Source organism: Pseudohalioglobus lutimaris (assembly GCF_002866825.1).
GTDB classification, from domain to species: domain Bacteria; phylum Pseudomonadota; class Gammaproteobacteria; order Pseudomonadales; family Halieaceae; genus Halioglobus; species Halioglobus lutimaris.
Genome location: NZ_PKUS01000029.1, coordinates 1 through 57,671 on the forward strand (window position 1 = coordinate 1; position 57,671 = coordinate 57,671).

The 57,671-nt window shown below is 56.3% G+C and carries 49 protein-coding genes, 1 tRNA gene and 1 pseudogene (1 of these 51 running past the window's edge); 28 read left to right on the forward strand and 23 right to left on the reverse strand.

Annotated features, from left to right (window positions below):
* Positions 1 to 46 precede the first annotated feature (46 nt).
* Positions 47 to 1,042 carry a tyrosine-type recombinase/integrase gene (locus tag C0039_RS16815; RefSeq protein ID WP_243391646.1) on the reverse strand — a complete coding sequence of 332 codons (996 nt, stop codon included), beginning with the start codon at positions 1,040 to 1,042 and terminating at the stop codon, positions 47 to 49.
* A gap of 371 nt (positions 1,043 to 1,413) precedes the next feature.
* Positions 1,414 to 2,280 (reverse strand): phage integrase N-terminal domain-containing protein, encoded by an 867-nt coding sequence (locus C0039_RS16820; RefSeq protein ID WP_101518738.1) that lies wholly within the window; start codon positions 2,278 to 2,280, stop codon positions 1,414 to 1,416.
* Between the two features lie 1,033 nt (positions 2,281 to 3,313).
* Between C0039_RS16820 and C0039_RS16830 the strand changes: the two genes are divergently transcribed.
* The 7 genes from C0039_RS16830 to C0039_RS16860 are packed head-to-tail and all read left to right on the forward strand — an operon-like array spanning position 3,314 to position 14,428.
* Positions 3,314 to 3,643 (forward strand): HVO_A0114 family putative DNA-binding protein, encoded by a 330-nt coding sequence (locus tag C0039_RS16830; RefSeq protein WP_101518740.1) that lies wholly within the window; start codon positions 3,314 to 3,316, stop codon positions 3,641 to 3,643.
* A 32-nt stretch (positions 3,644 to 3,675) separates the two neighbouring features.
* Positions 3,676 to 5,271 carry a class I SAM-dependent DNA methyltransferase gene (locus tag C0039_RS16835; RefSeq protein WP_101518741.1) on the forward strand — a complete coding sequence of 532 codons (1,596 nt, stop codon included), beginning with the start codon at positions 3,676 to 3,678 and terminating at the stop codon, positions 5,269 to 5,271.
* A complete protein-coding gene (locus C0039_RS16840) occupies positions 5,261 to 6,595 on the forward strand; it encodes a restriction endonuclease subunit S (RefSeq protein WP_207796476.1) in 1,335 nt (444 codons plus the stop codon). Before C0039_RS16835 ends, C0039_RS16840 begins: the two co-directional genes overlap by 11 nt.
* Entirely contained in the window at positions 6,574 to 7,581 is a 1,008-nt protein-coding gene (locus C0039_RS16845) for an AAA family ATPase (RefSeq protein WP_101518743.1), read from the forward strand. Before C0039_RS16840 ends, C0039_RS16845 begins: the two co-directional genes overlap by 22 nt.
* Positions 7,574 to 10,174 carry a S8 family peptidase gene (locus tag C0039_RS16850; protein ID WP_101518744.1) on the forward strand — a complete coding sequence of 867 codons (2,601 nt, stop codon included), beginning with the start codon at positions 7,574 to 7,576 and terminating at the stop codon, positions 10,172 to 10,174. Before C0039_RS16845 ends, C0039_RS16850 begins: the two co-directional genes overlap by 8 nt.
* A gap of 37 nt (positions 10,175 to 10,211) precedes the next feature.
* The gene (locus tag C0039_RS16855) at positions 10,212 to 11,216 is read left to right on the forward strand and encodes a virulence RhuM family protein/type II toxin-antitoxin system death-on-curing family toxin (RefSeq protein ID WP_101518745.1); all 1,005 of its coding nucleotides are present in this window, start codon (positions 10,212 to 10,214) and stop codon (positions 11,214 to 11,216) included.
* Positions 11,216 to 14,428 carry a type I restriction endonuclease subunit R gene (locus tag C0039_RS16860; RefSeq protein ID WP_101518746.1) on the forward strand — a complete coding sequence of 1,071 codons (3,213 nt, stop codon included), beginning with the start codon at positions 11,216 to 11,218 and terminating at the stop codon, positions 14,426 to 14,428. Before C0039_RS16855 ends, C0039_RS16860 begins: the two co-directional genes overlap by 1 nt.
* A 583-nt stretch (positions 14,429 to 15,011) precedes the next feature.
* On the opposite strand, the pseudogene C0039_RS21520 reads toward C0039_RS16860, so the two are convergent.
* Positions 15,012 to 15,352: pseudogene (locus C0039_RS21520) on the reverse strand (transposase).
* Positions 15,353 to 15,507: 155 nt separating this feature from the next.
* Between C0039_RS21520 and C0039_RS16870 the strand changes: the two are divergent.
* Positions 15,508 to 16,719: an EAL and HDOD domain-containing protein gene (locus tag C0039_RS16870; protein ID WP_075998734.1), complete on the forward strand. Its 1,212-nt coding sequence runs from the start codon at positions 15,508 to 15,510 to the stop codon at positions 16,717 to 16,719.
* Positions 16,720 to 17,219: 500 nt separating this feature from the next.
* Positions 17,220 to 17,828, forward strand: coding sequence for a MarC family protein (locus tag C0039_RS16875; protein WP_075998733.1), 609 nt, complete (start codon positions 17,220 to 17,222; stop codon positions 17,826 to 17,828).
* Positions 17,829 to 18,012: 184 nt separating this feature from the next.
* Here the strand turns inward: C0039_RS16875 and C0039_RS16880 are convergent, their stop codons facing one another.
* Entirely contained in the window at positions 18,013 to 18,855 is an 843-nt protein-coding gene (locus C0039_RS16880; RefSeq protein ID WP_075998732.1) for an SDR family NAD(P)-dependent oxidoreductase, read from the reverse strand.
* A gap of 483 nt (positions 18,856 to 19,338) precedes the next feature.
* On the opposite strand from C0039_RS16880, the gene C0039_RS16885 reads away from it, so the two are divergent.
* Both C0039_RS16885 and C0039_RS16890 read left to right on the forward strand, forming a co-directional pair.
* A complete protein-coding gene (locus C0039_RS16885) occupies positions 19,339 to 21,231 on the forward strand; it encodes a DUF3604 domain-containing protein (protein WP_101518747.1) in 1,893 nt (630 codons plus the stop codon).
* A gap of 52 nt (positions 21,232 to 21,283) precedes the next feature.
* On the forward strand, positions 21,284 to 22,333 hold the full coding sequence (locus C0039_RS16890; RefSeq protein WP_101518748.1) for an AraC family transcriptional regulator: 1,050 nt from the start codon (positions 21,284 to 21,286) through the stop codon (positions 22,331 to 22,333).
* Here the strand turns inward: C0039_RS16890 and C0039_RS16895 are convergent.
* The 3 genes from C0039_RS16895 to C0039_RS16905 are packed head-to-tail and all read right to left on the reverse strand — an operon-like array spanning position 22,330 to position 25,201.
* The gene (locus C0039_RS16895) at positions 22,330 to 22,644 is read right to left on the reverse strand and encodes an antibiotic biosynthesis monooxygenase family protein (protein WP_101518749.1); all 315 of its coding nucleotides are present in this window, start codon (positions 22,642 to 22,644) and stop codon (positions 22,330 to 22,332) included. The genes C0039_RS16890 and C0039_RS16895 overlap by 4 nt on opposite strands.
* Before the next feature lie 43 nt (positions 22,645 to 22,687).
* Complete coding sequence (locus tag C0039_RS16900) at positions 22,688 to 24,265, reverse strand: GMC family oxidoreductase (RefSeq protein WP_101518750.1); 1,578 nt, start codon at positions 24,263 to 24,265, stop codon at positions 22,688 to 22,690.
* Positions 24,266 to 24,322: 57 nt separating this feature from the next.
* Positions 24,323 to 25,201 (reverse strand): phytanoyl-CoA dioxygenase family protein, encoded by an 879-nt coding sequence (locus C0039_RS16905; protein ID WP_075998728.1) that lies wholly within the window; start codon positions 25,199 to 25,201, stop codon positions 24,323 to 24,325.
* Between the two features lie 367 nt (positions 25,202 to 25,568).
* Between C0039_RS16905 and C0039_RS16910 the strand changes: the two genes are divergently transcribed.
* Entirely contained in the window at positions 25,569 to 26,066 is a 498-nt protein-coding gene (locus tag C0039_RS16910) for a glutathione S-transferase family protein (protein ID WP_207796477.1), read from the forward strand.
* A gap of 138 nt (positions 26,067 to 26,204) precedes the next feature.
* Here C0039_RS16910 and C0039_RS16915 read toward each other — a convergent pair whose 3' ends face one another.
* Positions 26,205 to 26,858, reverse strand: coding sequence for a TetR/AcrR family transcriptional regulator (locus C0039_RS16915; protein WP_075998726.1), 654 nt, complete (start codon positions 26,856 to 26,858; stop codon positions 26,205 to 26,207).
* A gap of 186 nt (positions 26,859 to 27,044) precedes the next feature.
* Here C0039_RS16915 and C0039_RS16920 point away from each other — a divergent pair, with 186 nt between their 5' ends.
* From C0039_RS16920 to msrB, 6 genes are all read left to right on the forward strand, one after another.
* Positions 27,045 to 29,006 (forward strand): outer membrane protein assembly factor BamB family protein, encoded by a 1,962-nt coding sequence (locus tag C0039_RS16920; protein ID WP_133126041.1) that lies wholly within the window; start codon positions 27,045 to 27,047, stop codon positions 29,004 to 29,006.
* 132 nt (positions 29,007 to 29,138) lie between these two features.
* Positions 29,139 to 31,508 carry a TonB-dependent receptor gene (locus C0039_RS16925; protein WP_075998724.1) on the forward strand — a complete coding sequence of 790 codons (2,370 nt, stop codon included), beginning with the start codon at positions 29,139 to 29,141 and terminating at the stop codon, positions 31,506 to 31,508.
* A 136-nt stretch (positions 31,509 to 31,644) separates the two neighbouring features.
* Entirely contained in the window at positions 31,645 to 33,090 is a 1,446-nt protein-coding gene (locus C0039_RS16930) for an FAD-dependent oxidoreductase (protein ID WP_165787175.1), read from the forward strand.
* Between the two features lie 112 nt (positions 33,091 to 33,202).
* Entirely contained in the window at positions 33,203 to 34,405 is a 1,203-nt protein-coding gene (locus tag C0039_RS16935) for a saccharopine dehydrogenase family protein (protein ID WP_165787171.1), read from the forward strand.
* 156 nt (positions 34,406 to 34,561) lie between these two features.
* Positions 34,562 to 35,416 carry a phytanoyl-CoA dioxygenase family protein gene (locus C0039_RS16940; protein ID WP_101518753.1) on the forward strand — a complete coding sequence of 285 codons (855 nt, stop codon included), beginning with the start codon at positions 34,562 to 34,564 and terminating at the stop codon, positions 35,414 to 35,416.
* Between the two features lie 256 nt (positions 35,417 to 35,672).
* Positions 35,673 to 36,227 (forward strand): peptide-methionine (R)-S-oxide reductase MsrB, encoded by a 555-nt coding sequence (gene msrB, locus C0039_RS16945; protein WP_101518754.1) that lies wholly within the window; start codon positions 35,673 to 35,675, stop codon positions 36,225 to 36,227.
* A gap of 84 nt (positions 36,228 to 36,311) precedes the next feature.
* On the opposite strand, the gene C0039_RS16950 is transcribed toward msrB, so the two are convergent.
* Complete coding sequence (locus tag C0039_RS16950) at positions 36,312 to 36,749, reverse strand: OsmC family protein (RefSeq protein WP_075998720.1); 438 nt, start codon at positions 36,747 to 36,749, stop codon at positions 36,312 to 36,314.
* A gap of 293 nt (positions 36,750 to 37,042) precedes the next feature.
* On the opposite strand from C0039_RS16950, the gene C0039_RS16955 reads away from it, so the two are divergent.
* A complete protein-coding gene (locus tag C0039_RS16955; RefSeq protein ID WP_198171760.1) occupies positions 37,043 to 37,855 on the forward strand; it encodes an SDR family NAD(P)-dependent oxidoreductase in 813 nt (270 codons plus the stop codon).
* A gap of 116 nt (positions 37,856 to 37,971) precedes the next feature.
* Here C0039_RS16955 and C0039_RS16960 read toward each other — a convergent pair whose 3' ends face one another.
* Positions 37,972 to 38,292, reverse strand: a complete 321-nt coding sequence (locus C0039_RS16960) for a DUF551 domain-containing protein (protein ID WP_075998719.1) — start codon at positions 38,290 to 38,292, stop codon at positions 37,972 to 37,974.
* Between the two features lie 336 nt (positions 38,293 to 38,628).
* Between C0039_RS16960 and C0039_RS16965 the strand changes: the two genes are divergently transcribed.
* Together C0039_RS16965 and C0039_RS16970 are read left to right on the forward strand one after the other, a co-directional pair.
* Positions 38,629 to 39,444 carry an ion transporter gene (locus C0039_RS16965; protein ID WP_075998717.1) on the forward strand — a complete coding sequence of 272 codons (816 nt, stop codon included), beginning with the start codon at positions 38,629 to 38,631 and terminating at the stop codon, positions 39,442 to 39,444.
* Positions 39,445 to 39,485: 41 nt separating this feature from the next.
* On the forward strand, positions 39,486 to 40,385 hold the full coding sequence (locus tag C0039_RS16970; RefSeq protein ID WP_076002075.1) for a transporter: 900 nt from the start codon (positions 39,486 to 39,488) through the stop codon (positions 40,383 to 40,385).
* Between the two features lie 31 nt (positions 40,386 to 40,416).
* Here the strand turns inward: C0039_RS16970 and ychF are convergent, their stop codons facing one another.
* The 8 genes from ychF to C0039_RS17010 form a co-directional block, all read right to left on the reverse strand.
* Entirely contained in the window at positions 40,417 to 41,511 is a 1,095-nt protein-coding gene (gene ychF / locus C0039_RS16975; protein WP_101518755.1) for a redox-regulated ATPase YchF, read from the reverse strand.
* A 23-nt stretch (positions 41,512 to 41,534) separates the two neighbouring features.
* Positions 41,535 to 42,122 (reverse strand): aminoacyl-tRNA hydrolase, encoded by a 588-nt coding sequence (gene pth / locus C0039_RS16980; protein WP_075998715.1) that lies wholly within the window; start codon positions 42,120 to 42,122, stop codon positions 41,535 to 41,537.
* 23 nt (positions 42,123 to 42,145) lie between these two features.
* The gene (locus tag C0039_RS16985; RefSeq protein WP_075998714.1) at positions 42,146 to 42,811 is read right to left on the reverse strand and encodes a 50S ribosomal protein L25/general stress protein Ctc; all 666 of its coding nucleotides are present in this window, start codon (positions 42,809 to 42,811) and stop codon (positions 42,146 to 42,148) included.
* A 72-nt stretch (positions 42,812 to 42,883) separates the two neighbouring features.
* Positions 42,884 to 43,816: a ribose-phosphate pyrophosphokinase gene (locus tag C0039_RS16990; RefSeq protein WP_076002074.1), complete on the reverse strand. Its 933-nt coding sequence runs from the start codon at positions 43,814 to 43,816 to the stop codon at positions 42,884 to 42,886.
* 108 nt (positions 43,817 to 43,924) lie between these two features.
* Positions 43,925 to 43,999, reverse strand: a tRNA-Gln gene (locus tag C0039_RS16995).
* Between the two features lies 1 nt (position 44,000).
* A complete protein-coding gene (gene ispE, locus C0039_RS17000) occupies positions 44,001 to 44,849 on the reverse strand; it encodes a 4-(cytidine 5'-diphospho)-2-C-methyl-D-erythritol kinase (RefSeq protein ID WP_101518756.1) in 849 nt (282 codons plus the stop codon).
* On the reverse strand, positions 44,846 to 45,451 hold the full coding sequence (gene lolB / locus C0039_RS17005; protein WP_101518757.1) for a lipoprotein insertase outer membrane protein LolB: 606 nt from the start codon (positions 45,449 to 45,451) through the stop codon (positions 44,846 to 44,848). The genes ispE and lolB overlap by 4 nt, the downstream gene beginning before the upstream one ends.
* Complete coding sequence (locus C0039_RS17010; protein ID WP_101518758.1) at positions 45,448 to 47,205, reverse strand: tetratricopeptide repeat protein; 1,758 nt, start codon at positions 47,203 to 47,205, stop codon at positions 45,448 to 45,450. The genes lolB and C0039_RS17010 overlap by 4 nt, the downstream gene beginning before the upstream one ends.
* A 219-nt stretch (positions 47,206 to 47,424) precedes the next feature.
* On the opposite strand from C0039_RS17010, the gene hemA reads away from it, so the two are divergent.
* Genes hemA through C0039_RS17030 form a run of 4 tightly spaced genes read left to right on the forward strand, consistent with a single transcriptional unit; the run spans position 47,425 to position 51,455 of the window.
* A complete protein-coding gene (gene hemA, locus C0039_RS17015) occupies positions 47,425 to 48,801 on the forward strand; it encodes a glutamyl-tRNA reductase (protein WP_101518759.1) in 1,377 nt (458 codons plus the stop codon).
* On the forward strand, positions 48,798 to 49,883 hold the full coding sequence (gene prfA, locus C0039_RS17020; protein ID WP_075998709.1) for a peptide chain release factor 1: 1,086 nt from the start codon (positions 48,798 to 48,800) through the stop codon (positions 49,881 to 49,883). Before hemA ends, prfA begins: the two co-directional genes overlap by 4 nt.
* The gene (gene prmC, locus C0039_RS17025; RefSeq protein WP_101518760.1) at positions 49,883 to 50,716 is read left to right on the forward strand and encodes a peptide chain release factor N(5)-glutamine methyltransferase; all 834 of its coding nucleotides are present in this window, start codon (positions 49,883 to 49,885) and stop codon (positions 50,714 to 50,716) included. The genes prfA and prmC overlap by 1 nt, the downstream gene beginning before the upstream one ends.
* Positions 50,706 to 51,455, forward strand: coding sequence for a HesA/MoeB/ThiF family protein (locus C0039_RS17030; protein WP_075998707.1), 750 nt, complete (start codon positions 50,706 to 50,708; stop codon positions 51,453 to 51,455). Before prmC ends, C0039_RS17030 begins: the two co-directional genes overlap by 11 nt.
* An 85-nt stretch (positions 51,456 to 51,540) precedes the next feature.
* On the opposite strand, the gene C0039_RS17035 is transcribed toward C0039_RS17030, so the two are convergent.
* Positions 51,541 to 52,905 carry an MATE family efflux transporter gene (locus C0039_RS17035; protein WP_075998706.1) on the reverse strand — a complete coding sequence of 455 codons (1,365 nt, stop codon included), beginning with the start codon at positions 52,903 to 52,905 and terminating at the stop codon, positions 51,541 to 51,543.
* A gap of 100 nt (positions 52,906 to 53,005) precedes the next feature.
* On the opposite strand from C0039_RS17035, the gene C0039_RS17040 reads away from it, so the two are divergent.
* Both C0039_RS17040 and rhlB read left to right on the forward strand, forming a co-directional pair.
* Positions 53,006 to 53,596: an HvfX family Cu-binding RiPP maturation protein gene (locus C0039_RS17040; RefSeq protein WP_075998705.1), complete on the forward strand. Its 591-nt coding sequence runs from the start codon at positions 53,006 to 53,008 to the stop codon at positions 53,594 to 53,596.
* A gap of 79 nt (positions 53,597 to 53,675) precedes the next feature.
* Positions 53,676 to 55,079: an ATP-dependent RNA helicase RhlB gene (gene rhlB / locus C0039_RS17045; protein WP_075998704.1), complete on the forward strand. Its 1,404-nt coding sequence runs from the start codon at positions 53,676 to 53,678 to the stop codon at positions 55,077 to 55,079.
* 35 nt (positions 55,080 to 55,114) lie between these two features.
* Here the strand turns inward: rhlB and cysZ are convergent, their stop codons facing one another.
* Together cysZ and C0039_RS17055 are read right to left on the reverse strand one after the other, a co-directional pair.
* Positions 55,115 to 55,846: a sulfate transporter CysZ gene (gene cysZ / locus C0039_RS17050; protein WP_075998703.1), complete on the reverse strand. Its 732-nt coding sequence runs from the start codon at positions 55,844 to 55,846 to the stop codon at positions 55,115 to 55,117.
* Positions 55,843 to 56,043 (reverse strand): cysteine-rich CWC family protein, encoded by a 201-nt coding sequence (locus C0039_RS17055; RefSeq protein WP_075998702.1) that lies wholly within the window; start codon positions 56,041 to 56,043, stop codon positions 55,843 to 55,845. The genes cysZ and C0039_RS17055 overlap by 4 nt, the downstream gene beginning before the upstream one ends.
* A 62-nt stretch (positions 56,044 to 56,105) precedes the next feature.
* On the opposite strand from C0039_RS17055, the gene smrA reads away from it, so the two are divergent.
* Complete coding sequence (smrA, locus tag C0039_RS17060; protein WP_075998701.1) at positions 56,106 to 56,726, forward strand: DNA endonuclease SmrA; 621 nt, start codon at positions 56,106 to 56,108, stop codon at positions 56,724 to 56,726.
* A gap of 53 nt (positions 56,727 to 56,779) precedes the next feature.
* On the opposite strand, the gene nth is transcribed toward smrA, so the two are convergent.
* Together nth and dapC are read right to left on the reverse strand one after the other, a co-directional pair.
* On the reverse strand, positions 56,780 to 57,433 hold the full coding sequence (nth, locus tag C0039_RS17065) for an endonuclease III (RefSeq protein ID WP_101518761.1): 654 nt from the start codon (positions 57,431 to 57,433) through the stop codon (positions 56,780 to 56,782).
* Between the two features lie 9 nt (positions 57,434 to 57,442).
* Positions 57,443 to 57,671: the end of a succinyldiaminopimelate transaminase gene (gene dapC, locus C0039_RS17070; RefSeq protein WP_101518762.1), read on the reverse strand. It continues 962 nt past the right edge of the window; 229 of the gene's 1,191 nt are visible here — the last part of the coding sequence; its start codon lies beyond the right edge, outside the window; its stop codon occupies positions 57,443 to 57,445.

The following is a 57,671-nucleotide window of genomic DNA, read 5'->3' on the forward strand; positions in this document are numbered from 1 at the left end:
TAAACGAACTTCGCAAATTCAGTTTAATGAATGCCGGTGTCCCCCGTTAATGATGAAGAGCCCAAACCAATTTTACGTTTTCCCGTCTCCCAACTGCGGGGGATTTGCGGGAGTTTTCATTTTTGATCAAGGTCAGCGTCGGCGCTGAACTACCCGACCAGCTCACTTTCTCCACCGCGTCTATCAGTTCCCCAATTTCTGCAGCGGAATAATGCGTCGTGATCTGGCCGTTCTTATGGCCCAGGAGCACCTGTCGGGTTTCATGACTGACACCTTTGGCCCGCAACCGGCGACCGAACGTATGCTTCAAATCATGTACCCGCACTTGCGGTAATTCAGCCTCCTCTCGCGCTCGGCGCCAAGCTTTGGTATTAATGCGATCAATCGGCTTACCCTTTGAGTAGGTGAATACATAGTCTGAGTTCTTACCGCGCTGACGATTGATCACCGCTCGCGCCTCAGCATTCATCACCACCAATCGATCCTCACCATTCTTGACGCCATTACCGGGGACAACAAACACACTGGTTTTCAGCTCGGGAATCGATACTTCCCAACTCCACTGTAAACAAGTCACTTCCTGCTCCCGCGTTCCAGTATTAACCTTGAACAAGGCCATGTCCCTTAAGTGTTCCGGCAAGCGCGCAAACAACCTCGCCTGCTCCTCCCATGATAGGGGATATGGCTTGCGGGCATCGCCACAGTCGAGCAACTGCAGCAAAGGGGCTGTCTCAAGCCAGGTCAAACCGGACTCATCCCGCCATAATCGGGCGGCAAGCGTCAGAATTCGCCGCACCACCGCCAGATCACGGTTGATGGTGTTGGCTCGCATACCCTGCTTACAACGGTGCCGGATAAACAACTCCAGCGTGCCCTGATGGACCCGACGCAAAGGCAGATCGCCTATGTATTGGTCCAGAATTTTCAGGGACTGTGCATAGCGGCCAATACTGCGCTTATGCTGGTAATCCAGCAAAAACCTGGTGGCCGCCTGCCGAAAAGAACGCTCCGCTCGAATGCCGTAAACATTCGCCTTGCGCATCTCTTCCAACCGTCGAATCAGGTACCTTTCCGCCTCCGCGAGCTCACTTGTTCCAGTGCTCTCGTGAAGTCGGCCATACCCCCTGACGCATTTATCGATGTGCCAGATGCCCTGGGTGCCTCTCTTGTAGAGGCCCGGGATTCGCTTTGACATAGGAAATCTCCTCTATGCTTTGGCGAACACCCACAGCGGTTCATATACTGCTCCGCCCAGGCGTCCATTTCAAGCCGGTCAAATGCAATGCCCTGCTTACCGATGGGAATCTCCGTGAGGCTTTTCCGAACCTCCCGGTTGAATCGGTTCTTGTCCATTCCCAAATAGCTGGGGGCATCACGCAAACGAATGAATCGGGGGAGAATCGAAGTCATCTCTCAGCGACCCAGGTACACAGCAGTAATTTGCTCTCTGACATGGCCCAGTTCTTTGCTGATCGTGAGGCGGGCCTCGTGATCCCTTCGTTTTTGAGCGTCGCTGAGTTTTGCTTTGGAAGGCCCACCCGCATGGGGCGATGGCCAGCCCGTGAGTTCCCGGTAGCGTTGTTGGGCATAGGCATGGCGCAGGCCATGCATTTTCGATAACCCGGCGTTGGCAGTGTGGCGCTCGTAGATTCTCAGCTGCTCGATGTACTGCCGGCCACCGGGAATCAGGGAACCCAGACCGGCCAGTTGCTTGGCTTCTTCCAGCAAGGCGCGCTGGTCAGAGGTGCGGATGGGGACTGTGCGTTCCCGCCCGCCCTTGGTCCAACTGGCCTTCAATTGCAGGTGATCTCTGCGATCCGCCCAGCGGGGCTGGATCTTCAGGGCTTCCTCTCGTCTTAGCCCAAAGGCCTGTTGCAGGCGCAGGCTCATGCGTACGTGTTCATCCTTGACTAGGGCGAGCTGTTCCTCCGCCAAGTCTTTTGCCTTGCTCTGCTCGGCCACAAACTGCCTGTCCGGTATTCCATAATAGTCATTGGAACTGGCCACCACGGCCCGCTTGCTCACCTTTTCGGCCCACCAGCGTAAGCAACTCATCCGGTTTTTGATGGTGCCGGGAGATAGGTCTTGTTTCAGCCAGTGGTCCACAAGGGTCTGGACATGCTTCTGTTTGAGGGACGTGGTCTTCAGTTGTCTGAAGCCCAGGTCGTGTAATTGGTTCGCGATGGCGCTGAGTTGCCTTTCCCGACCCACGCGCGTTTCGAAGCTGCCCTCATGGCTGTGTTTGCATAAGAGTTTCAGTTGGTAGTTCAGGTCTCGCATAGTGTTGCTCCTTCGGTAAGTGTTTCTGATCACCTGGCAACAGAAGCTGCGCAGGCCCGCAAGCGGTACGATCACGGGACACCAATCCCGATAGACCTGAATGTGTCTGGCCCTAGACAACACGGTGTGTTTTCGAATGAAAACTGGCCCGTGCAAACCAACGGTTCTCCAGCCATAGGCTGGGGGTGGAATTACCTCCTTATTGGATTGAGCAGGACGCACTGACCGCCAGTGCGTTTGCGGGGTTTAAGGAAACTGTCGAGTAACCAGGGCACGAGTGCCCTGACATCAACAGCGGTTATGGAACTGACCCCCGTGACAAGCGGGAGGAATTTGAAAGAGCGGTACCCAGATGATGCAGCACCGTGATGGTTCGAAGATGGACCCGGTCATGACTGACCGTTGCGTCATAGTGGTCCTGAATGACGCATTCGGCAGATTCCAAAACAACCGGATTCCACCTACCCCTTTCGCTTGCGCAAGGTGGGGTCTTCCTTGCCACTTTAAGCGCAGTGGCAGCGACAAGTGGCTCTACTATACGAACCCGAAATATGGCTGTCACAGAGAATTCAACCCGAATCGGGGGTGGTTTTATCGGACGCCTGGTGATTTGTTTGTCAGGAGCGGGTCGGAAATTACGCTTCAGGGGGACGGAGGGCTGCTTTGAGCTCGTAGATCCGCAAACTTAGGTACTTGGTGAAGTGGTTCCAGTGGAACCACCCATGAAATCGCATGTTGCAGAAGTGTTGCTGAGTTTATTGCCGTAGAGCGCGGGCGCCCACGTCACTACCCGCTGCGCGCGGCAGTGACTTGAGCGCGTGCTTACCGGCGCAGCACCTACTCCAGTGTCGAGAGTGTCTGGGCACGTCCAAACAGTGGCCACCCTATGGTTCACTCACTATCGTAAACGTATACTGTAGGTATACGTTTACGACATTTTACAAACCTCCGCTCCAACTCACTGTCCGATACGATGTTCGCGTGATAGCATCAGGTGCATACACGCTGCCACTCCATAACAAAGAGGGTACTCATGCGCACTGTCGTCGGCATCCGCTCTGAAAAGCGGACCAGCCAAGCTTCCCGCCATAGCGAACCTACGCCCACGGTCTGGTTCGCGTCATGGCGTCAGCTGGCCGGAGTGTTGTCAGACGAGAACCGGGCATTGCTCCGTTTGATGCAGGATAAGCAGCCGCGCACGGTACTGGAACTTGCAGAACTGTCTGGACGCGCGGCCAGTAACCTGTCGCGCACGCTGCGCAATCTGGAGGGTTACGGCCTGGTCAAGCTGCACCGCAGCCCGGACACCCGCGCCGTGCGCCCGGAAGCGCTGGCCACCGAATTTCTTGTGGTGCTGGACTGACCCCCACCGCGACTGAACAACAGGAACTATAAATGGCCAAGGGCAAAGACAAGAACAACGGCGGCAAGTCCCAATCGCAGCTGGGCTTCGAAGCCGAGCTATTCAAAACCGCTGACAAACTGCGCGGCAACATGGAGCCGAGCGACTACAAGCACGTCGCCTTGGGGCTGATCTTCCTCAAGTACATCTCGGACGCCTTCGAGGCCCGCCACGCTGAACTGCTGGCCGAAGATCCGCAAGCAGCGGAGGACAAGGATGAATACCTCGCCGACAATATTTTCTGGGTACCCAAAGAGGGCCGCTGGTCGCACCTGAAAGCCAACGCCAAGCGCCCTGAGATCGGCACCCTCATCGACGATGCCATGCGCGCCATTGAGAAGGACAACGAATCCCTGAAAGGCGTACTCCCCAAAGACTACTCTCGCCCCGCGCTCAACAAGGTCATGCTGGGAGAGCTCATCGACCTGATTTCCGGCATCACCATGAACGAACAGGGCGGTAAGTCCCGTGACTTACTCGGCCGCGTTTATGAGTACTTTCTAGCCCAGTTCGCCGGCAGCGAGGGTAAACGCGGCGGCGAGTTCTACACCCCGCGCTCCGTGGTGCAGGTATTGGTACAGATGCTCGAACCCTACCAAGGCCGCGTCTACGATCCCTGCTGCGGCAGCGGTGGAATGTTCGTGCAGAGTGAAAAGTTCGTACTGCAACACGGCGGGCGCATCGGCGACATCGCCATCTACGGCCAGGAGAGCAACTACACCACCTGGCGCCTGGCCAAGATGAACCTGGCCGTGCGCGGGATCGACTCCGACATACGCTGGAACAACGAGGGCAGCTTCCACAAGGACGAACTGCGCGACCTGCGCTTCGACCACATTCTCGCCAACCCGCCCTTCAACATATCCGACTGGGGCGGTGACCGCTTGCGCGAAGACCCGCGCTGGCAATTCGGCGTGCCGCCTGTGGGCAACGCCAACTACGCCTGGCTGCAACACATCCACTGGCATCTAGCGCCCTTTGGCACCGCTGGCGTGGTGCTGGCAAACGGCTCCATGAGTTCCAACCAGAGCGGCGAAGGCGAGATCCGCAAGGCGATGATCGAAGCCGACGCGGTGGACTGTATGGTGGCCTTACCCGGCCAGTTGTTCTATTCCACGCAGATCCCTGCGTGTCTGTGGTTCCTTGCACGCGATAAATCCAATGGCAAGCGCGGTAAGGAAACCCTGCGCGACCGGCGCGGTGAAGTGCTGTTTATCGATGCCCGCAATATGGGCATGTTGGTGGACCGCACCCGGCGCGAACTCACCGACGAGGACATCCAGAAGATCGCCGACACCTATCATGCCTGGCGCCAATCCGACTGGGGTCAGACCGCCGAAGGCGCTCTGACCCCTTATCAAGACATCCCCGGCTTCTGCAAGAGCGCCACCCTCGACGACGTCCGCAAGCACGGTCATGTGCTGACCCCCGGCCGCTATGTAGGTGCCGAGGCTGTGGAGGATGATGGTGAGCCATTCGCTGAAAAAATGCAGCGCCTCAGTGCGCAGTGGCGAAAGCAGCAGCAGGAAGCGACGCAGCTGGATGCGGCGATTGATGCCAACCTCAAGGAGCTTGGGTATGGCGGGTGAATGGCGCGATTCCACGCTTGGTGAAGTGACTGATTTCTTGTCGGGCGGTACCCCATCAAAGAGCAGAGCCGACTACTGGAACGGTTCAATTCCTTGGGTATCTGCAAAAGATATGAAGCAGTTCCGACTCGGAGATTCACAAGACCACGTTACTGAAGCTGGTGCTTCGAACGGTACAAGACTCGCTCCTGCTGGCTCGGTATTACTTCTAGTTCGCGGCATGACCTTGCTCAATGATCTGCCAATCTGCGTTATTGGCAAGCCCATGACGTTTAATCAAGACGTGAAGGCGCTTCGACCAAACATACATGTTACCGATGACTTCCTTCCGTATCTGTTGCTTGGGAATAAACATCGACTGCTCTCCCGAGTTGATCTTGCGGGCCATGGTACGGGACGGCTGAACAGCGACGAGCTTAAGGCGCTAACAATCGGTCTGCCCACCGAGCCCGAACAACGCGCCATCGCCTACATCCTCGGCACACTGGACGACAAGATCGAACTCAACCGCCGCCGCAACCAGACTCTGGAGGCCATGGCCCGCGCCCTGTTTAAGGACTGGTTCGTCGACTTCGGCCCCGTCCGCGCCAAGATGGAAGGGCGCGAACCCTATCTCCCCGCCGAGCTCTGGCAGTTGTTCCCCGACCGCCTTGATGATGAGGGGAAGCCGGAAGGGTGGGAGATGCAACCGCTCGATGAGATTGCAGCCTTTCTCAATGGCCTCGCCCTTCAGAAATTCCCAGCAACCGATCCTGACGACAACTTTCCGGTGATCAAGATCGCTGAGCTTCGCAATGGCGTCAGCGCCAAGAGCGGTCGTGCATCGCTTGATGTACCAGACAAGTACATTATCAAGGATGGCGATTTCCTGTTCTCCTGGTCTGGCAGTCTGCTGGCAAAGTTCTGGACCGAAGGTAAAGGTGCACTCAATCAGCACCTGTTCAAGGTCACCTCCGAGCGCTACCCCATGTGGTTTGTCAGCCATTGGGTGTATCACCACCTCGAAACATTTCAAGCCATCGCGGCCTCAAAGGCCACGACCATGGGCCACATCCAACGAGGTCATCTCAAGGCGACAGTGACGCTTTGCCCACCAGACATTGTGTTGGAGAGACTCGGGGTCGTTATGGCGCCTCTTGTCGAACAAGCGATTCACAATCAACTCGAATCCCGAAACCTCGCGCAACTCCGTGACACTCTGCTGCCCAAGCTGATCTCCGGCGCGCTGCGCATCGCGGATGCTGAAAAGTTTTTAAGCGTACAATCGCGAAAACATACATTTAATTCAAATATGGAGCGGATATGGCCAGAGCTGACCTATTAATTCGCCTTGTCCAATCCGGTATGAGGAGCGACAAGGCCAGCTTTAGAAAGGTCGTCGAGGCGATCATCGCCGAAGAGCGAACCAAGCAGCACAAGGTGCTGGCCGAGAAGCTCGAGGAGTTACTGAACGCCGCGCCGGTAGAACGCACCGTTACCAATGGCGGTGGTCCTATGCTGGATCAGCGCATGGGCAACCTGTTTCATGAGATTATGCCCCAGCGAAAGCTGTCCGATCTCATCCTGCCGGATGAGGTGCTGCAGATTTGCCAGAGCCTGATTCAGGAACAGCACCGGACCGACCTGCTCAGGTCATACAACCTGGAGCCCCGTCATCGCTTGCTCCTCATCGGACCGCCAGGTAATGGCAAGACTTCGTTGGCCGAAGCCATTGCAGAAGCACTGGTTGTCCCGCTGCTTGTGGTCCGTTATGAGAGTGTCGTCGGTACATATCTGGGCGAGACCGCTGTCCGCCTGAAGAAACTGTTTGAGTATGCCTCCACTCGGAAATGCGTGCTCTTTTTCGATGAGTTTGAAACCCTCGGCAAGGAGCGTGGTGATCTGCACGAGACCGGTGAGATCAAGCGCGTGGTGAGTTCGCTGCTCATGCAGATCGACAACCTGCCGAGCCATGTCATGGTTATCGGTGCAACCAATCATGCCGAACTACTGGACCGTGCTGTCTGGCGGCGCTTCCAGGTCCGCATGACTCTACCCGGCCCGACCCGCGCTCGCCTGACAGAGTGGTTCGAAAAATTCGAGCGCCGGATCAATATTCCCTTGGGATATGCCGCGGGCACGTTGGCAAAACGTCTACATGGGTCGAATTTCGCCGAAGTCGAAGAGTTCGGCACGACCGTGTTCCGCCAGTATGTGCTAGAACAATCGAACGCCAACATGAAGGATATCGTATCCAAAACCCTCCAGAGTTGGTCCGCCAGATCAGTCACCGTAGCGCAACAGCACGAACCGGAGGTGAAGGATGCCTGAACGCCCACTACTCCTTTTCCCGATGCCACAGCCGGCTGATAGGACAAAACAGAAACCCCAGTTCGGACGCGTTCACAAGCCCAATGTAACACGACAAGGTCAACGCCTTTCACCGATGTTCAACCAACTGCAGGCAGCTTTTGAAGCCCGCAGAGCTGAGATTCAGCAAAACATTGCGGGTATAGACCCCGAGCAAGTTTTAGTAATTGAGACCATTGGCAGCGTCGACAATTTTGCCAATGCCGTGAAACGTATCGAGGGACTCGAATGGATGGGTGAACTCGAGAGCGATGAGATTGCACCCGACCAAGATTTTTATGATGAGAATAATCCTGAAAAGGAGCTGAACGGGCGTCTGTATCTGGTAATGTCCAATCAGCGAGCCCTCGACGAAATGCTGTCCCTGTGGCGACGCTACCAGACTGATCCAAACATGCAGTTCGAGCGCGGCCTTACAAAGTTCCGCGATGTGTTCCTACACTTGAAAAGCATCCGTCGGTGGGATGTTCAGGACAGACTTCTTGAAACCGGCGTGATCGATCTCTGGCAGGCGGATCTTGAATACGACGGTGATCGTGTCATTCCGTTTGAGGCTGAGCTTTGGTTTCGTGGAAGCAACGAGCTTCGCGCAGTTAGCGCGAGACAAGTCATGAACCTCGTTCAGCAAGCTGGCGGTCGAATACTGAACCAGTCAGTGATTGAGGGCATCGCCTACCATGGGCTCCTGGCCGAACTGCCGGCTCATGCCATCCGATATATCGTGGAGAACCCAACAACTGAACTGGTTAAATGTGAGAACGTAATGTTCTTCAGGCCTGTTGGGCAAATGGTGGTCGGAGACCAATCTCCAGAGGGTGATGTGGAAATCGCCCAGATTGAAGAGATGCCAATGCCTACTGGCGATCCTGTCGTGGCTCTTTTTGATGGGGTTCCGCTGTCCAATCACCGCTTGTTGACTGGCCGTTTGATTGTTGACGATCCAGATAACTGGGAAGCTGATTACGCGGCCTCTGAGCGGGTCCATGGCAGCTCAATGGCATCGCTAATTGTCCATGGCGACCTGAATCAGTCACAGCCCTCTCTATCCAGACCGGTTTACGTTCGGCCTATCATGAAGCCGCTGAACTGGCTCGACACGCCTCGACCAGAGGGGATTCCTGAAAATTGCCTTGCGGTCGATCTTATTCACAGAGCGGTTAAGCGATTATTCGAGGGTGATCAGGGGGAAGGACCGGCAGCTCCTCACATTAAAGTAATCAACTTGTCAATCGGTGACCGAGCCCGCCAGTTTACACAGTCTATGAGCCCGATTGCCAGATTGCTGGACTGGTTGAGCATGAAGTATAGCGTGCTGTTTGTCGTCAGTGCCGGGAATCACCCAACAACAATTTCTTTGGGCGTATCTCGGGAGGAATTCGACTCGTTTCAAACTGACGAATTTGAAGCGGCAACGATCAAAGCACTGTACAGGGACGCCCGACACAGGAAACTTCTTTCGCCAGCCGAAACGATTAACGGCATCAGCGTTGGGGCAGTACATCTTGACGAGGCACAGGTTACCTACCAGGGAAATAGGATAGACCCATTTGGACGTCCATTACCCAGTCCCGTTTCAGCATTTGGCAGCGGTTATCGACGTGCAATAAAACCCGAACTTATCTTCTACGGCGGGAGACAATGGTACCGGTTGCCTTTACAGCCAACCAACCCCGTAACCATTGAGCCCGCAATTTTTCGCACAACCCCAGGAAACAAAGTCGCCTCACCCGGAAGCCTTGCCGGTGAACTAAACGCCACCTCCTACAGTTGTGGAACGAGCAATGCGACTGCTTTGATCAGCAGAGCCGCTGGCACTTGTTACGACTCTCTGCAGCAGATCTTCAATGAGCAAGCGGCTGAAGTCGATCCATCAAATTATGAAGTTCCCCTATTGAAGGCGATGTTGGTCCATGGTTGCTCGTGGGGCGATATAGGTTCACGAATTTCCGAGGTGCTTCGTACCCCTGAAAACGGCCGTCAGCTCAGTGGGCTGATTAGCCGGTGGATCGGTTATGGCATACCGGTGGTAGACCGTGTTCTGGATTGTACACATCAGCGAGCAACAGTCTTGGGCTTCGGGCAGCTTTCCGATGGTGAAGCTCACGTTTTCAGCCTGCCTCTACCTCCATCGCTGGGATCGCGCCCTGAGTGGCGACGCCTGACAGTTACCTTGGCTTGGTTGTCCCCAATCTCGGCAAGCACTCAAAAATATCGCACTGCAAGCCTTTGGTTTGAAATGAACAACAACGGCTTAGCTCCAACTCGAAGTGATGCCGATTGGCGAGCAGTGCGGCGCGGAACAGTCCAACACGAAGTGTTCGAAGGCCAGAAAGCGGAGCCGTTCATCGACGGGGAAGCTATCGAAATCAAAGTGAACTGCCGTGAAGACGCCGGAAAAATCCAGAACCCTATCGCGTATGGATTGACCGTCTCATTGGAGGTGGCTGAGGGCGCCGATATCGCTGTTTACAACGAGATCCGAACTCGAATTGCACCTGCGATTCAGATTCGCCCTGGTGAGAACCAGACAACATATGAAGGACCAGTCGCGTGATTCGCATCCATCATGATGTATATTCGGGTGGGTACCCATGAATAACATCGTGATTTTTGAAGCCGAAAATCAACCGGTACAAGTGCGACTGGAGGGCGAGACTGTCTGGCTGGTTCAGGCGCAAATGGCGGAATTATTCGGCACATCGGCTGACAATATCAGCCTGCACCTGAAAAATATCTTTAAAGACAATGAGTTGGACGAGGCGGCAACTACCGAGGATTTCTCGGTAGTTCGTCAGGAAGGGGCGCGCCAGGTCAAAAGGCAGCTCAAGCACTACAATCTCGACGTCATCATCTCGGTAGGCTACCGGGTCAGTACCACTCGCGCTACCCGCTTCCGCCAATGGGCCACCGGCGTACTGCGTCAGCATTTGGTGGAGGGTTACAGCCTCAACCAGCAGCGATTGGAGGAACGCGGCATTGAGTTCGAGCAGGCGTTCGACCTGCTTTCCAGCACCCTGGCCAACCAGCAGCTGGTCAGCCCGGAGGGTGAAGCGGTGTTGCGGGTGATCGCCGACTACGCCCGCAGTTGGAGCATGCTGCAGGGTTATGATGAGCAGAGCCTGATCGGGCAGACCAGCACGCAATGCGGTATGCGTTCGTTGCATCTGGATGACGTGCTCCCGGCGATTGCCCAGCTCAAGGCGGAGCTGATCGCCAAAGGCGAGGCCACCGAGCTGTTCGGCCAGTTGCGTGGAGATGCGCTTGCGTCCGCCATCGCAACCATTGAGCAGGGCTTTGGCGATGAGCTGTTCTATCCCAATGTTGCCAGCCGGGCGGCGCATCTGCTGTATCTGGTGATCAAAAACCATCCCTTGGCCGATGGCAACAAGCGCACGGGCTCATTTCTGTTTCTGTGGTACTTGCGCCTGAACGAGCACTTACTGGCGCGGCCAGTGGAAAGGCTGATTAACGACAATACGCTGGTAGCGCTGGCGCTGCTGGTAGCAGAGAGCAAACCTGCGCAAAAAGAGCTGATGGTGAAGCTGGTGGAGCATTTTGTGTTATTGACAACTGACTCGGCGGCCAAGGAAGACTGATGGCCTTTCTATCGGAAGCACAATTGGAAACCGCACTGTTGGAGCAGCTTGCCGTGCTGGGCTATACCTGCGCCTCCGACGATGTAATCGGCCCCGATGGTAAACAACCGGAGCGGGATGCCTACGACGAAGTGGTGCTCACAGCGCGACTCACCGCCACTGTAGCGCGCCTGAACCCGACGTTACCGCCAGAGGCACAAGCGGATGCCGTGCGCCGCCTGACGCAATCAGAATTGCCGAACCTGCTGGAAGAGAACCGTCGCATACACAGGCTTCTCACCGAAGGTGCCGATGTGGAGTATTACGGTGAGGATGGCACGCTAACAGCCGGCAAGGTGCGGCTGATCGACTTCGAACAGCCTGCCAACAATGACTGGCTGGCAGTGCAGCAGCTCACGGTGGTGGCAGGCCAGGCCAAACGCCGCCCGGACGTGGTGGTGTTCGTCAACGGACTGCCGCTGGCGGTAGTAGAGCTGAAAGCACCCGGTGGTGAAAGTGCCACACTGAGCAGCGCCTTCAACCAGTTGCAGACCTATAAGCAGCAGATTCCTGCCCTGTTTCATAGCAATGCCTTGTTGGTAACCTCAGACGGATTGATGGCCCGTGTCGGTTCCTTGTCGGCGGAGCAGGAGCGCTTCATGCCCTGGCGTACCACCGATGGCACACGCATTGAGCCAAAGGGCATGCCCGAGATGGCCACGCTGATCGAGGGCGTATTCGAACAGGGACGCTTCCTAGACGTGTTACGCCACTTCACCGTGTTTGGCGAAGGCCCGTCTGGTCTGATCAAGATCATCGCCGGTTATCACCAGTTCCACGCGGTGAAGAAGGCTGTCACATCAACACTGCGGGCCAGCATGGAAAACGTGCAGGCGGAGGACCCCGCGGAGTACGGTCTACCCAGCGTGGAAAGCCAGCCTGAAGGCGACCGCAAGGCGGGTGTGATCTGGCACACTCAGGGTTCCGGCAAGAGCCTGCTGATGGCTTTTTATGCCGGCCTGCTCGTATTCGACCCACGCATGGCCAATCCCACACTGGTAGTGCTCACCGACCGCAACGATCTGGACGACCAGCTGTTCGCGACCTTCGCCATGTGCAAAGACCTGCTGCGCCAGACGCCGGTGCAGGCGCAGGATCGAGATCACCTGCGCACTTTGCTCAATCGTGCTTCCGGCGGCGTAATCTTTACCACCCTACAAAAGTTCTCGACTGCGGCAGACGAGACCGACTTCCCAGCGCTGACCGACCGCTCCAACGTCGTGGTCATCGCCGACGAGGCGCACCGCAGCCAGTACGGTTTCAAGGCCAAGATGGCCAGCAAGACCGGCGAGATCGCCTATGGCTTTGCCAAGTACCTGCGCGATGCACTTCCCAATGCTTCCTTCATTGGCTTCACCGGCACACCCAGTGAGGCCACCGATGTGAATACGCCGGCCGTTTTCGGCCACTACATCGACATTTACGACATCAGCCGTGCGGTGGAAGACGGCGCCACAGTGCCTATTTACTACGAATCCCGGCTGGCGCGCATCGAACTGGACGAGGATGAGAAGCCCCGCATCGACGCTGAGATTGAGGCGCTGCTGGAGGACGAGGACGAGCCCAGCGCCGAGCGCACCAAACAGAAGTGGAGCACAGTGGAGGCATTGGTCGGCAGTGATAAGCGCTTGGCGCTGGTGGCCGACGATCTGGTGCAGCACTTCGAGGACCGGATAGCGGCGCTCAGCGGCAAGGCGATGATGGTTTGCATGAGTCGCCGCATCTGCGTAGCGCTCTATGACGAGATCATCAAACTACGGCCGCAGTGGCACAGTTCGGACGACAATGCTGGAAGCATCAAGATCGTGATGACCGGCGCGGCCAGTGATCCCGTGGAGTGGCAGCAGCATATCGGTAACAAGGCGCGCCGCGACCTGTTGGCAAAGCGTGCCCGTGATCCACAAGATCCGCTCCAGCTGGTGATCGTACGCGACATGTGGTTGACCGGCTTTGATGCGCCCAGCATGCACACCATGTACATCGACAAGCCGATGCGCGGCCACGGCCTGATGCAGGCTATCGCGCGCGTCAACCGCGTGTTCCGCGACAAGCCCGCTGGCTTGATCGTGGACTACATCGGCATCGCCCAGAACCTGAAGTCGGCGCTGGCGCAGTACTCCAAACCCGATCAGGACAAGACCGGCATCGACGAGTCCGAAGCCGTGGCGGTATTGCTGGAGAAGTACGAGATCGTGCGCGACATGTTCCACGGCTTCGACTACCGCACCGGCCTCCAAGGTACCCCAGGCGAGCGGCTGGCGATGATGGCAGGGGCTATCGAATGGATACTCACCAGGCAGCAGCAGTGGGCGGAGGCAGAGAAAACACCGGAGGCCAAGAAGGTGGCGCATCGGCGCTTTGCCGATGGTGTTCTGGCGTTATCCAAGGCGTTTGCGCTGGCGGCCAGTTCGGATGAGGCGCGCGGTATACGCGAGGAAGTCGGATTTTTCCAGGCGATCCGTGCCGCGCTGGCTAAGACGGCCGGCGTTTCAGGCACCACGCGGCAGGACCGGGAATTAGCCATCCAACAGGTTGTCAGTCGAGCTGTGGTCTCCACCGAGATCGTCGATATCCTCTCTGCAGCCGGTATCCAGACACCGGACATCTCCATCCTCTCCGACGAGTTTCTGCTCGAAGTACAGCAGATGGAGAAGAAGAACCTGGGGCTGGAAGCCCTACGCAAGCTTTTGGGTGACAGTATCAGCTCGCGCACCCGCAGCAACGTGGTAGAGACCCGTGCCTTCACCGAACGGCTGGAAGACGCCATCGCGCGCTACCACGCCAACGCGATCACCACCGCCGAGGTGCTGCAGGAGCTGATCAAGCTGGCCCAGGACATCCGCGCTGCCCGTAACCGGGGAGAGGAACAAGGCCTGTCCGACGAGGAGATCGCCTTCTACGACGCACTGGCAGAAAACGAATCTGCGCTGGAGGTGATGGGTGACGACAAGCTGCGCGTGATTGCCCACGAACTCCTGGTGAGCCTGCGCGAAAACGTCGCCGTCGATTGGGCCCACCGCGAATCGGCAAGGGCGCGGCTGCGTGTGCTGGTCAAACGCATCCTGCGCAAGTACGGCTACCCGCCCGACCTACAGGATGCGGCGGTACAGACAGTGCTGCAGCAGGCCGAGGTGCTTTCTGCCCTGTGGCAGCCCGGTCATTCACGTGCATGAGAAGTCCTTCCGGTATTCGCCAGAGCAATATTTCTCTAGCCTGATGGTCACATAAACCTATGCGCTGCTGAATGAACGTGAAACACAAAAGCCGTTATTTCACTTTATGGATTAAAAGTGAAATTAGAATCCCCTTGTTTCATTTGCAGCGGGTTAAAAGGACAGGCGAGGCGATCAAGGCACCACTGACACCTGCGGGAGATTTGCGGGACTTGTGGTGAAAAGTTGTGCTCTGTTATGCAAAATGGCTGTGGGCGTTCGGATTTAAGTTAATAAAATCAATCAGTTAAAAATATCCAGCACGATTCATAATGCTGGGGTCGGTGGTTCAAGTCCACCCGTAGCTACCACTTATTCCTTTCAAAAACAGCAGCTTACAATCGATCAAGGGGCTCTACCCAATTAACGGGGGACGGGCATTCACTCGTACCCGATTGATAGGCTCTACCCAATTAACGGGGGACGGGCATTCATCCGTACCCGACTGATAATACCGTCCCACCCGCAGTGGGTCAGCACTCTCAACCGATAGTTCTCAAAGTTTCTAAAACCATAGGTCCTTCTGGAGATCATTCTTCAGGTTTCACTGGTGACGACGCATCAGACTGATCAGACCACCGTTCTTGCGGCCTTCCAGGGCGTGCTGCTGCCAGATCTTCAAGAAGTGCTGATTGATGAGCCGGACCACGTGGAATCGATCGGCCACTATCGTGGCATTGGGGAAGTATGCCGGGCGACACTGCGGTGGGTTTCTGACAGGTCCATGACCATCACCTGCATATTGCCTCGGCCCCGGAGACCCTTCAAATAGTGGCGCAAACTGGATTCAGAGCGTCCCAGCTTTACCTCAAACAGGTTGTGGTTCTTGACGTCCACAAAGGTGGTGGTGAAGCCCTTTCGGCGAGTGAAGAAGTTCTCGTCCATGCCCAGCACCCGCGGACATCGTCTGTGGCCTTAGCTTGCCGGAATCAACCCAGGTTGTGAGCCACTTCGCAGTCCTGCCCGGAGCTCTGCGAAGTGCTCTCTAGTGATTTATACTGGTTGCTGCAGCGGTATGAACAGTCTTAGGGAGCGCTTTTTTGGAAAAGGATTTCTTCCTTGCACGACAGCCTATACTCGACAGGAACCTGAAGCTCTACGCCTACGAGTTGCTCTTTCGTGCGTCTGAGGAAAACAGCGCGCCCGCAGACCTCGATGACGAGGCCGCCACCGCGCAGGTGCTCACCAATGCGATGGAGATTGGTATCGACCGCCTGTCGCGCGGGCGGGTTACCTTTATCAACCTGCCACGGAAGTTTGTGCTGGATCCCAACCTGCTGCCCATAGAGCCAACAAGGGTGATGCTGGAGATACTTGAGGACGTGGTGCCTGACGACGACGTTCTGGCCGGTGTGAAGTCGCTGCGTGATTCTGGCTTCAAGATTGCGCTCGACGATGTGGTGGAGTCAGAAGATTACGAGGAGCTTATGCCGCATGTCGATACCGTTAAAATAGATATCCGCGCCATGCAGGAGTCAGACTGGGCGCCGCAGATTGAGCGTATCAAGGCCCATCACTGCAAGGTTCTCGCGGAAAAGGTGGAAACCGAGGAAGAGTTCCAGAAGCTGATGTCGCTGGGTGTGGACTATTTTCAGGGCTACTTTTTTGCCCGGCCGCGCATCGTTCGCGGCAAAAAGTTGCCAACCAACAAAATTGCCCTGTTGCGCCTGCTTTCGCGCATCAGCGACCCCGAGACCGATCTCGAAGAACTGCAGCAACTCATCAGCCAGGATGTGGGCCTGAGCGTGCGCGCACTGGCGTATGTGAATTCCGCTGCCAATGCGCTGAACCGCAAGATTGATTCCATCAAGGAAGCCATTGTTTATCTCGGGCGCGGCACCATCCGCAACTGGGTGGTGCTCTATATTATGAGCGGCGTAGACGGCAAGGCCGACGAGATTGTGACCATGGGCCTGGTACGTGGCCGGCTCTGTGAACTGCTGGCCCAGCGCAGCGGCCTTGAAAATCCCGACAGCTATTTTGCCGTGGGTCTGTTCTCGGTGCTGGACGCTCTGCTTGATGTGCCACTCGAAGAGGCACTCAAGTACCTGCCGTTACCTCAGGACATGCAGGATGCCCTGACCGAACGCGACGGTGATCGTGGCGAGGCCCTCAGCTATGCCGTCAGTCTGGAAGCCGGAGATGGGGAAGCCGTTGCCTACCGCGACCTGGATACGGCGGAACTGGCTGATATCTACATGGCCGCCGTGCAGTGGGGAGACACCGCGGCGCGCCAGGCCGGTTTGGAATAGCACCCGGTGGGCTAATTCGCAGGCCTGCTCTGCTGCGCTTCCCTACGCGGCAGTTTGGGAGTAGCCTGAACCTCATGTCAGGAGCTTTACCTGCAGAGGTGAGTGATGCAACAAGGCACGCTTCTAAACGAAAGCATTCCCTCCCGCGTGGAGGTCATGTTTGCGGATGCCAAAGGGGTAAACACAAGTTTTGCTGCTTAATGCAGTGGTTCCACTGGAACCATGCCTGAAAACTGCATTGAGCAGATGATGTACTAAGACTATTGCCGTAGGGCGGAGGCGCCCACGTCACTACCCGCTGCGCTCGGCAGTGACTTGAGCGCGTGCTTTACGAGGGACTAATGAGGAAGTGCGAGAACGCTGGGGCGGCGTGAGAGTAAGCCTGACCAGAAGCCGGCGTCGACACCTGCCAGCGCAACCCTGGAAGACCTCGAGCAAGGCTCGTTTAAAGCTCAATTAACCTGCTTGAGTTGGCAGCCTCAGGCGATACAAGGAAAAGCATGATCGATTTTGTTGCGACATTTATTTTCTTCTTTGCTGTCATCGACCCTATCGGCTCGGTTCCGGTATTTATCGCGGTTACCGGCCAGTATGATGATCGGACCAGAAGAGGCATTGCCGTCAAAGCGACACTTGTAGCGGCGGCAGTCTTGCTTTTCTTTGTAGTGGCCGGTGAAATCATTCTCACTGCAATGGTTATTCCACTTCCGGCATTCCAGATCGCCGGAGGGATCGTATTGTTTTTGTTCGCGCTCTCGATGATTTTCGGGGAGAGCAAGCCAGAACAAGAACTTAAGTTAGCGGTAAGCGGTAACGAAACCGCTATATTCCCTATTGCCGTCCCCTCTATCGCCGGGCCAGGCGCGATGCTTGCGGCTGTATTGATGACGGAGAACTCTCGCTATAGTCTTATAGAGCAGGCCCAGACGGCCGGGATGATGCTTTTGGTACTGGTGGTTGTCCTGGTGCTCCTGCTCGGTGCGAACTGGATTCATCGGCTTATTGGCAACAGCGGGGCAAGTATTGTCAGCCGGGTGATGGGGTTGATACTGTCTTCCGTCGCCACCACAAATGTGCTGGCGGGAATCACGGAATATTTTTCCCTGTAACATGCAAACGCAAACTCATAGGGCCCGGCTCCGGGTACTCAGCTTTAGCCGCATTAGGTTATATCCAGCTACCGCGTAGATCGACGAAGACACGGCCAGATGTATTTACACCCACCCTGCTTGCCCTTGAAATTTACTGCCCCGTATTCACGAGCATGTCCTGATAATCACGCTGCCAGCTGAGTCACTCCTGGGTCACGTATATCTGATACTCCGGGTTGGTAGACTCGATAACGCTGTCTGCGCGGGCTTTGTAACTGTCTTTGAAGTCATCATGCGTAAATATCCAGAACTGTTCTTTACGAATGCCTTCAAAGATAATTCTGGCGCACTCCGCGGGTGGCATACCTTCTTCAATCCCTGTTTCCAGGAATGACATCAGTTCGGAGTTGGCTTCCCTGGCGACCGTGGATGTGACGGGGCGACTGGTGCCGGAATTCGCAATTCCGGTTGAGATGGGCCCGGGGCACACTACCGATGTTTTCAGTTTGGCATCGATGCTTGCCAGTTCGTAATGCAGGGTTTCGGTCAGGGCGACCACTGCCTGCTTGCTCACGGTGTAAGGGCCCATTAGTGGTGCTGCCAGTAACCCTGCAAGTGAAGCGACGTTGACGATGTGTCCGGGCGTATCCTGCTCAAGCATGCGTGGTACGAAACTATGGAGACCGTGAACCACGCCCATCAGGTTGATATTGAGAATCCATTGCCAGTCTTCGGGGGGACGCTCCCAACTCAGGCCGCTGATCAGAACCCCGGCATTGTTTATCAACAGGTCCACCTGTCCAAAGGCCTTGTACGCCGCGTCCGCCAGCGTATCCAGTGCCCTGGGGTCGGAGACGTCCGTGGTCACGGCAACGACCTTGGCACCATCGGCACGCAGTTCGTCAGTAACGCCCAGTAGCTGTTCGGCGTTGCGGTCAGCCAGTACCAGTTGCATGCCTTCACGGGCACAGTGTCGGGCCAATCCCAAACCTATCCCGCTGGCAGCGCCGGTAACAACCGCGACTTTGTTTGCAAATAGTTGCATTATGATTCCCCCTAAGTCTGTTCAGCACCCATATTAGCTTCCCGTCGATGTGGGTCCATATCGTTTATGTGAACAATATGGTTTTTTGCCTGATGCGCATACTGCCATATCAGTGCCTGAGATATCGGCAGCGGAATAAAGCTGAGTCCGAACGTTTCTTGTTTGAGGAACGGTGGACACCATTAGTAGTATGTAGCAGCGACCATGAGCAGTCGCTGAATACTTCAAACGAGGCCTCTAAGGCGTTGTTTGTGTAGCCAGTCCAATTCGGCGATGCGGCAGCACACAGGATCACGATATCTCAGCTAGAATGGCGTCATTGGGCCAGCATTTAGCTTCCAGCGGAGAGCAGGAGTCTGGTCACGGATAAGCCGGCGCCACGGCGAAGGCATTGCGGTAGATGTAGCCGGTTATAAGCAGATAACAGACTTGGCGGAAAAGTAACTCGTTGAGTTGCTTGTCAATGCAGTTTCAGGAGCTTCTATGACAATTCGATATGTGTGGGCAAGAGTACCCAGCCTGTTATTATTCATTGCTTGTATAGCGGCCAGTTCCCGTGCCACCGCTGCCCCAGGCAGCTATTCACCCTATGTGGACGACACGACCCCCAGGCGCGTGTACTGGGGCGACACCCACCTCCATACCAGTTGGTCCGTAGACGCGGCTGTCCTGGGGCGCACAACGCTGACGCCTGACACCGCCTACCGATTCGCTAGGGGTGAGCAGGTAACCGCCACCAATGGCATGCAGGTGAAGTTGAAAGAACCTCTGGATTTCCTGGTGATTTCCGACCACGCCGAATACCTCGGGCTTATGCAGCAGATCAACCGTCAGGACCCGCTGCTGATGGAGACATCCCAGGGGGCACGCTGGCATGGCATGTTCCAGGAGGGACAGGACAGCATACGCAAAGCGCTGTTCGAAATCCTGATGGGCCTCGCCCAGCCAGACAAAATCGGCAGCACCGAATTGCGCCGCAAGACCTGGGAGCAGGTAACCGCGAACGCCGACCAGTACAACGAGCCAGGCGTGTTCACCGCTTTCATTGGCTACGAGTGGACCAGTTCCATGAATAATGCTGACAACATGCACCGGAACGTGATTTTCAGGGATAGCGCCAGGCTGGCGGACAAGATGCTGCCCTTTACCGCCCAGGATTCGCAGGATCCGGAAGCGCTCTGGGGTTTTCTTGAACGCTATACGCAGGCCACCGGCGGGCAGGTGATGGCCATTCCCCACAATGGCAATTTGTCCAACGGCATGATGTTCAGCGACAAGCGGGTAGACGTCTCTGCGTTTGATCGCAGTTATGCGCAGCGGCGAGCCCGTTGGGAGCCCCTGTACGAGGTGACCCAGATCAAAGGCGATGGTGAAAGTCACCCACTGCTGTCACCCAATGATGAATTTGCAAACTACGAGAACTGGGACCTGGGCAACCTGGCAGGTGAGCGCAAAGAACCCTGGATGTTGCGTTATGAGTACGCACGGTCGGCGCTGAAGCTGGGACTGGCTCACGAAAAGAAACTGGGTGTGAACCCCTTCAGGTTTGGCATGATAGGCTCAACGGATTCGCACACCGGACTGGCAACCGCAGCTGAAGATAATTTCTGGGGTAAGTTCAGTAAGTACGAGCCCGGTAATGATCGCCTCACACCCTCGGTCCTGCCCCCCGCGAAAGACCCGGAGCTGAATGTGCTCGGCTGGCAGTCTGTAGCATCGGGATACGCAGCGGTCTGGGCCACCGATAACACCCGCGAAGCGATCTTTGACGCGATGCAGCGCAAGGAGGTTTTCGCCACCACAGGGCCGCGAATCTCCGTGCGCTTTTTCGGGGGCTTTGAGTACAAGGCGGATGACGCCCTGCGTCCTGACTACGCAAGGGTGGGGTACAGTAGGGGGGTGCCCATGGGTGGCGACCTGGGAAATGCCCCGGCGAATCGTTCGCCGCGTTTTCTGGTCGCCGCAAACAAGGATCCATTCGGTGCCAATCTCGATCGCATCCAGATTGTGAAAGGCTGGCTGGACAGTGACGGCGAGCTACACGAAAACGTCTACAACGTGGCCGTGTCCGATGAGCGTCCTGTTGTCGACAATGTGGTTGAACCGGTGGGAGACACGGTGGATGTTTCAACGGCAAGCTACGCCAACAGCATTGGCGAGCCGCAGTTGCTGACGCGGTGGATTGACCCGGACTTCAATCCCGCGCAGCACGCGTTTTACTACGCTCGAGTGCTGGAAATTCCGACGCCGCGCTGGACGGCGTATGATGCGAAGTATGCTTCCACTGATGTAGTCCAGGGCATTCCAATGAAAACCCAGGAGCGTGCTTATACCTCCCCGATCTGGTACAGCCCGGCGGAGCAATCAACCCGGTGATAGCACGATCAGGTGCAGGTAGAAGGCCTTTGGACAGCGTTGAGCGCTTTCAATGATTGATCATCACGCTGAGATTTCGATACAGTACCTCGCCCCGATTCTCAATGAGCTTGAAATTATCGGATTCAGCCTTCCTGCTGTTTTTGAGTACGCGGGTTTGAATCTACCAGATGGTCAGCGTGACCTTCACCAGCTGGTGCTCCCCGTACTCGACTTTACGACCCTCTATGCGCGCTCGCTCGCGTTGCTTGAAGTGGAAACCAGCGAAAGAGCCGACAAAACCCCCTCTGACAAGGGGCGGCTGGAGGTGATGTGCTGCGTGGCGATAGCCTGTCCAGATCTTGAAAATGCTATCCGTCAGCTGTCAACGCTGAGTCGCTTCAGTCATCCCCGCGACATTTCAATGTGTTTAGTGGAAGAGGGTGATACAGCAAGCCTTGTGCTTGATTTTCATCGCAGTTCTCGCGCTACAGCGTCGCTGCTTGTAACCGTCGCGTCAATGATCTTCCTGCACCAGATATTTTCCTGGGTGATTGGCCGTCGGATTACTTTGCGCGAGTTGCGGTTCAAGTCGTTTGAGCCGGACCAGCCTGTTCCTATGATTGACCTGCTGGATGCGCCCGTTTTGTACGGGCAAGCGGAGGACATGATGGTGTTCGATAGCGCGCTTTTGTCCTGGCCGGTGATCCGCAATTACGCGGATCTGCAGAAAATCATCGACTACATTCCCTTTGATATCTGGTACAGCGGCATCGTTGATCTGCCACTGGCGGGCCGAATTCGTAATATGCTGATTTCGGCCCTGCACAGTGGCCTGCCGCTTCCCTCTACAAAATCATTGTGTCAGATGTTCCACGTCAGTGAGGCCACACTGCGCCGACGCCTGGGCGATGAAGGTAGCAGTTACTCCGCCATTAAAGAAGAAAGCCAGAGCGCATTTGCGCAATACATGCTGCGCTGCACAGAGGAACCGATCAGTGACATTGCGCTCAGAACAGGCTTCGGTGACGACCGCTCCTTCCGTCGCGCTTTTCAACGCTGGGTGGGCTTGAGCCCCTCGCAATATCGCAAAAAGGCATCATCCGCTGCTGCGCAGCCTTAATCCGTCAACACATCTCCCGAGAGGTTGTCCACGGTGACCAGGTTGTCGTAGTAGGCGATGTCCGGCACGCAGCCCATACTCGCGGAGAAACCCTCCACAAAGGCATCGCTAAAGAAGGCCTCGGCGGCTGACCTGTTTTCCCATAAATAGACTGACAGCCCCTCTCTGCTGTTTTCGTCGAAGCAGAACTGCTTGCTGTATAGGTGGGGCATGCCCTTGAACATGCCGTCGGCACCCTGCTTGAACATGGCTGCCACTTCTGCTCGGTCAGAGTCGCCTGGTACCTGGTATTTGACGATTACTGTAATCATAAGGTTGCTGTCTCTTCAGTTTTTGCGGTGTAAATCGCCGCGTTTAAAAATGCCGCGCGTCCTCAAGGATAAGATCCGCAGCCCTCATTGCCACGGCCATCACCGTTGCATTGGTAACACTGGATATCATTTCAGGCAGTATGGAGCAGTCGGCGACGCGCAAGCCCTTTACGCCAAACACGCGGGTTCGCTGGTCCACCACGGACTTTTCACGGTCCATGCCCATGGCGCAGGTGCCCACAGCGTGAAAGCCGGGCTGCCCCAGTTTCTTCACCAGTGCCAGTAAATCATCGTCCGTCTCTGCGCTTGCCAGCGCGCTGTTCGCCGCTACCACGCGAGAGGCTAAAGGCTCCTCCGCCATGATTTTTCTGACCACTTTCAGGCCCGCAATGCTTGCACTGCGGTCGTAGTCTGTCTGTAGGTAACGCATCTGGATATTGGGCATTGCGCCAGGGTCTGTTGACGTCAGGCAGATTTCCCCGGCACTTTCCGGGTACATGGCGTAGCTTGAGAGGCTGACGCCTGGTTCTTTGCTGAAGTTCTCCCCGTCGCGTGAAAACGGCATGAACATCAACATGATGTCGGGGGCCGATAACTGTTCCTGCGATTTGACAAAAGCGGCGGCATGGCAGGGCGACTGTGCCATGGGGCCGCTGCGTCTGGTGAAATAGCGCAGCAGATTGGCCAGCAACTTTGATCCGCCATACTGGTGATTCTCTGAATCCTTGGCAGCAGCGGTTGCAACGCCAATACCAGCAATAAGGTGCTCTCGCAGGTTTTTCCCGACGCGCGGATTGTCATGAACAAGGGGAATACCCAACTGCTCCAGCAGCTCTGGATTTCCGATCCCGGATCGTTGCAGAATCAGGGGTGACTCCAGTGCGCCGCAAGACAGAATAATTTCTTTTCTGGCCGTGAGTAGCACTTGTTCGCCAGCTTTCTCGCAGACCAGGGCACTGGCACGGTCGCCGTCAAAGATGACTTTATCGGCTGCCAGCCCGGCCTTTACATGCAGGTTCTTCACTTCGCCTGAATGTTCAAGGAAGGCGGTGGCCGCGCTCTGTCGACCACCGCGCTGATCAATATTGTAGTGGAGATAACCTGAACCCACTTCACCGAGGCGGGTAAGGGCAGTCTGCTGTGGTAACCCTACACGTTCGCAAGAGCGTAGAAAGTCGCCAGTGATTGCGTACTGGGCTCGGTGTGGGGCAATGTTGAAAAAACCGCCGTCACCGCCCTTGTCGTCAAGGGCATTTAAGTGTGCGCCTAACGCGCCAGCGTCCCAGTCTTGTCCGCCATGCGCCTCAAGGCGATCGATGCCACCGGGCCCGGGGCGAAGCCAGATCATGCCGTTCACCGAGCTCGATCCCCCAAGGGTCTTGCCGCGTAACCAGACTTCGCCGGGGATCTTCTTGCCCAGGCATTCAGCCTGGTAGCGGCTGACGTATTTCTCGCCGGCTAGCAGTGCACCAAAGCCTTTGGGCATGGTGAACAGCGGGCCTCGGTTTTTCTTGCCCTGTTCTATCAGCAGCACCTGATGATTCTGGCGGTAGGCCAGACGATGAGCCAGCGCACACCCTGCGGAGCCGGCACCAACGACAATATAATCGTATTCTTGCATTCTGTTTGTCTGACTCCGTAAGTTGTCTGCGCGAGGCAATGCAGATGCAGGGCTTCCTCAGCGAGCGCTATTGTCTATTTCTCGGCCGGTTTTTTCTGCGACGCCTCGGCGGCCCGCGTGGCCCTGCGGGGACTTCACGATGTTTTTTTCCAGTGTTTTCAGTGCACTTTCGCGATTACCAATCAGGCCGTAACCACCCGTGGACTCGTAGCCCATCAACCTGGCCAATTCCAGGGGTAGGGTACGCGCCGTCTCCAGAGAGCAGGATAGATACTGGTTTTCCACCTGGCGAACCCACCCGGCGCTAAAGGCTATATCTATGGCGCGCCTGATACGCTGGGAGCGGTTGGCGCCGCCGCCGTGGTAGATCTTGCCAGAGAAGATCATGACTGAACCGCGTGGCATCTCGACCGGAAAGCAGTCTGCCTCGCTGAATTGCGCACCAGGACCTGCTGTGTGACTGCGTGGCACAACACGGGTCGCCCCCATTTCCTCGGTGAAGTCCGTAAGCGCCCACAATGAATTGATAAAAACATCATAGTGGGTAGGGAAGGGGAAGCAATCGAACAGCATTTCATCCTGGTGCAGAAATTGCGATTCCGCTCCCGGCGCGATGGAATTGATCTCCGTTAACGACAGCTGAAACTGTTTCGTGTGCGAGAACAGCTCTCGAATGGTGGCGAGGTAGGTTTCCTGCATGATCAATTCCCGCACGGTGGGGGATCGCTCTATCAGAGAGCCCAGTCGCTGGGTGTTAAAACCCAGTTCTGGCAAATGGCCATAGGGGGCGCTGTCGAGGTAGGGTTCCAGCTCTACTTCGATCCCGTCCATCATCAACTCGGGAACCAGTTGGTCTATGACAACATAGCCATCTTCGCGAAAAGCCGACACCAGCTCGTTGACGTCGGTATTGCTGTCCATGTGTTTTATGCCCATGTACGCTTTCCTGTTGAGTGAACACGCGACGCTGATAATGGCTTACCCAGGACGATGTTCTGCATCCTGACCTTTGTCATTGTCATATGATCAAACCCGGCGCGAAAGGGCTTCACTTGCAGTTGACCGGACTATTGCGCTCAACCCGGGTTGAGTTCCGGTGACGTCAAGCTTTCGTGGCTGTGGTGGCAGGGGCATGCACCGAAGGTATAGAGGTCGCTTAATGGGTTGAGCGCGATCGTCCGCTGCGCTGGCGTTTGAAGAGGTGGCTGCTCAGCCCGCTACCGATCCTTCTTATTTTGACAAAAGCCCGCTGGGCAAAATTCCCTGTATCGAGACAGCGCAGGGCTTTCTCTCAGAAACCAGTGTGACTCTTGACTATATCGAAGCCTGCTATCCGCAGCAGCCGCTTGCGCCGGGTAACGCCTGGGAGCAGGCCAAGATGAAAGAGCTCATAAAAATTATTGAGCTGTATGTCGAAAGCCAGGGTCGGCGCCTGATTCCGGCGGCGATGGGGGGCGCGCAGCTTGAGCAGGCGGTGCTCGATGATGTCAGTGCGGTGATGAACAAGGGGTTGGGGGCGATACACCGGCTGGGACAGTTTGCGCCCTTCCTCATGGGAGAGCAGGTGACACTGGCTGATATTGTGTTGCGCTACTCGCTTGTGGTCGTGAACGGCGGCACGTGGCTGCCTGATCTGAATACAGCGGTGGTTGCGGGTATCGACATTCATGCGGGGCTTCCGGAGCGTGCCAGTTGGGAGCAGCGGATGAATGCGTTGCCAGTCAGCCAGCAGATCGATGCGGCTGTGCGTAAGGCGCTACCCGGCGTTATTGCCCAAAGGAACCAGCAAAAAGGCGAGTAGGGTGTTTCACCCCATTGTGCGGCGCAAGTCTCCGGGCAATTCATTGTTGCATTTTCAATACTGCAATGAAGTGCTGCCTGGCAGTTAGTCTGGAGCTGCTGAGGTGCTTCTTGCGCCACTGGTCAGCGGCGTATCGGTTCAGTATTCCACTTCCGGATCACCTACCTCGAGGTCGGCAACGTTCCCTGACTTCAGGAAGTTCAGAAACATCGTCATGCGCCGGTCCAGTGGCTTTCTGGTCCTCAGTTGGGGGTTGTTCAAACAGCTTACACACAAGCCCATAACAGTAAGCAGAAGCATTTCTGAAGTAACACGCACGGGTATTTTGGCCGCTATTTCTCCCTGTTCCTGTGCGTCTTTCAGGTCCTTCAAAATGGCGTTGTAGACTGTATAAAACGATCGATTACTGGTCCCCTCAAGCGATGTGAGTGTGGTTCCCTGGTGCCAGAAGGCGACCCTCACTTTCCAGTCATCGAGTGTTATATCGTCATAGGGGAGCAGGCAGCGCAGCCTTACTTCCAGTGCGCTTAGGCCGGTCTTGGCAGCGACTGCAGCGTTAACCCTGTGCAGGTATTGCTCATCTGCCCACTCAGCAGATGCGAGCAGCAATGAGGCTTTATTACGAAAGTAGTGCTCCACCAGCCCTCTGGAACACCCGGCTTTTTTCGCGACAGTACGTACTGAAAATCCCGACAGGCCGTCCTGGGCAATCACCTGTGTGGCGGCCTGAAGAATGTGTTCGCGCCGTTGGTGTGTAGTGTCTGAGACTTTTGGGAATGAAGCTTCTTTCATGGTTTCGAGTATACCTGAGTGGATTCAACTTGTGATTGATGCGCAGTGCGAGGGTGGCTTAGTGCGATACAAAAAGACGAACGTCTTGACGGCAGGACGACTGTCTTGTATAAATCCCCTCCACTGACTGGAGATATCCCCGGTGCGCATTAGTTGGCATTGGTTTGTATCAAAGAGAATAAGAACTTGAATGGATTAGCTGGCGTTAAACCCGATAGCCCGTTGAGGCTGTTCCGCATCATCCTGGCGGCGTCGCTGTGCCGTTTACTGCTACTTCCTGTCCCAGGCTGGACTCAGGATGCCCAGCTAATGGATGGTATGGGCAATATTAATATCGACGTGCTCCACTCAGAGTCTCCTGCCAGCGCGTTGTATGACCTTCACTGTGCCGAGTGTCACGACAACCCTACGGGGCGGGTTCCGCCCAGGGCATCATTACGTTACCGCCCGGCTGAAGGTGTTTACCAGGCCCTGCTTTCTGGCGGTGCCATGGCTCCCATGGCTGCTGGCTTATCAGACCACGAGCTCAAATCACTGGTGAAATTGTTAACCGGAAGAGAACCGAGAGAGATTAAGGACCCGCGCGAAAACCTGTGCGCTTCCCGAGGTGCGAATAATCGCGTTCTAAGCGGCGACTGGGTCAGTACTCATGGTGATGTTCGGGGGCGACGATTCAGGGACATACCTGAGCTCAGTTCTCAATCACTGGACCGACTCAAATTGAAGTGGTCTTATGCGTATCCTGGCGGCGCTTCGGGCCCCGCCACCACTGCAGGCAAAACCGTGTATTTGGCCGGTACCGGATATGTCATCGCTCTAAACGCGGATGCCGGTTGCGCTGATTGGGCGTATCCAACCGAAGGCAGAATTGTACGAGCAGCTACGGTGGCCGCCATTGCCAGTGAGCCTGTAGGAGAAGACAAGGCACTGCCCTCGGGTATCGTGGTCTTTGGTGACGATTCAGGCACAGTGGTCGCCCTGGATGCTTCGTCAGGCTCCATGTTCTGGCAGGTTAACGTCGCCAGCCACGTGCTTGCCCGTATAACCGCGGCCCCCACGGTTCACGATGATATTGTCTATGTACCTGTCTCCTCGATGGAGGACCCTCTCACACACGATGGCAACTACGTTTGTTGCAGTTCCAGAGGTGGTGTGGCTGCCATTGAATTGAAAAGCGGGAAGCTGCTTTGGAAGCAGGAGCATATCGTTGCTCCGCTTGCAGCGCTGGGAACAGGCGCGGGCGGCGATAGCAATCACCGCGCGGCAGGCCCATTGGCAGCCGAGTACGGCGGAAGTCACTTTCAGCAGGGCCCTGCGGGAGCGTCAACCTACACACCACTCACCATAGATTCAAAGCGGGGCGTGGTGTACGCCACTACGGCGGAAGAGTACGGATTCACAGGGGCGACAGGGCCGTATTCCGTGGTTGCATATGACTTGAAATCTGGTGCGAGAAAGTGGCAAACCTCTCTTATGCCACATCCCAAAGAGCGTGCCCGTATTTGCGCGAAACTGGAAACCGATTGTAGAAACCTGTTCTCCACTGGAACGTCGGCGCTGTTGCATCCCCTGTCTGACAAGGAAGATATTCTGGTAGTCGCCCAGAAGTCGGGTGTGGTGCACGGCCTGGATCCGGCCAATGACGGAACGATTCTGTGGTCTACGCAAGTCGCAGAGGGTGGTGATTTAGGTGGCGTGATGTACGGCATGGCGTCTGATGCCGAGAAGATCTACGTGCCCATTGCAGATGTAGACTCGCCACAGGGCCTGTTTACCGGCTCATTGGCAGCGCTCGATCCAGCCACCGGCAAGATTATCTGGCGCACGCCACCCCCCAGGCCGGCATGCAACTGGAATAAAGAGAACTGTATTTCTGGACAGGTAGCGGCCGTGACGGTCGTGTCCGATATGGTCTTCACAGGCTTCTGGGACGGCTTTGTCCGCGTTTACTCCTCTGAAGAGGGTCGCCTTCTCAAAGAGATTGATACCGCGATTGAGTACAAGGCAGTCAATGGTGTTGCCCACGGTGGTCAAGTCAGCGGCTATCCGGTCACTGTAGGAAAGGACGCTGTGTACATTACATCAGGAGCAAGCTCGATACTAAAACCTGGCAATGCACTTTTAGTGTACTCACTGGATGGGAACTAACGTGCACGCAACGCTGCCCCGCCGAAAACGCAAAGATTTTATGCTTTCGCTGAGCTCAACCCGAAATTGGGTCAGCCGATTTCATAGAGTGCTGATGCACCACTTTAATAACGTAACATGGAGAGATCCTGCATGAAAAACCCTAACCGCAAAAAGGCCCTGATGGCCATGGCCGTCGTTTCCGCCGTGGGCGCTACCGATGTGGCTTTAGCCCAGCAGCAACTTGAGGAAGTCGTTGTCACTGCGCGGAAACGTACTGAAAGCCTGCAGGACGTGCCAATGGCTGTGTCGGCTTTCAATACGGCTCAACTGCAAGATGCGCAGATCAGCGGAATTGAGGACCTTGAGCGGATGACGCCGAACCTGACGCTGACCGAAACGGGCGGGCTTCAGGCTGGTTCAGTTGCTGTGTTTGTGCGAGGCATTGGCAATGACCCAGGTTTTGACCAGGGTGTTGGTATTTACGTTGATGACGTTTACATGAATCGCGTTACAGGCTCGCTTCTGGAAGTCTATGATGTGGAACGGATCGAGGTGCTCAAAGGGCCGCAGGGCAACCTTTACGGCCGCAACACCATCGGTGGCGCAATCAAATACATCTCCAGGGAACCGACTGAAGAATTCAGCGGCGGCGTTGAAGTCCGCGCGGGTGAATTCGACGAAGTCAGGGTCAGTGCCAATATGTCAGGGCCGATTTTTGGTGAGACTCTTCTGGGTTCGTTCGGGGCGCTCTACAACCAGCGCGATGGAATCCAGACCAATATTGTTAACGGTGACGAGTACTGGGATAAAGACATATCGGCCTATCGTGGTAGCCTGATCTGGAATGCAAGCGATAGCATTCGTGTCAAACTGGCGGCTGATTACAGTAACAATGACTCCGCACCGCGACTTCCAAACCGCTCCGGCGTTGATGCGGAGACTCTGGCGGGAATCGACTTTTTCTCTGCAGGCGCAAGTACTTTTCTGGCACCCGGCACGGGCCTTTACGACACCCCCAATGATAACTCCCTGCCGCGCGATGTTGACGACGTGGCAACAACGGAGGGCTCGCTTCTAAATCAGTTCCAGATTGAATCGACAACACTGGCGCTGACGGTTGACTGGGATTTCAACGACAGCTGGTCGTTAAAGTCGGTTACGGCTCAGCGAAACACTGATCACACACAGCCCTTTGATTTTGACGGGAGCCCCCAGCAGTTTATCCACACTATCAACGAGCGAGAGTTTGAAGATTTTAGCCAGGAGTTCCAGCTCAATTACTCCACTGACAACGTTAATGCGGTGATGGGGCTCTATTATCTCGACGGCACCACTAGTTTCGATAAGAACCTGACGACCCAGTACAATCGTTTGTTGGCAGCATCTCAGCAATTCAAGGACACGTATCGTGACGACCGTGAGGTGACCTCGCAGTCTGTCTATGCCAACGTCGACTGGAATATCTCTGAAGCTTTCCAGCTGTCTCTTGGCGGACGCTACACGAAAGACGAGAAGGAAGAGACACAGGAAGCCACCGTTATTCAGACGTTTTACGCCCTGGCACTGGCTGATACGTCCTTTGCTGGCATACAGGCTTTTGCAATAAAGCCGGGTCAGGAAGCGGTAGCGGCGGCCAGCCCCAGCTTTTTCGGTTGGGCTACGCCATTCGAAGAGGCCTTGACGGTTACTCGTCCTGAAGACACCTACGCAAAGGATGACTGGACGGAGTTTTCTCCCAGTGCCCGTTTGACCTGGTTTGCAGCTGACGATTTGATGGTTTACGGCGGCTACTCTTCAGGCTTTAAGTCCGGCGGGTTTCAGCGTCAAAGTGGCCTCAGCACCGCTTTCGAGCCGGAAACGGTTGACTCTTACGTTCTGGGAATGAAATCAACATTGCTGGACGGTAGTCTACGTGTGAACGCAGAGGCGTTCTTTAATGACTACCAGGATAAACAACTGGCGACACTGTCACTTAGTCTGGATTCAGCTGACCTGGTGGAATCTGTGGGTAATGTAGGAGAGTTGGAGTCATCCGGTGTCGAGGTTGAGCTAACCTGGCTGCCTGAGGTTGATGGCCTTGCCCTGGGCCTGAACGTGGGCTACCTGGATGTTGATGTTAAGGAGTATGCGTCTGAAGAAGGCGACAGAGCCGATACAACTGGCATTGGCTTTTCTCCCGATTGGACGGTTCAAGCAAGGGTCGCGTACGACTTTGATTTGGCCGACCTTGGAAGCCTGATGATTGGCACCGACGTGTCTTATCGGTCTGAGTCTTTTACCAACTCGCCTATAGACCTGACGAATACGGCAGCAGCTGAAGCACAGATTCAGGATGAGCACGCCATCTGGAACGCGATTGCCGCATTCCGCAGTGCGGATGGCCACTGGCGTGTCGCGGTTGAAGGCAAAAATCTCGAAGATAAGCGGGTGATTACCAATAGTTACGACCTGACTTTGTTCCAGACCGCCGGTTACAACATGCCGCGCACCTGGGCGGTCTCCGTGGGTTACGAGTTCTAAGTAAAGTGTGTGGAGACCTTCCGGGCCTCCTTTTGCCGCGTCCTTTTGGGCGCGGCCTTTTTATGTAGAAAAATGAAGCTCCCTTCGTGGGTTATGATCACAATTTGTATTCAGGAGGGCGGGTTTTTTGAAAAAGGTGACGAGAAGAGAAGCGCTTAAATCTGGTGGAACACTACTGGTGGGTGGTGCAATAGTGGGCTGCGGCAGTGAAGCAGACACACGCGGGGAGGGATCAGAATCGAGCCCTTCTCAGGGTGTCGCTACAGAGCTAGACAGTCTATACGATAAAGGTGCCATACCCATTGCTGAGAGCGGTTGGACGAAGACGCAGGGACTGGGAACACACTACCCCAGCCTTGCAACAGACCTGGTTACTGACGTATTGGTGATTGGAGCCGGACTCGCTGGCGGCTCTCTGGCGCTGCATTTATCAGAATTGAGTATCAACACGGTGGTTTTGGAGGCGCGTCAGCCCGGTTGGGGTGCATCGGGCAGAAATGCAGGCCATGTGTTACCGCTATTACGCGATATGAGCGTGTTCGAACAATTCCCCGATCAGGGTCATGCCTTCTTCGAACTTTTCCGTGAGCATCACACGCTGCCGTTTGATATTGCCAAACGGTATGACATTGATTGCGATGCGGTAGCAAGTGGCTACCTGAATGCGATGACGTCACAAAGTGCTTTTGATAAGTTTAAACAGTCCTCTCTGGCATCTGCAGAAGCACTAGGGCAAAACCTGATCGATGTTGATGCCGCGACCATGCATGAGATGACAGGCTCTCATTATTATTCTCACGGCTTATTGTATGAGTCAGGCGGGCGCATTAACCCTTACTTGTTTACCCGGGGAATGATTAAAGCGGCCGTAGAAAACGGCGTTCGTGTTTACGGTGACAGTGTTGCGACCGCGGTATCTCCGCAAGGGAAGGGGTGGCGGGTTCAGCTTGAGGGCGGCAACAGTGTCAGCTGTGACAAACTTATATTCTGCACCAACGCCTATGCCACCGATATCATGCCCCAGTTCCAGCGGGCGTTTTATCCGGTCACCGCTTACGCCCTGTCTACGACGCCACTGCCAGCGCAGATTCGCGACATCGTTTTGCCCAGCCGGGCCACGTTGGCGCAGGTCCCGATTGATCTCAATCCGTTAATCGTTGACGGGCACAACCGCATTGTCACAGCCTCTATCCCCAGCAGTTCCCGCCCGGCGAACGCGCAGTGGCACTTTGAGCAACACCTTAAATGGATACATAGAACCTGGCCCGAAACTCGCGATGTCCCGATAGAACTGGAGTCCTACTGGACGGGGCGCGTCGCGATGCGGGAGCGGGAGTTTCCCGGGATGTACCAATTAGACTCGGGTATCTATGGCTTGATGCACTTCAATGCCTGGGGGAACGTGATGGCCCCGCTTATGGGGAGGTCTTTAGCGCAGGCTATCGCCAGTGACAGTGCAGATCAGCTGCCGTTTCCTATTGTAAAGCCAGATCTCATCGCCAACCCGGGAAAACAGGAATTTCTTCTTCGCAGCCTGATGATTCCTGCAGCTCGCTTGGCTCAGAGCTTCGGGTTTATCTAATCCCAAAGACCACGTCAAGTTGGCCTGAATTGAGACCGGGCTCGGTGAGCGAAAACGTTACAGAGAAGGCCAGTAAGCACCGGGCCAGGTTAATCAATGGAGGAATCCTATCGTGAGAATAATATTACTGGGATGCGGTAGCGTCGGTTCTGCGGTGGCCCTGAAGCTGGCGGCTCTGCGCGGGGATCTAGAGGTTATCCTGGCCGACTACGACCTGACAGCAGCCGAGGGCCTGGCTGCAAGAATCGGCGGCGCGAGGGCTTGTCATGTCGATGTAGGCAACCCCGAAAGCCTTAACCAGCTTTTCAGTCAGGGCGATGTTGTACTGAATACGGTAGGGCCATTCTATCGAACAGCGCTGGCAGTAATCGATGCGGCTATCAAGGCAGAAATTCACTACGTTGATATCAATGATGATCATGATGTAGCCGCAGCGCTGGTAGAAGATCCAGCCTATGACAGGCGTGCGAAAGAAGCAGATATTATTCTGCTCATTGGTTGTGGGGCGACCCCCGGTTTCACCAACATGCTTGCAAAGCTGGGCGCTGACCGAATGGATAGTGCGCGCTCTATACGCTTGTGTTGGACAGTGCCTTTTCTTGTGGATCGCTTTTCACCCGCCGTGATGGATCACCTTTTTCACATGCTGACGGGAGAAGTAACCCAATTCATCGATGGAAAGCACCAGAAGGTTCCTGCCTATGAAGGAGTGCGCGAGGTCAAGTTCAGGCCGCCTTTCGGAACGTATCCTGCCTATTTCAGTGGCCATGGTGAGCCCGTCACTTTAGGGCACTTTATTCCCGGGCTGGAGGAGGCAACGATTCGTTCGTTCTTTTACCCTGAATCAGCGGATGACTTAATGCGTTTTCTAGTCCGTAGCGGTTTGGGAGACAGGGAACTCGTACCTGAACTGGGTATTTCGCCCATTCAATTTTTCACGCGATATGCATCTAGTGCCGCGGGCCGACGAGCGCTGGTGAGCGATCTCCAGGGGGAAGTACTTGGCTACGCATCTCAGGTTGAGGTCTGTGGGATAAGAAATGGGTCAGAGATTCGGCTGGTTTTTGAAGATCATCAGATGTTAGACGGCTCGGATCGTAGTAGCAGAGGAGCCCCCGACCCCACGGCCGTCTGCGCTCGATTGGCGCTGGAACGGATACTGGATGGTGAGGTCACCAGGAGAGGTTTTCTTGCCCCGGAAGCCTGTATTGATCCCGCGCCCTACATACAGGCTGTTCTCGACGAAACAGGTAAGACAATCTATGAGCAAGAGGAAGTGATCGTAAAGAGAACGTTCGCACCGAATCGCCAATAGCAGGAATACGTTGTAGCATCGCAAGACAGCTTTAAATAACGAATGACCCGGTTTAACGTTAGGCGCTGTCAGTTGGCATTCGAGTCGTGGTCAACGCATCCATTCAGTTTACTATTTGTTGGCTGAAAACTACTACTTTCTGTGGGTAAGTACTTTATGAAGACTCTCAAGCACCTATCTGTTGCCGCAGCAGTGAGCGACATTATTAGCGAAATCGAGTTGAGTGGCGGTGTCATTATAGATGGACTCCTGTCGACTGAAACAGTCGAACAGTTCAATGCCGAAATTAACCCTTTTTTGGAGAAGAAGGCAATCAATCATGCTCACCCCAACGCAGCGGTTGAGTTTTTTCACGGCCCTCAGACCAAGCACTTAACCGGCGTTGCCGGTGTGTCCGACACGTTTGTAAACCAGGTATTGCTGCACCCGCTATACAAGGCCGTAGGGGATGAGTTTCTTTTGCCAAACTGCGCCGAATACATACTGAATATCGCTCATGTACTTGATCGTGGGCCCGGCGCTGGAGATCAGTTGATTCATCGTGATCAGGATGTTTGGCCGAAAAAGCTAACCAGCGCTATCGGTGGCCATGTACAGTTTGCATCGCTGGTCGCCCTGAGCGAGTACACGGCTGATATGGGCGCAACGCGTCTGGTGCCCGGTAGTCACCTATGGCCAGGCGATCGCGAACCCAAACCAGAAGAAACCGTTATTGCGGAAATGGCGCCCGGGTCGGCGGTGATCTATCTTGGATCAACACTGCACGGTGCCGGGCCGAACAAGACGGATAAGGTCCGGCGAGGCATGCACACCAGTTTTTGTCTTGGCTGGCTGCGTACTGAAGAGAACAGTTATCTGTCGGCTCCGCTGGAGCGCGTTCGCAAAATGCCGCGTCGGGCTCAAGAGCTTCTTGGCTATGGAGTTCATGATGGGATTGCCAATGGCGAAGGCTTTTTAGGAGCGGTCGATAATGGTATTCCAGTGGATATGATTGCTGCCGGTACGATCTGAGCGTCTTTTTCACCTTCTGTTACCAGAGCACTGCGGCGAACCATTATGCAGAACAACCATATGAGGCTGAACATTACAGGAACCGCATAGACGAAGCCTTTCTGTAATCGGGTAGGGCGGTTGCTGGATATCTGGTGCTAATCCCCCCTGATCTCCAGAACTAACTTGTCCATACCCTATTCAGTGCTGGCTCTTGCCAAAAAAAAATAAGCTGAAACCAGGGAATTAATTTCGGAATCGTGAATCGTAGTTAACTATGAAAAGACGACACTTTATTGCTGCACTCGCGGCCTTGCCCGCTGCTATCACCCCGATAATGGCGCTGGCGGCGAAACGCAGCGACGCCGATATCGCTGCGCTGCGCGAGCAGTGGCAAGTCCTTCTACCCGATGGCTTCCAGCCTCCTTCGACCAGTGAACCCCTGGAGCGGACAGAAGCACAGTGGCGCGAATTGCTGAGTCCGGCACAATTTGAGGTATTGCGTGAGGAGTCGACGGAGCGCAGCGGCAGCAGTGCACTGAACGCTGAGAAGCGTGACGGCATCTATGCCTGCGCCGGTTGCGACCTGCCCCTTTTTACCTCGGGCATGAAATATGAAAGCGGCACCGGTTGGCCCAGTTTCTTTACCACGATTCCTGGCGCCCTGAACACCAAGCGGGACTTCAAACTGGTTTGGCCGCGCACCGAATACCACTGTGCGCGCTGCGGCGGTCACCAGGGTCATGTGTTCGAGGATGGACCTGCCCCCACCTATCAGCGGTGGTGCAATAACGGTATCGCCTTAAAATTCCTGCCCACACACCCTGCCTGATTATCAAACGCGTTTGACGCGCTCCTGCCAGCGTAGGCGTGCTCCTGTGGCGGGTGTTTTCGCCAGGGAAAGGCCATTCAGACCTCAGGACTCAACGATAATATTTGTGTCCAGTTCGGTCTCGGCCAGCAGGGACTGGGTGACCAGGCAGCCTGTTTCCGCCCGCCGTAACAAACGTTCGGCTTTTTCAGTATCGGTGCCGGCAGGGACGGTCAGTGTGACACTGATCTTGAAGTGCGTGAACCGGGTTGTCCGATCGACCCGTTCCAATGTGCCGACGGGCGAACATTCCAGGTGTGTCCATTCAAGCTTTGAGTTTCTGGCAATGGCGCGAAACGTCAATATATAACAATTGGCAACCGTGCCGACCAATAGGTGCTCGGGCGACCATTTATCTCCCGGGCCTCCAAATTCTAAGGGCGCGGCGGTCACGATTTCGGGTAAGTCACAGGCATTCATGGCGACGTGGCTATCCGCTGTGGCATGGGCGGAGGCGTGGTAGTGATGTGGTAGATCCTGCATTTTGTTCTGTGCCTAATCGTTGCTCGGGATAACGAGTATATCGCGTTTCCCCTGAATTGCTTTGTCTAATCACCTCTGGAAGGATAGGGCGTTTCCCGCCAGGCTTTAATTATGTTTGCCCGAAGTCTGGCACTGATACCCAGAAAAGCGCCGTTGATGTGGAAGCCGTATGCCGTATGAAAAATTAGACCTTCAGAGGTACTTTCTAGCTGTAGTCTTGATGCCCGTCATAGCGCACCCCTGCTAATAGCGGTGATACTGAAAGTACATTTCAGTAATTACGGGGAAGTAACATGTCGATAAAATCATTTGATAACAAGGTCGCTGTGATCACCGGCGCTGGCAGCGGTATCGGTCGGGCGCTGGCGCTGGCCCTCGGAGAAAAGGGTTGCAACCTGGCCCTCGTAGATGTGAACGAGCAGGGCGTGAAGGAAACCAAGCGCGAGCTGCGGGGCAAGGGCCTGAAGGTCACCACGCATGTTGCCGACGTCAGCAACGAAAAAGCGATGAAGGCACTTGCAGCGGAAGTGGCGGCAGCACAGGGCAAGATCAATCTCCTGTTCAACAATGCCGGCATAACCTACGCCAAGAGTTTCGAGGGTCACAGCCTGGCTGATTGGAAGAAAATCATCGGCATCAACATCTGGGGCGTGATTTACGGCTGTCATTTCTTTCTACCCTATCTGCGAGAGCAGGAGGGTGACGCGCATATTATCAACCTTTCCTCCATGGTGGCCTTCATGGGGCCGCCGGAGCAAACTTCTTATTCAACTACCAAGGCGGCGATAAAGGGCTTCAGCGAATCACTATGGGCAGAGCTGCATCCCCAGGGGGTGGGCGTGACGGTGGTTCACCCGGGAGCTATCCGTACGGCAATAATGGACGAGGCCCTGAAGAGCGCCGAGGATCAGAGTGCATTTGCTAAAACCAAGGCGATGGTCGACAAAATGGCCATGCCTGCTGACAAGGCGGCAAAAAAGATTCTCAAGGCTGTGCGCAAAGACAAAATGCGTGTAGTGGTAGGCTTGGACGCCATGTTCTTCGAAGGCGCCAAGCGTGCTATGCCCGAGGAAATTCACAAGATGTTCCTGCTGATGCCGCAGTAGCGCGGAATTGAGCGCGTGCTCTCTTCAGCCACGAGCTCTGAAAGACGACCACCGCTACGAATCCAGGGACTTACCTATGTCTCCCCGTGAATAGCGGGTCTGGCGGTAGCGGCAGGTCAATACGAGCAAACGGGGACCTGGATAATCCCTTGCTGACCGGGTAGTGCCGGTAGTGGCATCCAGTGTGTCACCATCGGGTTGAGGCCCTTGGGGCTGAACGTCATGTTCTGTACCTCAAACTCCATTAGTCGGTGCCTGTTGCCCCTCAACAGCACGAGATAGTGACCGGAGGAAGAGGGTTTGCGCGCAGAGATTGGGGTCCAGTTGCCCACCTGCTGTAGCGACACCACGCTTTCGCTGATCCGCGCAACGCTGGGCGTGGACAGCGTTTCGTCTGCCTCCGGTGTATGCTCAATGGATTTCTCAACGTAAAGCATGGCTTTTTACCTCCTCCGGGTGAATCAGTAAAAAGGGCAGTTGGAGAATTCTCCCGGCTCTTATATCACTGTCGCAGAGCTTCACCAAACTTACCAAGCCCTGGCCTGTCCAATTTGGGGTAGGTTTGTATGCGGTTTATGAGTGCCAGCGTGTATCACGTTTGATTTCAACCACGACCACGACCACGACCACGACCACGACCACGGCTACGACCACCATCCGGGCAGCCGCAGTGATGTCTGTGAAGTGCCGGTAAAATTGCCTAAAATAGGTGCGCAGTTTGCTTCCCGGACTCGCTATCTCGGGCCGGTTTTTACATCACGGAAGTTCAGAATATGTCCACCCAAACCAAAACTCAGGCCTGGCAAGCGCGCTTTGATAGCTTGCGCAGCAACAAGCTCTTCGAAACGCTGGTTATTTCCATCATTGTTGTTTCGGCGTTAATGATTGGCGTCAAGACCTATCCGCTGGCCCCGTTGGCAACGCAGGTCATAGTGGTCCTTGACTGGGCTATCACCTTCTTTTTTCTCACGGAAATTTCCGTACGTTTTCTTGGTGAGTCGGATAAAAAGCGCTTCTTTCACAGCGGCTGGAATGTATTCGATACGTTGATCGTTGTGGTGAGTTTGATTCCCATTGAAGACTCTGAGCTGGCGTTGATCGGCCGACTGGTCAGGATTTTCCGGGTGCTGCGCATGGTGTCCATTATTCCAGAGCTGCGTACCTTGTTGAATTCTCTGTTGGCGGCGATGCCACAACTGGCTTATGTGATGCTGATGATGTTTATTATTTTTTACATCTACGCCGCGGTGGGCAGTACCTTCTTTGCCAGCATCAACCCAGATCTCTGGGGAGATATTGCTATTTCCATGCTTACACTGTTTCGCGTGATGACGTTTGAGGACTGGACGGACGTCATGTATGAAACCATGACGATATACCCCTTGAGCTGGGCTTTCTACCTCAGTTTTATTTTTCTCTCTGCGTTTGCTTTCTTGAATATGATCATTGGTATTGTGGTCAATGTTCTGGAGGAGGAGCACCAGCGGCAGGCGAAGGAAGAGGCGCGGGCAGCCGGCGAGCCCACGCTGACTGAACTGCGCGACGAAATTCGCGGGCTGAAGGTGTTGCTTGAGTCGCGCCGGCACTAAACCGCGTTGCGCAGTTGGGTTGGCGCTTGCATAATCACCTGATGAAGAAGTTGCTGATATTTTGCGCGATGTTGGGTGTTGTCTCGGGTGCCATGGCGCAGGAGCTGACCCCACGTGCCTATTGGCCGGCACCGCAGGGTACCCAGGTGCTAACGGTCGGTATAGTGCATACAGACGGGGATATTGTGCCAGACCCCTCCCTGCCGCTCACCGGCATCGACTCCAGTATCACCTCCGGGGTGCTCGGCTATCTAAACACGCTGGACCTGTTTGGGCGCACCGCATTTATTATCCTGGAGCAGGCTTATTCCAATGGCGAAACTAACGCCAGGGTGGGTGACATTGGCGAACTCCAGCGTGATTACCAGGGACGTGGTGACTTCGCTGCCACACTGGCGGTTAACCTTATGGGTGCGCCGACGATGAACCGGGAGGAATTTGCGGAACTGCGTCGCAATCCACGGCCTATCCTCGGGGCAAGCGTAAAGGTCGTGGCACCTACAGGCGAGTACGAAAAAGACAGAGTGGTGAATGTAGGCGGCAACCGCTGGGCCGCCAAGTTTGAGCTCGGTTACGTCACTGTATTGAAGCCAAAATGGCTGCTGGAAGTAGAGGCAGGTGTTTGGGTATTTGATGACAATGACGACTTTCTGGGCATGACCCGTAAGCAAGGGTCGATCAAGTCATTGGAACTGCACCTTGTGCGTCGCTTCTCGCCGGGCTTCTGGGCCTCGCTGGATGTTAACGGCTATCGCGGTGGGCAAAGCTCGGTAGGGGGGCAACGGCGAAACGACCTGCAGCGGGATTCCAAGCTGGGCGCCACCCTGGTATTCCCCATTGCCCGCAAGCATGCTGTTAAGGTTGCGTACTCCACGGGGTCGATCAACAACAGCGATGAGGACTTCAACCTCTACCAGGTCAGCTACCAGCGCCTGTTCTGACCGTCTTGTTCGCTTTACTTCGTATATTCACCTAGACGTTGAAACGGAAGTGTATAACGTCTCCATCCTGCACCACGTAGTCCTTGCCTTCGAGGCGCCAGCGCCCCGCGTCCTTGGCGCCCTGTTCACCCTTGTGTTGAATAAAGTCGTCGTAGGAGACGATTTCGGCGCGAATAAAGCCTTTCTGGAAGTCAGTATGAATAACGGCCGCTGCCTCCGGAGCAGTTGCGCCGACTTTTACTGTCCACGCGCGAACCTCTTTCTCTCCTGCGGTGAAGTAGGTCTGCAGGTTGAGTAGTTCATAGCCGGCGCGGATAACCCGGTTGAGTCCCGGTTCTGTCATGCCCAGATCGGCAAGGAACTCATCACGTTCATCATCATCCAGCTCAACAATTTCCGATTCCAGTTTATTGCAGATCACCACTACCACAGCGTTTTCTTCTTCTGCGATGCGGTGCACCACATCAAGATGTGGATTGTCTTCGAAGCCATCCTCATCTACGTTGGCGATATACATGGTGGGTTTGACGGTCAGCAGGAACAGTTGCTTCAGCAACGCCTGCTCATTTTTATCCAGGTCAAGAGCACGAACCGGCTTGGCCTCATTCAGGTGCGGCAGGAGTTTATTCTCCAGCAGAGCCTTCATGGCAACCGCTTCCTTATCTCCGCTCTTGGCGATGCGGACCACCTTTTGTAGCTGCTTCTCGCAGCTGTCCAGGTCGGCCAGTGCCAGCTCTGTGTTGATGATTTCTATGTCCGCTGCGGGATCAATCTGATTAGCCACATGAATGACATTGTCGTCGTCAAAGCAGCGCACCACGTGAGCGATGGCATCGGTCTCGCGGATATTGGCCAGAAACTGGTTGCCCAGACCTTCGCCCTTCGAAGCCCCGGCTACCAGCCCGGCGATATCGACAAACTCCATGGTGGTGGCAACTTCGCGCTCTGGTTTGACGATTGCGGCTATCTTGTCCTGACGGGGATCGGGGATGGGCACGATTCCGGCATTGGGTTCAATGGTACAGAAGGGGAAGTTCTCGGCGTCGATTCCGGCTTTGGTGAGCGCGTTGAACAGGGTGGATTTGCCCACGTTGGGCAGGCCGACGATTCCGCATTTGAAACCCATTAGATAATCCTTTGAGAAGGCAGTCAGGCTGCCTGGAAACTATGTAAACGGGTCATCGCCTTGGTCAGGTCGCCATCAAGTAACAGCGGCAGGGCGGCAATGGCCTCGTCAATACTCGCGTCAATGCGCTCGCGATCAACCTGTGATGGTCGGCTGAGCACATAACCAGACACTTTAGAAGCGTGCCCGGGGTGATCTATGCCAATACGCAAACGAAGAAAGTTCTTGTTGTTTCCCAGCGCGGGGACTATGTCGCGCAGGCCGTTGTGCCCGCCGTGTCCACCGCCTTGCTTGAAACGGGCAGTGCCCGTTGGAATGTCCAACTCGTCATGCGCGATGAGGATTTCATCCGGCGCAATCTTGAAAAAGTTGGCCACCGCTGCGACGGACTTGCCGGAGCGATTCATAAACGTAGTGGGGATTAGCAGGCGCAAATCGTGCCCCGCAAAAGTTATACGTGCAGACAGTCCAAAAAACTTGCTTTCAACTTGCAAGGTGGAGGAACACTGGCGCGCCAGTGCTTCCACGAAATCGGCACCCGCGTTGTGCCGGGTGCCCCGGTATTCACTACCGGGGTTCCCCAGGCCGGCGATCAGCTTGATCGCTGTCAACGCGGGTGCCGCATGGCGAGGAACTAGTCCTCGCTGTCGTCTTCGGCGGCTTCATCTTCGCCGGCGTCATCAGCCACGACTTCCTCATCTTCGTCTGTGGAGCCACCTTTCGGCGCGATCACGGACGCGATGGCGAGGTCGTGGTCTTCACCCAGTGCCAGAGCGGTGGAAGTTACACCCTCAGGCAGGGTGATGTCGGACAGGTGAACAATCTGGCCGATCTCGACATCAAGCATATCCACCTCGATGTACTCGGGGATAGCTGCGGGCAGACATGATACTTCGATATCGGTCGCCTGGTGCTGGATGATGCCGCCTTCGATCTTGACGCCCTTGCAGGTTTCTTCATTGAGGAAGTGAATGGGCACGTTTACCTTCAGCGCCACCTTGGCAGATACGCGCAGAAAATCAGCGTGCATCACGTAGTTCTTGGCGGGGTGACGTTGCAGGTCCTTGAGAATAGCCTGCTGGTCTTCACCGCCAACCTTCACTGAGAGTACGTGAGAGTAGAAGGCCTCATTTTCCAGCGACTTTTCCAGATCCTTGCGGATGATGGTCAGCGGCTGGGGGTCTTTGTCACCACCGTAGATGATGGCGGGGATTTTATCCGCGAAACGACGCAGGCGGCGGCTCGCACCTTTCCCCATGTCCTCGCGCAGTTCGGCGTGTACTTCAAATTGGTCTGACATCGTCGGACTCCTTTGATTTTCGTTACAACACTTGCGACCGGTGCGGTAACGGGTTGGTGTTTGCGTTAGCCCTTACTGGAATAACGCGCTGATAGATTCCTCGTTGGCTACCCTGCGCATGGACTCTGCCAGCAGGTCAGCGGTAGTGAGTTGGCGAATCTTTGGAATTGCTCTCGCCTCATCACTCAGGGGAATCGTATCGGTGACTACCAGCTGGTCGAGCTGGGAGTTCCGAATATTGTCTAATGCCTTGCCCGACAGCACCGCGTGGGTGCAGTAGGCATATACGGCTACAGCGCCTCGCTCCTTGAGCGCGTTCGCTGCCTGGCACAAAGTCCCAGCGGTATCGACCATGTCATCAACCAGGATGCAGCTGCGTCCCTCCACGTCGCCGATCAGGTTCATCACCTGGGCTTCATTGGCCTTGGGGCGACGTTTGTCGATGATTGCCAGGTCGGCCTCATTGAGCTGTTTGGCGATGGCCCTGGCCCGCACCACACCGCCGATATCCGGCGATACTACGATGACGTTGTCGTAATTCTGGGCGACGATATCGTCATTCAATATCGGAGAGCCGTAAACGTTGTCCACCGGGCAGGAGAAAAAGCCCTGTATCTGCTCCGCGTGCAGATCCATGGTCAGCACCCGGTCCACGCCGACCGCGTCCATCATGTCCGCAACCACTTTGGCGGTGATCGGTACACGCGCTGAACGTACACGCCGGTCCTGACGCGCATAGCCGAAGTAGGGTACAACCGCGGTAATTCGGTGAGCCGATGCACGACGCAGCGCGTCGATCATCACCAGCAATTCCATCAGGTTGTCGTTGGTCGGCGCACAGGTAGACTGAACAACAAACACGTCCTTGCCGCGCACGTTTTCATTTAACTCTACCGCGACTTCGCCATCGCTGAATTTACCCACGTCAGCCTTGCCGAGGGACATATACAGGCGGCTGGCGACTTTATGGGCGAGTTCCGGATTGGCGTTACCGGAGAAAACCATCATCTTCGAGGACACTGCGACCTGCCTTGACATTGCCTGGTTGAGTTTGCTTTGTTGCATCAAACACGAAAAGTGCTATACGCCGTAAAGCGTATAGCACTCTGTGTATGGCTGGGGTGGCAGGATTCGAACCTGCGAATGCCGGGATCAAAACCCGGTGCCTTGCCACTTGGCGACACCCCATTCATTCTCTTGCTCTGGCCAGCGCAGCAAGCACTGGTGACTCGTTTATGCCTCGCGCTACAAACCCGGTTAAAGGGTGCGGAATCTCGCTCAGAGCTATCCGGGCTGCCTGTTCGTCCGCAAAGCTGCAAAATACGCAGGCGCCTGTGCCGGTCAATCTTGCATTCCCGAATTTGTCCAGACAATTCAAAGCGTTATTAACCTCGGGGTGGAGGCGTCTAACCAGAGTCTGGAAGTCGTTGCGGGAGTGGCCCTCGAAAAAGGCGGCTATTTTGATGGGAGAGGTGTCCCGTGTCAATTGCTGGTGTGAAAATATTTCCGCTGTACCGACATGGCAATCCGGCGTAACCACCAGGTACCAGCTTTCTGGTATCACCACCGGGGTAAGTACTTCGCCGGTGCCCTCGGCCCAGGCGCTTTGCCCGCCCACGAAAACGGGGACATCAGCCCCCAGTTGGGCGCCAATCTCCTGCAATTGCATGCTGGACAGTCCCAGTTGCCAGAGCTGGTTGAGGGCGAGCAGTGTAGTAGCTGCATTTGAACTGCCTCCGCCCAGGCCTCCCCCTGCCGGGATGCGTTTTTGTACCCGGATGTCGACGCCGTGCTTTTCCTGGTTGCGCGGTAACGCTCGAGCGGCGCGAGTAATCAGGTTTTCTTCGACGGGTATCCCCATGGTGTCGCCGCTCAACGTGATCTCGCCGCCGTTATTGGGCGTGAACCGCATGCTATCTCCCCAGTCCAGCAGTTGGAAAAGGGTCTGCAGTTCATGGTAGCCGTCTGCGCGTCTGCCGGTTATGTGCAGGAAAAGGTTGAGTTTGGCGGGAGAGAGCAGCGAGAGGGCAGGGGTCATGGCGCGGAAAAGCCCCCCCAGTGGCGCAGAATTATGCGAGCGCTGACTTCATCACGGTAAAGTCGCAGACTTGTGGGCAGTGTAAAGCGCTCGAACTGAGCGAAGTCCCGGTACTCGACTGTCCAGCCCTGCTGGCTTATTTCACTGGGCAGACTGCCCTCGGCATCAAGGGTAATGGAGTCCACTGGTAACTGCGGCGCGGGCATCCCCTTCAGCCAGTAGTGCAGGGCTGAGACAGGTAAATGCCAAACAGCGTTTTCCGCCAGTGCCGGGTCATCCAGGGCCCAGCGGCTGTAATCGTCCCCCTGGCGTATTTCCAAGAGCTTGCCGTCACTGTCCACAGTGGTTGCGCTAAAGCCCATGGGTCCGGACAAGCGTATGTGGGTAGATGTGTCTCGCTGCTGCCACAGTAATGAACCTGATTCTGCCTGCCCGGCATTGCGTAACGCGATCTTGCCGTTTGCGGTCCAGTGGCGCATCTGCTCCAGCTGGGCGCGGTGCTGGTCCCAGTTCTGGCTGCCTGGTGCAGAATGTTGCAGGCCCGCACACCCCGCCAGTAAAAGCAGGCCGCACCATGTCAGGCACGTTAGCAGAGGCCTCATTCGGCGCTGTCAGGAGCCGGTTGAGGGGGCAGTGTTGCCAGGTCGGTGACGCCCAGGCGTTGCAGCGTGGCGCGCAGGATTTTGTGGTCGGGCGCTTTGAGCAGTGCTCCCTGCCAGACCCGGCGGGCCTCATCCGTGCGTCCCATGGCCCAGAGCACCTCCCCCAGATGGGCCGCCACCTCCGGATCGGGGAAGGCCAGATAAGCCTGATTGAGGTATTTCAGTGAATCTTCCAGTTTGCCCTGCCGATAGAGGATCCAGCCCATGCTGTCGAGTATCGCCGGTTCGTCGGGCTCCAATGCCAATGCGCGGTTGATCAGGTCATAGGCTTCATCAAGCCTGCCGGTCTGGTCCGCTAGCGTATAGCCCAGGGCGTTGAGGGCGGTCGCGTTGTTGGGGTCGCGGGCGAGAATCGCACGCAGGTCGGCTTCCATCATGGCCAGGTCGTCCTGCTGCTGGCCGAGCATGGAGCGCGCATACCGCAGAGAGGCCGAGTCCGGGTAGGCGTCTATTCCGGCGTTGAGCACTGCCAGGGAAGCGTCCAGGGCTCCGGCATTGCTGAGTATATCCGCTTCTATACCGAACAATTGCTCACGCCTTGCGGGCACACTATGGCGCTGTTTGACGAACCAGGCATGGCTGGCATCAAATTTCCCGCCACCAACAAGAATGCGGCCGATACGCTGGTTCGCGCCCAGGTACTGACGGCCGTCCCCGATCTGCATGTAGTGCGTCAGCGCTTCAGAGGGCTCGTCGCGGTCCTCGGCGATGCGGCCAAGATAGTAATTAGCCTGGTCCTGGCGTTTACCCGTGGCCAATACCTGCTGCAGGTAGGCCCTGGCAACCAGGTCATCACCGGTTTCCCGGTTGATTAGAGCGAGGGACAGCAGTAATTCAGCATCATCGGGTGACTGCGCTGAAAGGACCTCGAACTGTTCTCGCGCCGCGTTCATGTCGGTCGTGGTCAGCAGTCGAGCGTATTCGAGGCGTAGACGGCTGTCTTCGGGGTTGCGCGCCAGCGATTGTTCAATATGTTTGAAGGGCTTTGCCGCTTCAGTCTGGAGCAACAGCCGCGCTTCCAGAAGGAGCGCCTGGTGTTGGTCGGGTTCGATCAGAAACAACGCATCCAGCCTTGCCAGCGCCGCATCGAACTGTTCGTACTCCGTGTTAATCAGGGCGAGTGTCAATAACAGCGCGGGGTCCTCGGGAAGCTCCTCGGCAAGCTCATTCAGGCCTGCTACCAGCTCAGCCTGTTCTGCCGGGGATAACCCTCCGAAACCTTGCAACAACAAGGGATAGTTGGCTTGTTTACCGCTGCGGGAAACAAATGCGAGGTGGGGGAGCGCCTCCACAGCCTGGCCGTTTCGTGCCATCAATGTCCCGGCAGTGTTGTTGGCCTCGAGATCGTCCGGGTCTTCCTGCAGCCAGAGCTGGACCGCCTCCAGCGCACTGGCGTTGTCGTTAACGAACTGTGCGAGGTGTGTGGTGTGCCTGGATACGCCCGCATCCTGCAGAACCCGGCTCTGCTCCATATAAGTCTGCAGCGCGGTCTGGTAGTCCTGCCGACGCAGTGCGAATTCGGCCAGCAACAGGGGATAGACGCTGCTCTCGGGGAAAGCGCGCTCCGCTATGGCATTGTCCTCTGCAGCCGCTGCTACCGTCGTCGGTGTTATAGCGGGCCCGCTGGCCGGTTGCGTGGCGCTGCAGGCGGCGATCAGTGTGCAACTCAGGACGGTGATGAACAGACGGGACATTCGGGCTACAGCAGTTGTTCTGGGTTCTGGACGTCACATGATGACACAACCGGGCGTTGAAACCCAATCACTGTGAGCCGTCCGTCAGCGGGCTATTTGCGCGCTAACTTGTTAATATCCCTGCTGGTTTTGGGAGGATATGCTAAAGTTCGCGCGTTGAACCGGATTGCTGCATTCCCCGTCACCCGGCATTGCCAAGCAGGAGCTCGCCAGTACACCATGAATCTTATCGCCCTGGGCATAAACCACAATTCCGCCGCTGTTGAGGTGCGTGAACGGGTAGCGTTCGCGCCTGAGCAGGTGAGTGAAGCCATGGCGGATTGCTGCAGCGCAGCCGGGCTGGACGAAGTGGTGATTCTGTCTACCTGCAATCGCACCGAGATTTACGCGATAGCGCCGGCACGCAGCGTGCTTGCGGACAAAGCGTTACAGCTGATTGACTGGATGGCCAATTATCACCATCTGCCAGCCGAGGAGCTGCGCAAGGCGGCCTACCACTTCGAAGCGGACAAGGCACTGAGTCACCTCGCCCAGGTTGCCGCCGGCCTCGACTCCATGGTGCTGGGAGAGCCGCAGATCTTTGGTCAGCTTAAATCTGCCTTTGCCGTTGCTGCGGAGTCTGGCACCGTCGGCGGTGAGCTGAACCGAATGTTCCAGCGGGTGTTCGCGATTGCCAAGCGGGTGCGCACCGATACGGCGATAGGCGAGAACCCGGTATCAGTAGCTTACGCGGCTGTGGATCTGGCCGGTCATATTTTCTCCGATCTGAGCGAATGTAACGCGTTGCTGGTGGGTGCAGGTGAAACTATCGAGCTGGTTACCCGCCACCTGATTGATGCCGGCGTGCGCAATATCGTTATTGCCAACCGTACCCTGGGTCGTGCCCGTGAACTGGGCCAGAAGTTCGGTGCCGAGGCAGTTTTGTTGGCGGAGATCCCCGAGCAGTTGCCGGCCGCTGATATCGTGATCACGTCCACGGGCAGCCAACTGCCTATTCTCGGCAAAGGCGCGGTAGAGCAGGCGATCAAGGTGCGTAAGCATCGGCCTGTACTGATGGTGGATATCGCGGTGCCCAGGGATATCGAGCCACAGGTAGGGGATTTACGCGATGTGTACCTCTACAGTGTCGACGACTTGCGTGAAATCGTTGACCAGAACCTGCGCAGTCGGCAGAACGAAGCGCGTAAAGCAGACGTCATTATCGCTGAAGGTGTTGCCGCCTGTGTCCATGAAGTCAGGCAGATGGGCGCCGTGGACGCAGTTAAGGACTACCGGCGCATGGCTGAACAGTTACGTGAGGCAGAGCTGAAGAAGGCGCTGCGCAGCATCAACCGTGGCGATGACCCGGCGCGTGTGCTGACCCAGTTCTCCCGCGGGCTCACCAATAAACTGATTCATGCGCCGACTGCTGGGCTCAAGCAAGTCAGTGCCGAGGGCCGCGATAGCGAGCTGCAAGGCGCAAGGCGGCTGCTCGGTATCGCTGCCCCTACCCCTGAAGCGGAGTCAGTACGCGGCCGTGTAGATAAACCTGAAAACGCCGACGGCATTGAGTTGTCGGCGAATGATACTGACCACTCGAGACACACCTTGCAATGAAACCCTCTCTCCTGACCAAGCTGGAAACGCTCACTGACCGGCACGAAGAGGTATCGGCGCTGTTGGGCGACAGCGACACGATTTCCAACCAGGACAAGTTTCGCGATCTTTCCCGGGAGTACTCGGAGCTGGAGTCAGTGGTCAAGTGCTACGCAGATTACAGCCAGGTAAAAAGTGATATTGCAGAGGCCCGGGCAATGCTGGATGACCCGGACGAAGACCTGCGCGAGATGGCGCAGGAAGAGATCGACTCCGCTTCCGGTCGCCTGGTGGAGCTGGAAAAAGAACTGCAGACGCTGTTGCTACCCCGCGACCCCAATGACTCGCACAACGTATTCCTTGAGATTCGTGCGGGCACTGGCGGTGACGAGGCGGCGATTTTCTCTGGTGATCTGTTCCGCATGTATTCGCGCTATGCGGAGAACCGCGGTTGGAAGGTTGAAGTGTTGTCTGAGCGTCCCGGGGAGCACGGCGGATACAAAGAGATTATCACCCGCGTGGAAGGCCGTGATGTCTACGCATTTCTGAAGTTCGAGTCCGGTGCGCATCGGGTTCAGCGCGTGCCGGAAACTGAATCCCAGGGGCGAATCCACACCTCGGCGTGCACTGTGGCGATCATGCCTGAGGCAGAAGCGGTGGACGAGATCGAAATCAACAAGGCAGATCTGCGTGTAGATACCTATCGTGCTTCTGGTGCCGGCGGCCAGCACGTCAACAAAACTGACTCCGCGGTGCGCCTGACTCACCTGCCCACGGGTATTGTGGTTGAGTGCCAGGACGAGCGCTCCCAGCACAAGAATCGCGCTCGCGCCATGTCACTGCTGCAGGCAAAGTTGTTGACCAGTGCGCAGGATAAGGTCGCAGAGGAGCAGGCTGAGCAGCGTCGTAACCTGGTTGGTACAGGTGACCGTTCTGACCGCATTCGCACTTATAACTTCCCTCAGGGTCGCATGACTGACCACCGCATCAACCTGACCTTGTACAAGCTGGCGGAAGTAATGGAAGGAGATCTGGACGCAGTCATCGGTCCTCTGCGCCAGGAGTACCAGGCGGACTTGCTGGCAGCCCTGGGCGACGGTTGATGGAAACTGTGCAGGCACTCCTGCGCAGCGCCAGGCACCTTCCCGGCGACAGTCCCCTGCGTGATGCTGAGATTCTGCTGGGACACTGCCTGGGCAAGTCACGCACCTGGCTATACACCTGGCCTGATAACGAGATCAGCGAAGCCTGCGCCGAGCAGTTTCGCAGCCTGGTGCAGCGCCGCGCCCAGGGCGAACCGGTGGCTTACCTGACCGGTTACCGGGAGTTCTGGTCCCTGGAGCTGGCGGTGGCCCCGAGCACCCTTATACCCCGTCCCGAAACCGAAACCCTGGTGGAGTGGTCGCTGGATCTGGCGTTGTCCGATCGAGCCGATGTGCTCGACCTGGGCACAGGCACCGGTGCCATAGCCCTGGCCCTTGCCAGTGAACGTCCCACCTGGGGTGTCACCGGTGTGGATCGCAGCGAAGCGGCAGTGGCATTGGCGGTTGAAAACATGCAGCGGTGTAAGCTCGGTAACGTCAGCATGGTTCTGTCAGACTGGTTTGCAGCCCTGGCAGGGCAGCGCTTCGATTTGCTGGTGAGCAATCCTCCCTATATTGATGCAGGTGATGAGCACCTGACGCAGGGAGACCTGCGCTTCGAACCGAAAACGGCGCTGGTGGCTGGCGAATGCGGCCTGGCGGACATCGCCCATATTGTTGCCGAAGCGCCTCGTTACCTGCACCCCGGTGGTTGGTTGCTACTTGAACACGGCTACGCACAAGGAGCACAGGTGCGTGCTTTACTGCAGCAGCGCGGCTACGCAGGCGTAACCACGCGACGGGACCTCGCCGGGCAGGAACGGGTGAGCGGAGGGTGCTGGCTTGCTGAGTGACGATCAACTACTGCGCTACAACCGACAGATCCTGATGCAGGATTTCGATATTGCCGGGCAGGAGCGATTGCAGGCGGCATGCGTGCTGATAGTGGGGCTTGGAGGTCTGGGTTGTCCCGCGGCACTCTACCTCGCCGCGGCGGGTGTGGGACAGCTTGTCCTTGCCGACGGCGACGCCGTCGAGCTGAGTAATTTGCAACGCCAGATCGCGCACGGAGATGGGGATATTGGTTGTAACAAGGCTGCATCAGTGGCGCAGAGTATCGCTGGCCTCAACCCCGAAGTGAAGTTGGAGGTCCAGCCTCATTATCTGGATGCAGAGCAGATGGCAACGCTTTGCTCCAGGGTCGACCTGGTGGTGGACGCATCTGACAATTACCCTACCCGGTTCGATCTGAATCGGGCCTGTATTGCGGCGGGGATTCCCCTGGTGTCTGCTGCGGCGGTGCGCGGAGAGGGGCAATTGGCGGTGTTCGACCCTAACCGGGGCGGCCCCTGCTACCGCTGCCTTTATCCCTCAGAGGGCAGCGCGACGGCGCTGAGCTGCAGCGAAAGTGGCGTGCTTGCACCGGTGGTGGGTGTGCTCGGTGCCTTGCAGGCAATGGAGGCCATAAAGCTGCTCAGTGGATATGGCGAGGCGCTGCGCTCGGCGTTGCTGGTGATGGACCTTGCCACCCAGCAAACACAACGGCTCACTCTTGCCCCGCGTCCCGACTGCCCGGACTGCGGTCACCTCTGAGCCTGGCCGCCGGATGGGCGGTGGGCGTTGCCGACATGAACGTCCGTTTATTCCTGTTACCTCCATCACCGGCACTCACGCAGTATTAGGCAGAACCCGGTAGCGGTTTGCGCAGTGTGTGTACGAGGCGCCAGGTGATGAGCACAGTGGAAAGGCAGATGCCGGCGATGAGTGCCTGCCATATTCCCCTAGTGCCGTCTGCCGGAGTTGTGGCCAGTTCCATACCCAGCCACCAGGACAGGGGCAGGGCAAAAAGCCAATAACTCAGGCACATGACCACAAACGGGTAGCGAGTGTCCTTGAATGCGCGCAGGCAGTAGGATGCCGCTACCTGTACTGAGTCGATAACCACGAACAGGGCAACCAGCTGTATCAGTCGCATAGCGATCAGGTGAATCTCCGCATCCGTAGTGTAAGCAGCGATCAATAGCTGCGGAATAGTCAGCAGTAGCAAGGTGGAGGCCAGTCCCACCATTACCGTGGCGGTCATTCCCGTTCTGACTGAAATCTGAACCTGCTGGTGATTGTTACTGCCTATCGCATGACCCACCCGCGTTGCCATGGCGGCCCCCACGCTGATCAGCGGCATATAGAGAACGTCCCAGACATTGTAGGCGATCTGGTGCGCTGCCATGGCGCTATTGCCAAGCGTGGCAATCATCAGGCTGATGACCGAGAACACGCCGATCTCCAAAAAGAACGTGAGGCCAATAGGTAAGCCCAGGCGCAAGATTTCCTTGATCACCCCGGGGTCCGGCGCCACGAGTCGCAGGGGGGGCAGGTATTTGCGCAGCTCGCGGGTTGCAAAAATGTAGCCACCTATCAGTAGCGGGCTCAGCCACATGGAGATAGAAGTGGCCCAGCCGCAGCCGGTAGCGCCCATTTCAGGAAAACCCCACTTACCGTAGATCAGCGCATAGTTGAGGGGAATATTGGCGAGGAAGCCTATGACGCTGGCCACGGCGAAGGGGCGCATAATTCCCAGCCCCTGGGTGTGGCAGCGCAGTGCCTGAAACAAGGCGGTAGCCGGTAGACCCCAGGCCACCGCCTGCAGGTAACCAAGACTCTTGTCCAGTGTTGCAGCATCCAACTGCAGTAGGGCCAGCAGGGGGCCTGCGTAGTAGCACAGCGGGCCGATACTGCCGCCCAGCAGCAGCGCCAGCCAGAGTGCCTGGGGCAGGATGTCGCGAATCTTCTGTAGTTTCCCGGCCCCGAAGTCCTGGGCGACAATTACTGAGACTGCGAGCATGATGCCCAGGGTGAGCAGGAACAGCGGTAGCCAGATGTTGTAACCGATGGCGATCGCGGCAAGGTCGGCAGAACTGTAGCGGCCTGCCATAATGGTATCAACGACACCGGTGCCCATCTGCGCAAGTTGGGCGATGACCATGGGCCAGGCGATGGCGAACAGGGCGCGGGCCTCACCACGATAGGGGTTCGATACCTGCATTAACGATAGCCGCGGCGACGAGGGTGTAAATAGCGCCGCGGCTGAAACCTTTTGCGCAGTTGTGCTGTCACAGAGAAAACAATCCTTAAGGGAAACCAGCATGAACGTGATTGCCGGATGGTATTACAGCATACATAGCGCGATCTTTCCGCGACTACAGCACCTGGACGGGCTCGCGCCCCTGGCATTGCGGCTTTATCTGGTTCCCGTGTTCTGGATGGCAGGCACGCAGAAAATTGCCAACATAGAGAGCACTGCTGAGTGGTTCGCCAATCCCGATTGGGGACTGGGTTTACCTGCCCCCGAGTTGTTGGCTTACCTGGCGGCCTACACCGAGGCAATCGGCGCTCTTTTACTGCTGTTGGGTCTGGCAACGCGGTGGATTTCGATTCCCCTGATAGTCACCATGCTGGTGGCGATCTTTGCAGTGCACTGGGATAACGGCTGGGCCGCCATCGCCGACTCTGGTTCCCAGGAAGTGGCCGTTCGCCTGGGAGCAGCCAAGGACATTCTCCGAGAACACGGCAATTACAGCTGGCTGACTGAGAAGGGTGCCTTTGTCGTTCTCAATAACGGTATCGAGTTTGGCGTGACCTACCTGATTATGCTCGTCTCCCTGCTGTTCGCCGGTGGAGGCCGTTACGTCAGCGTGGATTACTATTTGTCGCGTCTGTTTCCCGATTGCCGTTGACCTGTAAAAATTTCAACGTCACGCCCCCGAAAATGCTAGACTGGCGCGCGTTTTTTGAACAGTTACAGGAAGCATTGAGTTGATTAAAAGTCTAGTAGGGCGCTTGTCCGGCCAAAAAAAGCCGGCACGTGAGGCGGCCCCGTCGCCCTCTGCGCAGCCCAAGCCTGCGCGGAATGAGCCCTCGCCAAAAGCCACCTCTGAAAAGGGTCATACAACCGAAAGCCGGCAGTCGCAGGGCAAAAGCGGCAAGAAGCGCCGCCAGCGCAAGCCCAGGGCGGCGCAGCAGGACTGGAGCCTGGACCAGTTTCCGGTAGACCCCAAGGAGGGCGAGACGCGCTTCCATGACCTGGGTATGCGGGACGAAATCATGCATGGGATTGCGGACCTGGGGTTTCATTATTGCTCGCCCATACAGGCGCAGGTACTGCCCCATACGCTGCAGGGCCATGACGCCATCGGCAAGGCCCAAACGGGTACCGGCAAGACGGCCGCATTCCTGATCACCATTTTCAACGACCTGCTGGTTAACCCGGTAGAGGGCGAACGCTTTATTGGCGAGCCCAGAGCGCTGGTCATTGCGCCCACCCGCGAGTTGGTGATGCAGATTGCCGCAGACGCGGAGGATCTCGGTAAGTATACGGGCCTGAATACGGTCACCCTGATCGGCGGCATGGATTACCAGAAGCAGCTCAACCGACTACAGCGCGAGGTCGTCGACCTGGTGGTCGCAACCCCGGGCCGCCTACTGGACTTTATGGGTCGCCGTGACCTGTTCCTGGATCATGTGGAAGTACTGGTCCTGGACGAGGCTGACCGCATGTTGGATATGGGCTTCATTCCCCAGGTAAAGCGCATTGTGCGCGCGACTGCCAGAAAAGAGCATCGCCAGACGCTGCTGTTTTCCGCCACATTTACCCAGGACATCATCAATCTGTCCCAACAGTGGACCTTCGAGCCGGTGACGGTTGAAATCGAGCCGGACAGTGTCGCTACAGATACGGTAGACCAGAAAATTTACCTGGTCAGTTCGGAGCAGCGCTACCGCATACTTAATAATCTGATTCGCAGCGAGGGCTGCAGCAGTCTGATTGTTTTCGCCAATCGACGTGACCAGGTTCGTCGCCTGCACGAGCGTCTGCGGAAATCAGGGGTAAAGTGCGGCGTTCTCTCCGGGGAGATCCCCCAGGCCAAGCGCACACGAACGCTGGAGCAGTTCAAGAGCGGGGAGATCAAGGTGTTGGTCGCAACCGATGTGGCCGGCCGCGGGATACACGTGGATGGCATCAGTCATGTGGTCAATTACAACCTTCCTGAAGACCCGGAAGATTACGTACACCGCATTGGTCGTACCGGGCGCGCAGGTGCCACGGGCACATCCATCAGCTTCGCTAGTGAGGATGACGCCTTCCTGCTGCCAGACCTGGAAGCGCTGCTGGGCACTCCACTGGAATGTACGCATCCGCCAGAGGAACTGCTGGTCTGAACACAGCACCGCCCTGTGTCATGCAGGGCTGGTGTCTATGCATCAAGCTCCTTTGACCAGAGCAGTGTGGCACCTACCACCGCTGCCGGTACCACGAAGAAATTCACCAGCGGTATCCCGGTGCACAAGGCCACAGCGCCGCCAAAACCCATACTCGACAGGCGCCGGCTGCGCACGGCTTCCTTTACGTCGGCAAAACTCAGCTGGTGGTTATCCATAGGGTAGTCTACGAACTGTATCGACATCATCCAGGCACCGAGCAGAAACCAGAGCACGGGCGCCACGGTATTCAATACCGGTATGAACGTCACCAGAAGTACAAAAGCTGCCATTGGCAGGTAGTAGAGTAACTTGGCGATTTCCCTGAATATGCCCCGTGGCACCATCATCAAGGCGGTGCCCAGGCCCTCCATGGCGGGAACCTCCTTGCCCGTTACCAGTTCCTCGGCTTTTTCGGCCAACAGCCCGTTGAAGGGAGATGCGATAATCAATGCCATCGCCGTGAACAGGTAGCCGGTCATCAGGCTCAGGGTGAGGCCTATCAACGGCCACAGTATCCATTGAACGAAACCCAGCCAATCCGGGATGGAGCCCAGCCAGCGGTCCATCAGGTCGGTGAGGTAGCTCAGCCCAAGCCAGATGAGTGACCCAAAGATCAGGATGTTTACCATCAGTGGAATGACCACGAACAGGCGTAATGACGGGTGAGTGAGCAGTTTTGCGCCGTCCACAAGGTAGCCTATGCCGCCTACTACATTACCTTTCAACGCTTCGTCTCCTCTCCAGTTGCACAATTCCTGCACAGGCAGCGCACACCGCGCTCGCTATTCGGCAGCGCTTCCAGTACCGATGCCGGTATGGGTACGTTCGTGCACCAGCAGGTTTCTCCCGCTTGGCCCGCCGCGATGGCGCAGGCATTGTCCCCGGCGCACAGGGGGCACTTGTCGGCTGCTTTGCTGTCCATAATCTGGTGTCTGCTGTGCTGTCCTGAGCGCTATAATAGCCCACTGCAGAGGGAGTGTAAGTATGAGTGACGACGAAGAGAGCCTGTTCGTCGATGAAATGTCGGATGTGGTTCCTCTCAAGCGGGAGGAGCGGGTACGGGTCAGCTCCACGCAGCTGGCGCGTGATTCTTCGCTGGCAGTTCGTCGCAAGGCGGCGGTGGTCGATAGTAGGCACGACGGCAATGTGCTCACCGAGGAAGGCCTGGCCATCAAGCCGTTGGACTCCTGGTACGTCCTGGATTTCAAGCGCCCCGGCGTGCAGAACGGGGTTTTTCGTAAACTCAAGCAAGGTCGCTACGAAGCTGAGGCGCGTATTGACCTGCACCGGATGACAGCAAAAATCGCCCGCCGGGAACTCTATGATTTTATTCAGGAGTGCGTGCGCCTTGGTATTCGCAGCGCCATGGTGATCCACGGTAAGGGCGAGAGCAAGGCTGAGCGGGATCGCTCCTCAATCCTGAAGGGCTGCACTGATCACTGGTTGCGAGAACTGCATATGGTGCAGGCTTTTCACAGCGCGCAACCGCGTCACGGGGGTACCGGTGCTGTCTATGTCCTGCTGCGTAAAAGTGAGGAGAAAAAGCGGGAGAACAGAGAGGTGTTCATGAAAGGGCGTGTGCCCTACGAGCCAAATGGCAGCTAGCCCGCCCTTGGGCGCCCTGTTATTGAATGCCTTACCTGGTGCCCGCGCGATTGCTAGGCCTTGAGCGTCTTTTTAGGGTGCTTGCGGTCGGGGTAACATGTCCTGCAGATCTCACACACGCGACCATCGCAACCGCGCGCGCTGCAAAACTCGCGGCCATAGAAAATGATTTGCAGGTGAAGTTGATTCCAGGATGACTCGGGAAAGAGCCGCTTCAGGTCGCGTTCAGTCTGCACCACGCTTTTGCCCGAGGTGAGTCCCCAGCGCTGCGCCAGCCGGTGGATATGTGTGTCTACCGGGAAGGCTGGTACGCCGAAGGCCTGCGACATCACCACGCTGGCGGTTTTGTGACCTACGCCAGGCAATGTCTCCAGCGCCTCCATGTCCCTGGGGACCTCGCCTTCATAGCTTTCGACCAGCATCTCGCTCAGCCGTCTGATTGCTTTGGCCTTCTGCGGTGAAAGGCCGCAGGGGCGAATAATAGCCTGTATGGTGTGTACTTCCTGACCTGCCATGTCGTGGGGATTATCGGCGAGTGAGAATAATGCCGGCGTCACCTGGTTGACGCGCTCATCGGTGCACTGTGCACTGAGCAAAACCGCGACTAAAAGCGTATAAGGATCGCTGTGATCCAAAGGCACAGGGGGATCCGGATACAGTTGCTGCAACCGCTGGAGGATGTACTGCACGCGTTCAGCTTTCAGCACTTTCGGTTCCTAGAGTTTGCCTAGGCGGTGCACGATACGCTGTGCCGCTTCCACGCATTGAGATAGTTCGGCGACCAGTGCCATGCGCACGCGGTTTGCACCGGGGTTGACGCCGGCGGACTCGCGGGCGAGGTAGCTGCCCGGTAGTACCGTAATATGTTCGCCAGCGTAGAGTTCGCGAGCGAAGTCAGTTTCCGGGATCGGGGTTTTCGGCCACAAGTAGAAACTGGCGTCGGGC

Coding starts and splice junctions, on each gene's coding strand:
- C0039_RS16965 (WP_075998717.1), top strand. CDS start 38,629: ATGTCCACCCAAACCAAAACTCAGGCCTGGCAAGCGCGCTTTGATAGC.
- C0039_RS16875 (WP_075998733.1), top strand. CDS start 17,220: ATGATCGATTTTGTTGCGACATTTATTTTCTTCTTTGCTGTCATCGAC.
- C0039_RS16855 (WP_101518745.1), top strand. CDS start 10,212: ATGAATAACATCGTGATTTTTGAAGCCGAAAATCAACCGGTACAAGTG.
- C0039_RS17055 (WP_075998702.1), bottom strand. CDS start 56,043: ATGGACAGCAAAGCAGCCGACAAGTGCCCCCTGTGCGCCGGGGACAAT.
- C0039_RS16830 (WP_101518740.1), top strand. CDS start 3,314: ATGCGCACTGTCGTCGGCATCCGCTCTGAAAAGCGGACCAGCCAAGCT.
- msrB (WP_101518754.1), top strand. CDS start 35,673: ATGAAAAGACGACACTTTATTGCTGCACTCGCGGCCTTGCCCGCTGCT.
- C0039_RS16925 (WP_075998724.1), top strand. CDS start 29,139: ATGAAAAACCCTAACCGCAAAAAGGCCCTGATGGCCATGGCCGTCGTT.
- hemA (WP_101518759.1), top strand. CDS start 47,425: ATGAATCTTATCGCCCTGGGCATAAACCACAATTCCGCCGCTGTTGAG.
- ispE (WP_101518756.1), bottom strand. CDS start 44,849: ATGACCCCTGCCCTCTCGCTGCTCTCTCCCGCCAAACTCAACCTTTTC.
- C0039_RS16955 (WP_198171760.1), top strand. CDS start 37,043: ATGTCGATAAAATCATTTGATAACAAGGTCGCTGTGATCACCGGCGCT.
- C0039_RS16845 (WP_101518743.1), top strand. CDS start 6,574: ATGGCCAGAGCTGACCTATTAATTCGCCTTGTCCAATCCGGTATGAGG.
- C0039_RS16885 (WP_101518747.1), top strand. CDS start 19,339: ATGACAATTCGATATGTGTGGGCAAGAGTACCCAGCCTGTTATTATTC.
- C0039_RS16860 (WP_101518746.1), top strand. CDS start 11,216: ATGGCCTTTCTATCGGAAGCACAATTGGAAACCGCACTGTTGGAGCAG.
- C0039_RS17010 (WP_101518758.1), bottom strand. CDS start 47,205: ATGTCCCGTCTGTTCATCACCGTCCTGAGTTGCACACTGATCGCCGCC.
- C0039_RS16840 (WP_207796476.1), top strand. CDS start 5,261: ATGGCGGGTGAATGGCGCGATTCCACGCTTGGTGAAGTGACTGATTTC.
- C0039_RS16880 (WP_075998732.1), bottom strand. CDS start 18,855: ATGCAACTATTTGCAAACAAAGTCGCGGTTGTTACCGGCGCTGCCAGC.
- C0039_RS16895 (WP_101518749.1), bottom strand. CDS start 22,644: ATGATTACAGTAATCGTCAAATACCAGGTACCAGGCGACTCTGACCGA.
- prfA (WP_075998709.1), top strand. CDS start 48,798: ATGAAACCCTCTCTCCTGACCAAGCTGGAAACGCTCACTGACCGGCAC.
- C0039_RS16960 (WP_075998719.1), bottom strand. CDS start 38,292: ATGCTTTACGTTGAGAAATCCATTGAGCATACACCGGAGGCAGACGAA.
- C0039_RS16940 (WP_101518753.1), top strand. CDS start 34,562: ATGAAGACTCTCAAGCACCTATCTGTTGCCGCAGCAGTGAGCGACATT.
- ychF (WP_101518755.1), bottom strand. CDS start 41,511: ATGGGTTTCAAATGCGGAATCGTCGGCCTGCCCAACGTGGGCAAATCC.
- C0039_RS16815 (WP_243391646.1), bottom strand. CDS start 1,042: ATGCGCAAGGCGAATGTTTACGGCATTCGAGCGGAGCGTTCTTTTCGG.
- C0039_RS17035 (WP_075998706.1), bottom strand. CDS start 52,905: ATGCAGGTATCGAACCCCTATCGTGGTGAGGCCCGCGCCCTGTTCGCC.
- C0039_RS16820 (WP_101518738.1), bottom strand. CDS start 2,280: ATGCGAGACCTGAACTACCAACTGAAACTCTTATGCAAACACAGCCAT.
- C0039_RS16985 (WP_075998714.1), bottom strand. CDS start 42,811: ATGTCAGACCAATTTGAAGTACACGCCGAACTGCGCGAGGACATGGGG.
- C0039_RS16905 (WP_075998728.1), bottom strand. CDS start 25,201: ATGGGCATAAAACACATGGACAGCAATACCGACGTCAACGAGCTGGTG.
- C0039_RS16990 (WP_076002074.1), bottom strand. CDS start 43,816: ATGGTTTTCTCCGGTAACGCCAATCCGGAACTCGCCCATAAAGTCGCC.
- lolB (WP_101518757.1), bottom strand. CDS start 45,451: ATGAGGCCTCTGCTAACGTGCCTGACATGGTGCGGCCTGCTTTTACTG.
- C0039_RS16890 (WP_101518748.1), top strand. CDS start 21,284: ATGATTGATCATCACGCTGAGATTTCGATACAGTACCTCGCCCCGATT.
- C0039_RS16850 (WP_101518744.1), top strand. CDS start 7,574: ATGCCTGAACGCCCACTACTCCTTTTCCCGATGCCACAGCCGGCTGAT.
- prmC (WP_101518760.1), top strand. CDS start 49,883: ATGGAAACTGTGCAGGCACTCCTGCGCAGCGCCAGGCACCTTCCCGGC.
- C0039_RS16970 (WP_076002075.1), top strand. CDS start 39,486: ATGAAGAAGTTGCTGATATTTTGCGCGATGTTGGGTGTTGTCTCGGGT.
- C0039_RS16950 (WP_075998720.1), bottom strand. CDS start 36,749: ATGCAGGATCTACCACATCACTACCACGCCTCCGCCCATGCCACAGCG.
- C0039_RS16900 (WP_101518750.1), bottom strand. CDS start 24,265: ATGCAAGAATACGATTATATTGTCGTTGGTGCCGGCTCCGCAGGGTGT.
- C0039_RS16915 (WP_075998726.1), bottom strand. CDS start 26,858: ATGAAAGAAGCTTCATTCCCAAAAGTCTCAGACACTACACACCAACGG.
- smrA (WP_075998701.1), top strand. CDS start 56,106: ATGAGTGACGACGAAGAGAGCCTGTTCGTCGATGAAATGTCGGATGTG.
- C0039_RS17040 (WP_075998705.1), top strand. CDS start 53,006: ATGAACGTGATTGCCGGATGGTATTACAGCATACATAGCGCGATCTTT.
- C0039_RS16835 (WP_101518741.1), top strand. CDS start 3,676: ATGGCCAAGGGCAAAGACAAGAACAACGGCGGCAAGTCCCAATCGCAG.